The organism is Microbacterium sp. C-MGS6, assembly GCF_058140415.1.
The window spans coordinates 1,739,803-1,796,746 of sequence record NZ_CM176934.1; the positions used below are offsets into that span (position 1 = coordinate 1,739,803).

The 56,944-nt window shown below is 68.6% G+C and carries 54 protein-coding genes and 2 tRNA genes (2 of these 56 running past the window's edge); 28 read left to right on the forward strand and 28 right to left on the reverse strand.

Annotated features, from left to right (window positions below):
• Positions 1-318, forward strand: the end of a protein-coding gene (locus AC3B5L_RS08380; protein WP_363444026.1) for an HpcH/HpaI aldolase/citrate lyase family protein. It extends 489 nt beyond the left edge of the window; only the last 318 of its 807 coding nucleotides appear in the window; the start codon falls outside the window, past its left edge; its stop codon occupies positions 316-318.
• A gap of 8 nt (positions 319-326) precedes the next feature.
• On the opposite strand, the gene AC3B5L_RS08385 is transcribed toward AC3B5L_RS08380, so the two are convergent.
• Both AC3B5L_RS08385 and AC3B5L_RS08390 read right to left on the reverse strand, forming a co-directional pair.
• The gene (locus AC3B5L_RS08385) at positions 327-914 is read right to left on the reverse strand and encodes a histidine phosphatase family protein (protein WP_060922608.1); all 588 of its coding nucleotides are present in this window, start codon (positions 912-914) and stop codon (positions 327-329) included.
• Complete coding sequence (locus AC3B5L_RS08390; RefSeq protein WP_187664051.1) at positions 911-1,750, reverse strand: Sir2 family NAD-dependent protein deacetylase; 840 nt, start codon at positions 1,748-1,750, stop codon at positions 911-913. The genes AC3B5L_RS08385 and AC3B5L_RS08390 overlap by 4 nt, the downstream gene beginning before the upstream one ends.
• A 65-nt stretch (positions 1,751-1,815) precedes the next feature.
• On the opposite strand from AC3B5L_RS08390, the gene AC3B5L_RS08395 reads away from it, so the two are divergent.
• On the forward strand, positions 1,816-2,622 hold the full coding sequence (locus AC3B5L_RS08395; RefSeq protein WP_490095637.1) for a TrmH family RNA methyltransferase: 807 nt from the start codon (positions 1,816-1,818) through the stop codon (positions 2,620-2,622).
• A gap of 9 nt (positions 2,623-2,631) precedes the next feature.
• Here the strand turns inward: AC3B5L_RS08395 and AC3B5L_RS08400 are convergent, their stop codons facing one another.
• Positions 2,632-3,459 carry an SGNH/GDSL hydrolase family protein gene (locus tag AC3B5L_RS08400; protein ID WP_259951537.1) on the reverse strand — a complete coding sequence of 276 codons (828 nt, stop codon included), beginning with the start codon at positions 3,457-3,459 and terminating at the stop codon, positions 2,632-2,634.
• A gap of 146 nt (positions 3,460-3,605) precedes the next feature.
• On the opposite strand from AC3B5L_RS08400, the gene AC3B5L_RS08405 reads away from it, so the two are divergent.
• Both AC3B5L_RS08405 and AC3B5L_RS08410 read left to right on the forward strand, forming a co-directional pair.
• The gene (locus AC3B5L_RS08405) at positions 3,606-5,348 is read left to right on the forward strand and encodes a DEAD/DEAH box helicase (protein WP_490095638.1); all 1,743 of its coding nucleotides are present in this window, start codon (positions 3,606-3,608) and stop codon (positions 5,346-5,348) included.
• Positions 5,349-5,478: 130 nt separating this feature from the next.
• Positions 5,479-6,576 carry a VIT1/CCC1 transporter family protein gene (locus AC3B5L_RS08410; RefSeq protein ID WP_268776328.1) on the forward strand — a complete coding sequence of 366 codons (1,098 nt, stop codon included), beginning with the start codon at positions 5,479-5,481 and terminating at the stop codon, positions 6,574-6,576.
• Positions 6,577-6,678: 102 nt separating this feature from the next.
• On the opposite strand, the gene AC3B5L_RS08415 is transcribed toward AC3B5L_RS08410, so the two are convergent.
• Positions 6,679-6,761: transfer RNA gene (locus AC3B5L_RS08415), tRNA-Leu, on the reverse strand.
• A gap of 113 nt (positions 6,762-6,874) precedes the next feature.
• Here AC3B5L_RS08415 and AC3B5L_RS08420 point away from each other — a divergent pair.
• Complete coding sequence (locus AC3B5L_RS08420; protein ID WP_187664056.1) at positions 6,875-8,170, forward strand: M20/M25/M40 family metallo-hydrolase; 1,296 nt, start codon at positions 6,875-6,877, stop codon at positions 8,168-8,170.
• A 47-nt stretch (positions 8,171-8,217) separates the two neighbouring features.
• Positions 8,218-9,048, forward strand: coding sequence for an undecaprenyl-diphosphate phosphatase (locus tag AC3B5L_RS08425; protein ID WP_280565431.1), 831 nt, complete (start codon positions 8,218-8,220; stop codon positions 9,046-9,048).
• 12 nt (positions 9,049-9,060) lie between these two features.
• On the opposite strand, the gene AC3B5L_RS08430 is transcribed toward AC3B5L_RS08425, so the two are convergent.
• Positions 9,061-9,909, reverse strand: a complete 849-nt coding sequence (locus tag AC3B5L_RS08430) for a PAC2 family protein (RefSeq protein WP_060922601.1) — start codon at positions 9,907-9,909, stop codon at positions 9,061-9,063.
• Between the two features lie 88 nt (positions 9,910-9,997).
• On the opposite strand from AC3B5L_RS08430, the gene AC3B5L_RS08435 reads away from it, so the two are divergent.
• The 9 genes from AC3B5L_RS08435 to lnt are packed head-to-tail and all read left to right on the forward strand — an operon-like array spanning position 9,998 to position 19,715.
• Positions 9,998-10,681 carry an HAD family hydrolase gene (locus AC3B5L_RS08435; protein ID WP_259951533.1) on the forward strand — a complete coding sequence of 228 codons (684 nt, stop codon included), beginning with the start codon at positions 9,998-10,000 and terminating at the stop codon, positions 10,679-10,681.
• Positions 10,678-11,697, forward strand: a complete 1,020-nt coding sequence (locus tag AC3B5L_RS08440) for a tRNA (adenine-N1)-methyltransferase (RefSeq protein WP_259951532.1) — start codon at positions 10,678-10,680, stop codon at positions 11,695-11,697. The genes AC3B5L_RS08435 and AC3B5L_RS08440 overlap by 4 nt, the downstream gene beginning before the upstream one ends.
• 10 nt (positions 11,698-11,707) lie before the next feature.
• The gene (locus AC3B5L_RS08445; protein ID WP_259951531.1) at positions 11,708-12,640 is read left to right on the forward strand and encodes an FKBP-type peptidyl-prolyl cis-trans isomerase; all 933 of its coding nucleotides are present in this window, start codon (positions 11,708-11,710) and stop codon (positions 12,638-12,640) included.
• Positions 12,640-13,632: a helix-turn-helix transcriptional regulator gene (locus tag AC3B5L_RS08450; RefSeq protein WP_187661461.1), complete on the forward strand. Its 993-nt coding sequence runs from the start codon at positions 12,640-12,642 to the stop codon at positions 13,630-13,632. The genes AC3B5L_RS08445 and AC3B5L_RS08450 overlap by 1 nt, the downstream gene beginning before the upstream one ends.
• Positions 13,629-14,612 carry a helix-turn-helix transcriptional regulator gene (locus tag AC3B5L_RS08455; protein WP_259951530.1) on the forward strand — a complete coding sequence of 328 codons (984 nt, stop codon included), beginning with the start codon at positions 13,629-13,631 and terminating at the stop codon, positions 14,610-14,612. Before AC3B5L_RS08450 ends, AC3B5L_RS08455 begins: the two co-directional genes overlap by 4 nt.
• A 45-nt stretch (positions 14,613-14,657) precedes the next feature.
• Entirely contained in the window at positions 14,658-14,894 is a 237-nt protein-coding gene (gene tatA / locus AC3B5L_RS08460) for a Sec-independent protein translocase subunit TatA (RefSeq protein ID WP_101845779.1), read from the forward strand.
• A 56-nt stretch (positions 14,895-14,950) separates the two neighbouring features.
• The gene (gene tatC / locus AC3B5L_RS08465; protein WP_259951710.1) at positions 14,951-15,709 is read left to right on the forward strand and encodes a twin-arginine translocase subunit TatC; all 759 of its coding nucleotides are present in this window, start codon (positions 14,951-14,953) and stop codon (positions 15,707-15,709) included.
• Positions 15,706-18,180 carry a DEAD/DEAH box helicase gene (locus AC3B5L_RS08470; RefSeq protein ID WP_187661463.1) on the forward strand — a complete coding sequence of 825 codons (2,475 nt, stop codon included), beginning with the start codon at positions 15,706-15,708 and terminating at the stop codon, positions 18,178-18,180. The genes tatC and AC3B5L_RS08470 overlap by 4 nt, the downstream gene beginning before the upstream one ends.
• Before the next feature lie 11 nt (positions 18,181-18,191).
• Positions 18,192-19,715 (forward strand): apolipoprotein N-acyltransferase, encoded by a 1,524-nt coding sequence (gene lnt, locus AC3B5L_RS08475; RefSeq protein WP_490095639.1) that lies wholly within the window; start codon positions 18,192-18,194, stop codon positions 19,713-19,715.
• Here the strand turns inward: lnt and AC3B5L_RS08480 are convergent.
• From AC3B5L_RS08480 to AC3B5L_RS08495, 4 genes are all read right to left on the reverse strand, one after another.
• Positions 19,712-20,095: an RNA polymerase-binding protein RbpA gene (locus AC3B5L_RS08480; RefSeq protein WP_025103442.1), complete on the reverse strand. Its 384-nt coding sequence runs from the start codon at positions 20,093-20,095 to the stop codon at positions 19,712-19,714. The two genes, lnt and AC3B5L_RS08480, sit on opposite strands and share 4 nt — an antisense overlap.
• A gap of 116 nt (positions 20,096-20,211) precedes the next feature.
• Entirely contained in the window at positions 20,212-20,988 is a 777-nt protein-coding gene (locus AC3B5L_RS08485; RefSeq protein ID WP_259951527.1) for a glycerophosphodiester phosphodiesterase family protein, read from the reverse strand.
• Positions 20,985-21,914 (reverse strand): SPFH domain-containing protein, encoded by a 930-nt coding sequence (locus tag AC3B5L_RS08490; RefSeq protein ID WP_025103444.1) that lies wholly within the window; start codon positions 21,912-21,914, stop codon positions 20,985-20,987. The genes AC3B5L_RS08485 and AC3B5L_RS08490 overlap by 4 nt, the downstream gene beginning before the upstream one ends.
• Positions 21,915-21,922: 8 nt before the next feature.
• On the reverse strand, positions 21,923-22,396 hold the full coding sequence (locus AC3B5L_RS08495; RefSeq protein ID WP_025103445.1) for an NfeD family protein: 474 nt from the start codon (positions 22,394-22,396) through the stop codon (positions 21,923-21,925).
• A 122-nt stretch (positions 22,397-22,518) separates the two neighbouring features.
• Here AC3B5L_RS08495 and AC3B5L_RS08500 point away from each other — a divergent pair, with 122 nt between their 5' ends.
• Positions 22,519-23,283: an SDR family oxidoreductase gene (locus AC3B5L_RS08500; RefSeq protein WP_259951525.1), complete on the forward strand. Its 765-nt coding sequence runs from the start codon at positions 22,519-22,521 to the stop codon at positions 23,281-23,283.
• A gap of 63 nt (positions 23,284-23,346) precedes the next feature.
• On the opposite strand, the gene AC3B5L_RS08505 is transcribed toward AC3B5L_RS08500, so the two are convergent.
• Entirely contained in the window at positions 23,347-23,934 is a 588-nt protein-coding gene (locus tag AC3B5L_RS08505) for an HdeD family acid-resistance protein (RefSeq protein WP_101845765.1), read from the reverse strand.
• 179 nt (positions 23,935-24,113) lie between these two features.
• On the opposite strand from AC3B5L_RS08505, the gene AC3B5L_RS08510 reads away from it, so the two are divergent.
• From AC3B5L_RS08510 to AC3B5L_RS08545, 8 genes are all read left to right on the forward strand, one after another.
• Complete coding sequence (locus AC3B5L_RS08510; protein WP_259954888.1) at positions 24,114-24,512, forward strand: helix-turn-helix transcriptional regulator; 399 nt, start codon at positions 24,114-24,116, stop codon at positions 24,510-24,512.
• Positions 24,513-24,517: 5 nt separating this feature from the next.
• Positions 24,518-24,928, forward strand: a complete 411-nt coding sequence (locus tag AC3B5L_RS08515; RefSeq protein WP_259954886.1) for a VOC family protein — start codon at positions 24,518-24,520, stop codon at positions 24,926-24,928.
• Positions 24,929-24,955: 27 nt separating this feature from the next.
• On the forward strand, positions 24,956-27,313 hold the full coding sequence (locus AC3B5L_RS08520; RefSeq protein ID WP_268776318.1) for an excinuclease ABC subunit UvrA: 2,358 nt from the start codon (positions 24,956-24,958) through the stop codon (positions 27,311-27,313).
• Between the two features lie 77 nt (positions 27,314-27,390).
• Positions 27,391-27,942, forward strand: coding sequence for a hypothetical protein (locus tag AC3B5L_RS08525; RefSeq protein ID WP_363443981.1), 552 nt, complete (start codon positions 27,391-27,393; stop codon positions 27,940-27,942).
• Between the two features lie 595 nt (positions 27,943-28,537).
• Positions 28,538-29,638, forward strand: a complete 1,101-nt coding sequence (locus tag AC3B5L_RS08530) for a tyrosine-type recombinase/integrase (protein ID WP_259954881.1) — start codon at positions 28,538-28,540, stop codon at positions 29,636-29,638.
• Position 29,639: 1 nt separating this feature from the next.
• Positions 29,640-29,981 (forward strand): helix-turn-helix domain-containing protein, encoded by a 342-nt coding sequence (locus tag AC3B5L_RS08535; RefSeq protein ID WP_259954879.1) that lies wholly within the window; start codon positions 29,640-29,642, stop codon positions 29,979-29,981.
• A 454-nt stretch (positions 29,982-30,435) separates the two neighbouring features.
• Positions 30,436-31,467 carry a hypothetical protein gene (locus tag AC3B5L_RS08540; protein ID WP_259954877.1) on the forward strand — a complete coding sequence of 344 codons (1,032 nt, stop codon included), beginning with the start codon at positions 30,436-30,438 and terminating at the stop codon, positions 31,465-31,467.
• Positions 31,468-32,572: 1,105 nt separating this feature from the next.
• A complete protein-coding gene (locus AC3B5L_RS08545; RefSeq protein WP_259954875.1) occupies positions 32,573-33,040 on the forward strand; it encodes a hypothetical protein in 468 nt (155 codons plus the stop codon).
• A 15-nt stretch (positions 33,041-33,055) separates the two neighbouring features.
• Here the strand turns inward: AC3B5L_RS08545 and AC3B5L_RS08550 are convergent, their stop codons facing one another.
• Positions 33,056-33,844 (reverse strand): peptidoglycan recognition protein family protein, encoded by a 789-nt coding sequence (locus tag AC3B5L_RS08550; protein ID WP_259954874.1) that lies wholly within the window; start codon positions 33,842-33,844, stop codon positions 33,056-33,058.
• Positions 33,841-34,224: a hypothetical protein gene (locus AC3B5L_RS08555; protein ID WP_490095640.1), complete on the reverse strand. Its 384-nt coding sequence runs from the start codon at positions 34,222-34,224 to the stop codon at positions 33,841-33,843. The genes AC3B5L_RS08550 and AC3B5L_RS08555 overlap by 4 nt, the downstream gene beginning before the upstream one ends.
• Positions 34,225-34,430: 206 nt before the next feature.
• Here AC3B5L_RS08555 and AC3B5L_RS08560 point away from each other — a divergent pair, with 206 nt between their 5' ends.
• On the forward strand, positions 34,431-35,075 hold the full coding sequence (locus AC3B5L_RS08560) for a hypothetical protein (RefSeq protein ID WP_259954871.1): 645 nt from the start codon (positions 34,431-34,433) through the stop codon (positions 35,073-35,075).
• Between the two features lie 15 nt (positions 35,076-35,090).
• Here the strand turns inward: AC3B5L_RS08560 and AC3B5L_RS08565 are convergent, their stop codons facing one another.
• Positions 35,091-36,158, reverse strand: a complete 1,068-nt coding sequence (locus tag AC3B5L_RS08565) for a GNAT family N-acetyltransferase (protein WP_259954869.1) — start codon at positions 36,156-36,158, stop codon at positions 35,091-35,093.
• 319 nt (positions 36,159-36,477) lie between these two features.
• Here AC3B5L_RS08565 and AC3B5L_RS08570 point away from each other — a divergent pair, with 319 nt between their 5' ends.
• Entirely contained in the window at positions 36,478-37,803 is a 1,326-nt protein-coding gene (locus AC3B5L_RS08570) for an MFS transporter (RefSeq protein WP_259954868.1), read from the forward strand.
• A gap of 7 nt (positions 37,804-37,810) precedes the next feature.
• On the opposite strand, the gene AC3B5L_RS08575 is transcribed toward AC3B5L_RS08570, so the two are convergent.
• Genes AC3B5L_RS08575 through polA form a run of 7 tightly spaced genes read right to left on the reverse strand, consistent with a single transcriptional unit; the run spans position 37,811 to position 47,069 of the window.
• A complete protein-coding gene (locus AC3B5L_RS08575; protein ID WP_259954866.1) occupies positions 37,811-38,623 on the reverse strand; it encodes an arginase family protein in 813 nt (270 codons plus the stop codon).
• Positions 38,624-38,675: 52 nt separating this feature from the next.
• On the reverse strand, positions 38,676-39,422 hold the full coding sequence (locus AC3B5L_RS08580) for a formylglycine-generating enzyme family protein (RefSeq protein ID WP_490095641.1): 747 nt from the start codon (positions 39,420-39,422) through the stop codon (positions 38,676-38,678).
• Between the two features lie 19 nt (positions 39,423-39,441).
• Positions 39,442-40,197 (reverse strand): SGNH/GDSL hydrolase family protein, encoded by a 756-nt coding sequence (locus AC3B5L_RS08585; protein ID WP_101845740.1) that lies wholly within the window; start codon positions 40,195-40,197, stop codon positions 39,442-39,444.
• Between the two features lie 28 nt (positions 40,198-40,225).
• Positions 40,226-41,578, reverse strand: coding sequence for an MFS transporter (locus AC3B5L_RS08590; RefSeq protein WP_259954863.1), 1,353 nt, complete (start codon positions 41,576-41,578; stop codon positions 40,226-40,228).
• Positions 41,579-41,629: 51 nt separating this feature from the next.
• Entirely contained in the window at positions 41,630-42,664 is a 1,035-nt protein-coding gene (locus tag AC3B5L_RS08595) for an LLM class flavin-dependent oxidoreductase (RefSeq protein ID WP_259954861.1), read from the reverse strand.
• Positions 42,665-42,719: 55 nt separating this feature from the next.
• On the reverse strand, positions 42,720-44,396 hold the full coding sequence (locus AC3B5L_RS08600; RefSeq protein ID WP_366236672.1) for a DUF885 domain-containing protein: 1,677 nt from the start codon (positions 44,394-44,396) through the stop codon (positions 42,720-42,722).
• A 39-nt stretch (positions 44,397-44,435) separates the two neighbouring features.
• Positions 44,436-47,069 carry a DNA polymerase I gene (gene polA, locus AC3B5L_RS08605; RefSeq protein WP_259954858.1) on the reverse strand — a complete coding sequence of 878 codons (2,634 nt, stop codon included), beginning with the start codon at positions 47,067-47,069 and terminating at the stop codon, positions 44,436-44,438.
• Between the two features lie 45 nt (positions 47,070-47,114).
• Here polA and AC3B5L_RS08610 point away from each other — a divergent pair, with 45 nt between their 5' ends.
• Positions 47,115-47,543 (forward strand): hotdog fold thioesterase, encoded by a 429-nt coding sequence (locus tag AC3B5L_RS08610; RefSeq protein ID WP_259954856.1) that lies wholly within the window; start codon positions 47,115-47,117, stop codon positions 47,541-47,543.
• On the opposite strand, the gene AC3B5L_RS08615 is transcribed toward AC3B5L_RS08610, so the two are convergent.
• Positions 47,518-48,081, reverse strand: a complete 564-nt coding sequence (locus AC3B5L_RS08615) for a GNAT family N-acetyltransferase (RefSeq protein ID WP_259954854.1) — start codon at positions 48,079-48,081, stop codon at positions 47,518-47,520. The genes AC3B5L_RS08610 and AC3B5L_RS08615 overlap by 26 nt on opposite strands.
• Positions 48,082-48,090: 9 nt before the next feature.
• Positions 48,091-48,708, reverse strand: coding sequence for an ANTAR domain-containing response regulator (locus AC3B5L_RS08620; RefSeq protein ID WP_025103469.1), 618 nt, complete (start codon positions 48,706-48,708; stop codon positions 48,091-48,093).
• 100 nt (positions 48,709-48,808) lie between these two features.
• On the opposite strand from AC3B5L_RS08620, the gene AC3B5L_RS08625 reads away from it, so the two are divergent.
• Positions 48,809-48,894, forward strand: a tRNA-Leu gene (locus AC3B5L_RS08625).
• 44 nt (positions 48,895-48,938) lie between these two features.
• Here AC3B5L_RS08625 and AC3B5L_RS08630 read toward each other — a convergent pair.
• The 6 genes from AC3B5L_RS08630 to gltB all read right to left on the reverse strand — a co-directional run.
• Positions 48,939-50,495, reverse strand: a complete 1,557-nt coding sequence (locus AC3B5L_RS08630) for a KAP family P-loop NTPase fold protein (RefSeq protein WP_259954851.1) — start codon at positions 50,493-50,495, stop codon at positions 48,939-48,941.
• A gap of 167 nt (positions 50,496-50,662) precedes the next feature.
• A complete protein-coding gene (locus tag AC3B5L_RS08635; protein ID WP_232089021.1) occupies positions 50,663-51,373 on the reverse strand; it encodes an esterase/lipase family protein in 711 nt (236 codons plus the stop codon).
• Complete coding sequence (locus AC3B5L_RS08640; protein WP_363443939.1) at positions 51,313-52,119, reverse strand: alpha/beta fold hydrolase; 807 nt, start codon at positions 52,117-52,119, stop codon at positions 51,313-51,315. The genes AC3B5L_RS08635 and AC3B5L_RS08640 overlap by 61 nt, the downstream gene beginning before the upstream one ends.
• A 109-nt stretch (positions 52,120-52,228) precedes the next feature.
• Positions 52,229-53,677, reverse strand: a complete 1,449-nt coding sequence (gene pyk, locus AC3B5L_RS08645; protein WP_136052871.1) for a pyruvate kinase — start codon at positions 53,675-53,677, stop codon at positions 52,229-52,231.
• A 56-nt stretch (positions 53,678-53,733) separates the two neighbouring features.
• Positions 53,734-55,200, reverse strand: a complete 1,467-nt coding sequence (locus tag AC3B5L_RS08650) for a glutamate synthase subunit beta (RefSeq protein WP_259954848.1) — start codon at positions 55,198-55,200, stop codon at positions 53,734-53,736.
• A protein-coding gene (gene gltB / locus AC3B5L_RS08655; protein ID WP_490096400.1) for a glutamate synthase large subunit crosses the window boundary here: on the reverse strand, positions 55,193-56,944 show its 3' portion. The gene runs 2,772 nt beyond the window's last position; only the last 1,752 of its 4,524 coding nucleotides appear in the window; its start codon lies off the right edge, out of view; its stop codon occupies positions 55,193-55,195. The genes AC3B5L_RS08650 and gltB overlap by 8 nt, the downstream gene beginning before the upstream one ends.

Here is a 56,944-nt window from a genome sequence, read left to right on the forward strand (position 1 = left end):
TCCCGGGTGCTGCTGGAGGCCGGCGCGTACGGCAAGGCGGCGATCGACGCCGTGCATGTCGACATCGCGGACACGGCAGGGCTGGAGCAGGAGGCGAGGGACGCGGCGGCCTCGGGGTTCCGTGCGACGGCCTGCATCCATCCGAGTCAGGTCGAGGTGATCCGAGCCGCGTACGCACCGGACCCCGAGATCGTGGCCTGGGCACATGCGGTCCTCGCGGCAGCGGCGGAGGAACGGGGTGTGTTCCGCTTCCAGGGGCGCATGGTGGACGAGCCCGTCCTGCGCCACGCGCGCGCCGTGGTCTCCCGCGCCGGCTGACCGTCCCGTCAGAGGACGGGCGTCTCCTCCAGCAGGCGGAGGTAGCCGGGTGCGGCGACGAACCGGTGCGCGGAGCCGTTGCGCAGCACCTCACCGTCGCGGGGGAGCGTGCCGCCGGAGACGTGGTCGATGACGGCGCGGATCACGCCCCCGTGGGTCACGACCAGCACGGACTCGGCCTGCGGCGCCGACCTCCGTCGCGCGTCCCGTGCGATCCGGTGCAGCGCGGCGATGGCACGGACGCCGACCTCGTGCAGCGATTCCGCCCCGGGCACCTCCGCGTGCCAGTCGCCGTAGGTCGAGATGTAGTCGGGAACGAGCATGCCCTCGCCGTCGCCGAACTCCCGTTCCCGGATGTCGGGGACCACGCCCGCGATCTCCAGCCCCAGGCGCTCCGCGATGATGCCGGCGGTCTCGCTCGCTCGCACGAGCGGGCTCGTGTAGACGGCATGGTGCGTCGTGCCGGCGAGCTTCTCCGCCGCCCACCGTGCGTCCTCGCGCCCCGTCTCGTTCAGCGGGATGTCGGTCGACCCCTGGATGCGGCGGGCGAGGTTCCAGTCGGTCTGACCGTGGCGGATGAGAGTGAGATAGGTCACGAGAGCATCTCCTGGAGGGCGGGGAGCACGTCGCTGGTGCCGGCGGCGATGGTGACATCGGCCCAGGCGTCCGCGCGGGTCGGCTCGCGATTGACGATGATCAGGGGGATGCCACGCCGACGCGCACGGTTCACGAGGCGCACGCCGGAATTCACGACGAGCGAGGAGCCGGCGACGATGAGCGCATCGCTAGAGCGGAGCAGCGACTCCGCGGCGCGGAAGCGGTCCTGCGGCACGTACTCGCCGAAGAACACCACGTCGGGCTTGAGCATGCCGTCACAGACCGTGCAGGTCGGGACGAGGAAGCCCTCGGTGCTCTCCGGCAGCACGTCGCCGTCCGGGGCCAGGGCCACGTTCTCGGGGACGGTGATCCAGGGATTGCGCTCCTCGATCTGCACGGCGATGTCGCGACGATCGAACACCTGGCCGCAGTGCAGGCAGAGCACCCGGCGCATGGTGCCGTGCACTTCGATGACGTGTGAGCTTCCCGCGCGGAGGTGCAGGCCGTCGACGTTCTGCGTGATGACGCCCGAGACGACGCCTCTGGACTCCATCTCCGCGAGGGCGCGATGGCCGGGATTGGGCGCCGCCTGCGCGAACGCCCGCCAGCCGAGATGACCGCCGACCCAGTAGCGACGACGCGCGGCCTCGTCGCCGAGGTACGTCTGGATCGTCATGGGATTGCTGCGCGTGCGCGCGCCCTCGCCGCGGTAGGCGGGGATGCCCGAGTCGGTGGAGATGCCGGCTCCGGTGAGGAGGGCGATCCGCTTGCCGCGCAGCAGGTCGGCGGCGTGGGAGAGCTCTGCCGACGGCTCGGCGGTGTTCGTCACGCTCACAGGACCTCCTCGATCGAGTCTACGGGGCGTGGGGCGGACGAGAACGGGGATGGCAGAGTGGAGCGGTGGACCTCCAGCATGTGACCGACATCGACGACCCGCGGCTGGACGATTATCGCGGCCTCACCGATACCGCCCTCCGCGCCGTGCGAGAGCCCGCGGAGGGACTCTACATCGCCGAGACCGCCAAGGTGATCGAGCGCGCGCTGACCGCCGGACACGAAGCCCGATCGGTGCTCGTCTCGGCCCGGCGCGTCGACGAGGTCGGCCGGATCATCGGGAAGCGCGGCGTGCCGGTGCTCGTGGTGCCGGAGGAGGTCGCGGAACAGGTCACCGGCTATCAGGTGCACCGTGGGGCCCTCGCCGCGATGCACCGCCCGACTCTGGCGCCGGTCGCGGAGGTGGTACGCGACGCACGTCTGGTGCTGATGCTGGAGGACCTCGGCGATCACACCAACGTCGGTGCGGCCTTCCGTGCCGCCGCCGGGTTGGGGGCCGATGCGGTGCTGGTGTCGCCGCGCTGCGCCGACCCGCTGTACCGCCGGAGCGTGCGGGTGAGCATGGGCACGGTCTTCCAGGTGCCCTGGACCCGGATCGACGACTGGGATGCGGCCGTGGGCGCCCTCCGTGACGAGGGTTTCGACATCGCCGCCCTCGCTCTCAGCGACGCGGCGGTGGATCTCCGGGTCTACGCAGCGCAGCGGCCGGAGAAGGTGGCGCTGCTCCTCGGCGCCGAAGGAGACGGACTCACGCCGACTGCTCTCGACAGCGCGGACACCGTGGTCACGATCCCGATGGCCGGCGGCGTGGATTCGCTCAACGTGGCCTCGGCGGCCGCCGTGGCACTGTGGGCCCTCGCTCCCGCGGAGTGAGGGCGCGTGTCACTCCTTGCCGGGGAAGATGACCGGAGAGGGCTCTGGGCGCTTCGCCGCGATGTGATCCCCCGACGACTGGTGCCGCAGACGGCGGAGCACCCAGGGCACGAGGTGCTCCCGCGCCCAGCCGAGGTCTTCGCCGCGGGCGGCACGCCAGGTACGCAGCGGCAGCGGTTCCGGCTGCATGGCCTCGAGGTCGTTCGGCACGTTGAGGGCGCGGAGCACCATCCGCGCGACCTCGTGGTGGCCGAGGGCGTTGTAGTGCAGGCGGTCATCGTCGAAGAAGCGTGCGTCCTGCACGACCTTCAGCGCCCACTGGTCCGCGACGATGCAGTCGTGCCGCTCCGCGATCGCGCGGATGTTCTCGTTGTAGATCGCGACCTTGCCGCGGAACGGACGGAACACCGGCGTGAATCCGGTGTCGATGCCCGTGAAGAGGATCACGGCTGCACCGGTAGAGGACAGCCGTGCCACCGCGTCTTCGAGCTGCGCGGCGATGGCGTCCGGGTCGGTGCCGGGGCGGATGACGTCGTTGCCGCCGGCGCAGATCGAGATGAGGTCGGGGCGGAGCGCGACGGCGGGTTCGATCTGATCGGCGACGATCTGCGCGATGAGCTTCCCTCGGACGGCGAGGTTGGCGTAGGCGAAGTCGTCCACCTGCTGGGCGAGCACCTCCGCGACGCGGTCGGCCCAGCCGCGGTGTCCACCCGGGGCCGCCGGGTCCGGGTCGCCGATGCCCTCCGTGAACGAGTCGCCGATCGCGACGAACCGTCGCCACGGGTGCGGGGTCTCGTTCGCGACGTACGGGGTCCTGGTCGATTCCTGATCGCTCATCCGACTCTCCTTCGCCAACGCGTGCGCGCACGGTGGTGACCGCCGCGCAGTGATCGAGCCTACCCGTGCCGCCGCTCCCGAGGGAGGACGCGCGCGGCGCCCCGGCGGATGCCCCGGTGTCGGTGGGAGCGATTATCGTGGAGTCGATGCTCTCTCCGTCCTTCCCTCAGCGCGCCCCGTGGGGAACGGCGAACAAGCTGCGGGCATGGCAGCAGGAGGCTCTGGATGCGTACTTCCAGGCCGACCAGCGCGACTTCCTCGTGGCCGCCACACCGGGCGCCGGCAAGACCACCTTCGCGCTCACCCTCGCGGTCGAGCTGATGCGCATGGGGGAGGTGAACCGGGTCATCGTCGTGGCTCCGACGGAGCACCTCAAGACCCAGTGGGCCGACGCCGCCGCCCGCGTGCACATCCGGCTCGACCCGCGCTTCCGCAACAGCGACTGGGCACCGGCGCGGCACTATCACGGCGTCGTGGTCACGTACGCGCAGGTCGCGGCGAAGTCCTCGGTGCACCGCCACCTCACGGAGGACGCGAAGACCCTGGTCATCCTCGATGAGGTGCACCACGGCGGCGACGCGCTGAGCTGGGGTGACGCGATCCGCGACGCCTACGGGCCGGCGAAGCGTCGGCTGCTGCTGTCCGGGACCCCGTTCCGGAGCGACACGGCGCCGATCCCCTTCGTGGAGTACCTCCCTGATGAGTCCGGGGCACGGGTCTCCAGCACCGACTACGCCTATGGCTACGGGCGTGCCCTCGCGGACGGCGTCGTCCGCCCCGTGCTCTTCCACATGTACGCGGGGAAGATGCGGTGGCGGACGAGTGCCGGCGACGAGCTCGAGACCCATCTGGGACAGGACAACACGAAGGACGTCACGTCGCAAGCCTGGCGCACGGCGCTGGATCCCGAGGGCGACTGGATGCCGGCGGTGCTCTCGGCGGCCGACCGCCGTCTGACCGAGATCAGACACCACATCCCGGATGCCGGCGGACTCGTGCTGGCGACGGATCAGACCGTCGCCAGGGCCTACGCCAAGATCCTGCACAGCATCACGCGCGAGCAGCCGACGATCGTGCTGTCCGACGACGCCACCGCCTCCGAGCGGATCGAGAAGTTCTCCGAAGGCACCGCCCGGTGGATGGTCGCGGTGCGCATGGTGTCGGAGGGCGTCGACGTGCCGCGGCTCGCGGTGGGCGTCTACGCGACCTCCTCGTCCACTCCGCTGTTCTTCGCCCAGGCCATCGGTCGCTTCGTCCGCGCCCGTCGTCGAGGTGAGGCGGCGAGCGTCTTCCTCCCGCACGTCCCCGTGCTGATGAAGCTCGCGAACGAGATGGAGAAGCAGCGCGACCACGCGCTGGATCGGCAGTCCAAGGATGACGACGGCCTCGAGGATTCACTGCTGGAGAGCGCGAACCGTGAGGACGAGGCCTCCGACGCGCTGACCCAGGAGTTCAGCTACCAGGCGATCTCCTCCGTCGCCCACTTCGATCGCATGGTGTTCGACGGCAAGGAGTTCGGCCAGCTCGCGGAGCCGAACACGCCGGAGGAGGAGGAGTTCATCGGCTTCCCGGGTCTCCTCGAACCCGAGCACGTCCACGAGCTCCTCATGCAGCGGCAGGCGCGGCAGTCCCGGCACCGCGAGGTGCGGGAGGCCCAGGCAGAGGCGACGCAGACGACGACGCTCCCTGCGCCGCTGCATCGCACCCTGCGCGAACAGCGCCAGCTCCTGAACAGCCTGGTGGGCCTCTACGCGCGGCAGTCGGGCCAGCCGCACGGTGCTGTGCATGCCGAACTCCGTCGCATCTGCGGCGGACCGGCGGTGGCGCAGGCGACCGTGACGCAGCTGCAGTCCCGCATCGAGGTGCTGCGCAAACGCGTCCGCTCCTGAGCGAGGTCCGGTCGCTGCTTCGGATCCCCGAAATGCTGGCAATCCGTGCCAGGACGCGGCCTGCGCGACACCGCGCGGATAGCGTGGAACGGTTGCCCGGACGCCGGGCACGGTGACACCTGGAGGTTCCATGACAGCCCCTGCCGCAGCCGATTCCACGGCCGCCGATCGACGGCGCTGGGCTCGCTATCTCGTCGAGGAACGGGCGGAGGGCGCCGTGTACCAGCGCCTCGCGTCCCGCCGGTCCGGGGAGGAACGGGCGATCCTGCTCGGGCTCGCCGAGGCCGAGCGCCGGCATGAGAAGCACTGGCTCGATCTGCTGGGCGGAGAACCGGCCCGCCTGCCGCGGGCGGGGGTCCGCTCGCGCCTCCTGGGGTGGATGGCCGGACGCTTCGGCTCGATCTTCGTCCTCGCCCTCGCCCAGAGTGCCGAGGCCCGCTCTCCGTACGACGCCGAGCGCTGGGCCACCCCTGCCATGCGGGCAGACGAGAAGGTCCACCACGAGGTCGTCCGCGGTCTCGCCGCACGCGGGCGTCGGCGCCTCTCCGGTTCCTTCCGCGCTGCCGTCTTCGGCGCGAACGACGGCCTGGTCAGCAACCTCGCGCTCGTGCTCGGCATCGGCGCCACCGGCGTGAGCTCGGGCTTCGTCCTGTTCAGCGGCATCGCCGGGCTCCTCGCCGGTGCGCTGTCCATGGGTGCGGGGGAGTTCGTGTCGGTGCGGTCGCAGCGGGAACTCCTCACCGCGACCGAGGCGAACGAGGATGCGGCGGCGGCCGCCGCCGACCTCGACATCGACGAGAACGAGCTCGCGCTCGTGTACCGCGCCCGCGGCATGGACCAGGGCGAGTCGCTGGCCAGGGCCCGCCGCATCGTCCAGGCGGCGCAGGAGGGTGTCCGACGGGCGGCCACGGGGCCCGTGAGCGTCCAGGGTGCGGACGCCCACGAGGTCGTCGGCAGCGACTGGACGGCCGCGATCTCCAGCTTCCTCCTCTTCGCCTCCGGCGCGATCATCCCCGTCCTGCCGTGGATCTTCGGCATGGAGGGCACCGCGGCGATCGTCCTCGCGCTCGTGCTGGTCGGCATCGCTCTGCTCAGCACGGGAGCGATGGTCGGCGTGCTCTCCGGTGGCCCGCCCCTCCGTCGCGCCCTTCGGCAGCTCGCCATCGGGTTCGGCGCGGCGGCGGTGACCTACGCGCTGGGCCTGCTCTTCGGCGTCGGCGCGGTGTGACGGCGCTGTGGTCCCGCCGCGTGCGGGACCACAGCGCCCCACCGCGACGCACGGGAAACGACGAAGGCCCCGGATCCGTGGATCCGGGGCCTTCGCTCTCTGTGCGCGGAGGGGGACTTGAACCCCCACGCCCTATCGGGCACTAGCACCTCAAGCTAGCGCGTCTACCATTCCGCCACCCGCGCAGGTGTTGGATTTGATCGTTGCCGACCGAAGAATGAGATTAGCACGTTCTCGGAGGCGTCTCGAACCGAGCGTGACGCCCGGGCGTGGCACGCGGTTTCGATAGCCTGAGTCCATGACCGAATCCTCCCTGCCGGAGGTCGCCCGCGTCGCGAGCGACCTCATCCGCTTCGACACCTCCAACTACGGCGGCGGCAACGCGAAGGGGGAGCGGGAAGCCGCCGAGTACGTCGGCGCGTACCTGGAGGAGCTGGGACTCGAGGTCGAGTACTACGAGCCCATCCCGCGGCGCACGAACGTCATGGCACGTGTCCCGGGGCGCGATCGCACCAAGCCGGCTCTCGTCGTGCACGGCCACCTGGACGTCGTTCCCGCGGTCGCCGAGGACTGGACGGTGGATCCGTTCGCCGGCACGGTGCAGGACGGCATGCTGTGGGGCCGCGGCGCGGTCGACATGAAGAACATGGACGCGATGATCCTCACCGCCGTGGCGGACATCCTGCGCGCGGGGGAGCAGCCGGAGCGTGACCTCATCCTGGCCTTCTTCGCCGATGAGGAGAACGGCGGCGTGGAGGGCTCCGCGCTCGTCGTGAAGGATCGTCCGGAGTGGTTCGTCGGCGCGACGGCGGCCATCAGCGAGGTCGGCGGCTACTCGATCTCAGTGGACGACCGCCGGGCGTACCTGCTGCAGGTGGGGGAGAAGGCCCTGATCTGGATCCGCCTCGTCGCCACCGGCCGAGCGGGACACGGCAGTCGCCTGCACGACGACAACGCCGTCACGAAGCTCGCCGAGGCGGTGGCCGCCATCGGCCGCACGCGGTGGCCGGTCCGGCTCACGCCGACCACGGAGGCGTTGCTCGAGGGTCTGAGCGCGTTGAGCGGCCGGAGCGCCGACGACCCCGACGCCCTCGCCGCCGCGGCCGGTCCGGCAGAAGCCTTCCTGCGGTCGACGTTCCGCACGACGACCAACCCGACGGCCCTCACCGCCGGCTACAAGCACAACGTCATCCCGGAGCGCGCTGAGGCCCTGATCGACGTCCGGGTGATCCCCGGGACCGAGGACGACGTGCTCGCCGAGCTCCAGCGCATCGTCGGCGACGACATCCGGATCGAGACCGTGGTGCGCGACATCGGCATGGAGACGCCGTTCGCGGGGGAGCTCGTCGACGCGATGGTGGCAGCCCTGGGTCGGCACGACCCCGGCGTACCGGTCATCCCGTACCTCCTGGGAGCCGGGACCGACAACAAGGCGCTGGCCACTCTCGGCATCACCGGTTACGGCTTCGCCCCGCTGCGTCTGCCGGCCGATCTCGACTTCACCGGGATGTTCCACGGAGTCGACGAGCGGGTGCCCGTAGACTCACTTGTCTTCGGTCAGCGGGTGCTGGCCGATCTGCTGCGCACGTACTGAGCGGCGTCCACGCGCTCCGTGCCGTCCCGAAAGACGAAGGCCTCTCCATGCACCTGCTCGAAGCACTGATCCTGGGAATCGTCCAGGGTCTCACCGAGTTCCTGCCGATCTCCTCCAGCGCCCATCTGCGTGTCGTCGGGACGTTCCTGCCGTCCGGAGAAGATCCGGGCGCGGCGTTCACCGCCATCACGCAGATCGGCACCGAGGCCGCGGTCGTCGTATTCTTCTGGCGGGACATCGTCCGCATCATCTCCCAGTGGTTCCGATCCCTCGCCGGCAAGGTGCCGCGGAACGATCCGGACGCGCGCATGGGCTGGCTCATCATCATCGGCAGCATCCCGATCGTGCTGCTCGGGCTGCTCTTCCAGGATCAGATCGAGACCGTCTTCCGGTCACTCTGGATCGTGTCGATCATGCTCATCGTGTTCGGCATCCTCCTGGGCATCGCCGACCACGTCGGGGCCAAGCGCCGCAAGCTCGACGACCTGACCTACCCGCACGGCATCGCCTTCGGGCTCGCCCAGGCACTCGCCCTCATCCCCGGCGTCTCGCGGTCCGGCGGCACGATCACCATGGGTCTCTTCCTCGGCTACGAGCGCGCCGCCGCCGCCCGGTACGCCTTCCTGCTCGCCATCCCTGCCGTGTTCGGCAGCGGCTTCTACCAGCTGTTCAAGAGCTGGGGCGAGCCGTCCTTCTTCTCGCTCGGCGACACGGTGGCCGCCACGGGCGTCGCCTTCGTCGTCGCACTGGGTGTGATCGCGTTCTTCATGAACTGGATCTCGAAGCGCAGCTTCCTGCCGTTCGTGATGTACCGGATCCTGCTCGGCGGCGTGCTGCTCGTGCTGCTCGCGATGGGCGTCATCCCCGCCTCGGCCTGAGGCGCGCGCCGTTCAGCGCTTGCGGTCGCCGCGGCCGTCGTCGCGGCGCCGCAGATAGCGCTCGAAGGCCTGGGCGATCGCGTCTCCCGAGGCGTCGGGGGAGTCCCACGTGTCGCGCGTGCGCTCCAGCTGCCGGATGTACTCCGCCATGTCCTCGTCCTCGGACGCGGCGGCATCGATCGACGCCTCCCAGGCCGCGGCTTCCGTACGGAGGTGCCGGCGGTCCACGTCCACACCGGTCAGCTCCTCGAGCCGGTCGAGGAGCGCGAGGGTGACCTTCGGCGACGGGGCGGCCGAGGCGACGTAGTGCGGGACGCTCGCCCAGAGGCTCACGGAGGGGATCCCCGCGTTCTCGGCGAAGTGCTCGAGCACGGTGAGGATGCCGACGGGGCCCTCGTACACCGACCGCTCCAGGGCGTGTGCCTCGCGGACCTGCTCGTTCTGGCTCGACGCGAAGATCGAGATCGGGCGGGTGTGCGGGACGTCGGAGAGCATGGCGCCGAGGGTCACGAAGCCGGTGATGTCGTCGCGCAGGGCGACATCGATGAACTCGGACGCGAACGCCTGCCAGGTGCGCGCGGGCTCGGCACCGGTGAGCAGCCAGAACTCGGGGCCGGGGCCCGGATCACGCGGGCGCCACAGCCCGGCCTCGGGCCACGTCATCTGACGGCGTCCCTCGGCATCGAGTCGGGTCGCCGGCCGGGTGTACTGGTAGTCGAAGTAGAGTTCCGGATCGACCGAGTGCACGAGGTCGTAGCCGCCCGCCGCCTGTAGCGCGCCGACGGCTCCGGTCGCGGCCTCACCGGCGTCGTTCCAGCCGTCGAAGGCGGCGATGATGATGCGTGAACCGAGAACGTCCATGCCGTGCTCCCTTCGAGGTCGAGGATTCGATCCCCCCAGGCTAGCCCGCGTCGAGGGGATGTGGGCGGGCCCGGCTAGCATGGGTTCAGTGAGCAACAAGCCCCGCGCGGTCCTCTGGGACATGGATGGAACACTGGTCGACACCGAGCCGTATTGGATGGCGGCCGAGACCGCGCTGGTGGAGTCGTTCGGCGGCAGGTGGTCCCATGAGGACGCCCTGCAGCTCGTGGGCAGCGGCCTCATCGACAGCGCGATCATCCTCCAGGGCGCGGGGGTCGACATGGCCCCGGAGGCGATCGTCTCCCATCTGACGAGTGCCGTGCAGGAGTCGCTGCGGGCCCAGGGCGTGCCCTTCCGGCCCGGCGCCCAGGAGCTTCTCCGCGACCTCCGTGCCGCCGGCATCCCGACCGGGCTGGTGACGATGTCGCTGCGCCGGATGGCTCTCGACGTGGTCGGGCTGATCGAGTTCGAGGCCTTCGACATCGTCGTCGCCGGAGACGACGTCGACAACCCCAAGCCGCACCCGGAGCCGTACCTCCAGGCCGCCGCGCTCCTCGACGTCGACATCGCCGAGGTCGTGGTCATCGAGGATTCCCCGACCGGTCTCCGCGCGGGCCTCGCCTCCGGCGCTCTGACGCTCGGCGTGCCCCACATCGTCCCGCTCGACGGCCTCGGTGCCCATGAGCTGTGGCCGACCCTCGACGGCCGTGGTGCCGCCGACCTCGTGGAGCTCTTCGGCTCCCGCGCCGCGATCACGGAGGCCACCCGATGACGACCACATCCGCCCCGCGCCCCAGCGGCCCCTTCCGTGAGGGCGACCGCGTGCAGCTCACCGGCCCGAAGGGTCGCCTGCACACCGTGACGCTCCGCGAAGACGGCGAGCTGCACACGCACCACGGGGTCCTCCGGCACCGAGACCTCATCGGGCTCCCCGATGGCTCGGTCGTGGCGAACAGCTCCGGGCACGAGTACCTGGCGCTGCGGCCGCTGCTGCGGGACTTCGCGATGTCGATGCCCCGCGGTGCCGCGATCGTCTACCCGAAGGACGCGGCGCAGATCGTCATGCAGGCCGACATCTTCCCCGGCGCCACCGTGGTCGAGGCCGGAGTCGGTTCGGGCGCCCTGTCGCTGTCGCTGCTGCGAGCCGTCGGCTCTGCCGGACGCCTGCTCTCCTTCGAACGCCGCGAGGATTTCGCCGAGGTCGCCCAGGCGAACGTCGAGACCTTCTTCGGGGAGCGCCCCGACTCCTGGCGGGTCGTCGTCGGAGACCTCGTCGCCGCGCTGCCCGAGGAAGTCGAGCCCGGCACCGTCGACCGGGTCGTCCTCGACATGCTCGCGCCGTGGGAGTGCATCGAGGCGGTCGCGGACGCGCTGACCCCCGGCGGTGTCGTGCTCTGCTACATCGCCACTGCCACACAGCTCTCCCGCGTTGCCGAGTTCATCCGGGGCACCGGCCTCTTCACCGACCCGGAGGCATCCGAGACGATGGTGCGCGGCTGGCACGTGGAGGGGCTCGCCGTCCGGCCGGACCACCGCATGGTCGCGCACACCGGCTTCCTGCTCACGGCTCGCCGGCTCGCTCCCGGCGCCGTGGCTCCGTCGGTGAAGCGTCGCGCCTCGAAGAGCAGCTACGGCGACGAGGACGTCGAACTGTGGACGCCGGGCGCGGTGGGTGATCGCGAGATCACGGACAAGAACCTCCGCAAACGTGCCAGGGAGGCCGGGAAGGCGGCCGAAGGCGCGCGGTTGGCCGCGGCATCGCGCGAATCCGAGCACACGACGGAATAGACTGGAGCGCGTGCGTAAAACGTCCGCCGTTCTGGCCTCTCTCAGCCTCGCCGCCCTCGCCCTGACCGGGTGCAGCGTGACCGCATCGTCCGCTGACGCCTCGTGCGATCGCGACGGGCACGCCAACGGCATCGACAGTGCCGTCACCGTCACCGGCGACGTCGGGTCCGAGCCGGAGGTCGAGATCTTCGCGCCCGTCCGCCTGACGGAGACGTCCTACGCCGACGTCGTGACGGGGGACGGTCGTGCGCTCGTCGACGACGCCCAGCCGCTCATCGCCCAGATCTCCATCTACAACGGTGCGACCGGCGAGCAGATCTTCCAGACGACGTACGACGAGGAGAGCACCCGCGCGTCGACGATCGGCTCCTGGGCCACACAGTCTCCCGGGCTCGCCGACGCCATGGAGTGCGCGACCGGCGGCACCCGCATCGTGGCGGGTCTGACCCCGGAAGACTTCGGCGAGGCGAACCTCAGCGGCTTCGGCATGGGCCAGGACGACATCGCGGTGTTCGTCATCGACGTCGTCGACGCCTTCCTCCCGAAGGCAGAGGGCACCCTGCAGTTCAACGACGCGAAGGGGATGCCGACCGTCGTGCGCGCCGATGACGGCACCCCGGGCATCATCATCCCCGACAGCGCCGCCCCGGACGAGCAGGTCGTCCAGACGCTGATCCGTGGAGACGGCGAGAAGCTGACCGCGGACCAGACGCCGCTCGTCCACTTCACCGCGGTGAGCTGGGACGACAAGTCCGTCCTGCAGAGCACCTGGGGACAGTCCGCCACCGACGGCATCCGACAGATCGCGGCGCCGGTGGCTGACGCGCTCGTCGGGCAGCCCGTCGGCTCCCAGGTCCTCGTCGTGCTCCCCAAGACCGAGACCTCCTCCGCGATGGCCGTCGTGGTCGACATCCTCGGCGTGTCCCCGGTCTCCGCACCCTGATGGCTGCCCGGATCCCTGCCGAAGAGCGCCTGACGAACCTCGTCGTGGCGCTGATGGCGACGGAGATCGGGCTCACCAAGCAGCAGATCCTCGACAACGTCTCCGGCTATCGCCAGCGCGCGGATGCCGGGACACGCTCGGATGCCCTGGAGAAGATGTTCGAACGGGACAAGGACGAGCTCCGTGCGCTCGGCGTCCCGATCGAGACGATCGGCGACGCCGCGGACCCGAACGACCTCCGCGAGGCCAGGTACCGCATCCCGCAGGCGGAATACGACCTGCCAGGAGACATCGAGTTCTCCCCTGCGGAGCTGGCTGTCCTGCGCCTCGCGGGAAGTGTCTGGAGCGCGGAGTCCGTCTCGGGAGACGCGCAGTCCGGAGTGCGGAAGATCCGCGCCCTCGGCATCGACGGCGACGAGCCGATCATCGGCTTCGCGCCGCGCATCACCGCACGCGATGCCGCCTTCGGCCCGCTCCAGGACGCGATCGAACGCCGCAGAGTGGTCACCTTCGACTATCTGAAGCCGGGAGAGGACGCCCCTCGTCGGCGTCGTATCCGCCCGCTCGCACTGGTGGACTACGAGGCGCGCTGGCACGTGTACGGCGTCGACGTCGACATCGAAGAGGACCGGACGTTCCTGCTGAGCCGCATCGTCGGCGAGGTCGTGGTCAGTGCCACGACGTTCGACCCCGCGCTGCGCGAGGGCGCGGGGGAGCGGGCGCTGAGCGGTCTCGAGCGCGTCGCCGCGGAGAACTCGGCGTTGCTGGAGGTCACACCCGGAACCGAAGCCGCACTGCGCCTGGGCCGACGGGCGACCCCCGCCGCCCAGGGCATCCACGTGCCCTTCGTCGATCTGCACATCCTGGCCGATGAGCTCGCCTCTTATGGACCCGAGGTCCGAGTCGTGGAGCCGGCATCGCTCAGGGACGCGGTGATCAGCCGCCTGCGCGCCGTGGTCGAGGCCCACACGGATACGGAGGTGCCCGCATGAGCGCCGCACCCAAGCCCCTCCTCGCCGCAGAGCGCGTGCGTCTCTACCTCACGCTCGTCCCGTACCTGCTCGAGCACGGGCAGGTCTCCCTCGCCGAGGCCGCCGAGGAGTTCGGCGTGACCCCGCGGGAGATGCGGGCGATGGTCGAGAAGCTGACCGTCATCGGCCTTCCCGGCGAGGCGGGCTACTGGCAGCAGCCGCAGGAGATGTTCGACATCAACTGGGATCTCCTCGATCTCGAGGACGTCATCGAGATCACGAACGACGTGGCCCTGCGTCGCGTCCCGCGCTTCACGGCGCGTGAGGCCGCGGCCCTGCTCGCCGGCCTGCAGATGGTCGCCGCCGTGCCGGCCGTATCCGACTCCGGTCTCGTCGCCGGCCTCATCTCGAAGCTCTCGCGGGGAGCCGCCGATGCGCCGGCTGATGTCGTCGTCGCCCCGACCGCGGTGGACGAGGTGCGTGAGGTCGTCGCCCGCGGCCTGCAGAACGGGGTGGCCGTCTCGTTCACCTACCAGGCCCCTGACGCCGAGCCCACCACGCGCACCGTGGATCCGGTGCAGATCCTCATCACGAACGGACAGTGGTACCTGCAGGGCTGGTGCCATATGCGCGAGGCGATGCGCACGTTCCACCTCGACCGCGTCAGCGCACCCACCCTCACCGACATCCCCAGCACGCACGGCGGCGACCGGGTGCCGGAGGCGTTCGCCGGGCTGGAGGAGGAGCGCGAGGTCACCGTCCGCGTCCCGGAGCGCCTCGCGCCGCTGCTCAGCGGTTTCGTGCCCGCCGAGACGCTCCGCACGGGTGATGGGATGGTGACGACGCACCTCCACCTCGCGGACCCTCGCAGCATCAAGCGGCTCGCGGCCCGTTTCGGCGGCGCGATGGAGGTCACCGATCCGGGCATCGCACGGGCTGCCACACGGGAGTGGGCCGCCGCCGGACTCGCGCTCTACCACCGGCCTGATGCCGAGGATTGATCTGTAGACTGGGGCGGAAAGCCCCCCTACGACGGGATTGTCGATATGTTCGCTGGAATGCAAGGCTGGCACCTGCTCATCGTGCTGGCCGTTATCCTCCTTCTCTTCGGCGCTGCCAAGCTGCCGGCTCTCGCGAAGAGCATGGGCCAGTCGGCCCGCGTCTTCAAGGGTGAGATGAAGGCCATGAAGGAAGAGGACGCGAGTCGTGCCGAGTCGGCACCCGCGGAGCCCACGACGGTGAAGGACTCGGGCACCGACCCTGAGACCCCGCCTCGCGCCTGACGGCCGTGGCAGCCATCGAACCGGCCGTGACGCCGACGGCGGAGCGAGATCGGCGGATGTCGCTGGGAGCCCATCTCGTCGAACTGCGGAAGCGCCTCATGTACGCGGCGATCGCTCTCGTCGTCGGCATGGTGGTGGCGTTCCTCATCGCAGATCCGGTGATCCACTTCATCACCGGTCCGATCCGCATCATCTCGGAACAGCGCGGTGATGACTTCAGCGCCTTGAACTTCGGGACAGTGACGTCCGCGTTCGACATGCGCATGCGCATCGCCCTCACGATCGGCCTGTTCCTCTCCGCACCCGTCTGGCTGTGGCAGATCTGGGCTTTCATCATGCCCGGTCTCACCCGCAAGGAGATCCGCTACACGGTCGGCTTCGTCGTCGCCGCGGTGCCCCTGTTCTTCGCGGGGTGCTATCTCGGGGTGCAGATCATGCCGCATGTCATCGAGCTCATGTGGAGCTTCACCCCGGAGGGCGGCACCAACTTCTACTCCGCACAGGAGTACTACGACTTCGTGTTCAAGCTGATGATCGTCATCGGCATCTCGTTCGTCCTCCCCGTCTTCCTCGTCGCGCTCAACCTCGCAGGGGTGATGTCGGGCCGAGCGATCCTGAAGGGGTGGCGGGTGGCCATCCTCATCGCGACGATCTTCGCCGCACTGGCCACGCCCGCGGCGGACGTCGTGAGCATGCTGATGCTGGCCGGCATCCTCATCGTCCTCTTCTTCGCAGCGGCAGGGCTATCCCTCCTCTTCGACCGGCGCAAGCGCAAGCAGGACACCGCCGCCGGACTCATCCCGGACGCCCCATGAGTTCGCCGTCCGAGCGATACGCGCAGGCGCAGGAGAGCGCGGCGCACCCGGAGACCGCAGCATTCGCCTCGCGCCAGCGCTTCCAGCTCGACCCGTTCCAGCTCGCCGGATGCCACGCGCTGGAGAACGGACGCAGCGTTCTCGTGGCAGCCCCCACGGGTGCCGGGAAGACGATCGTGGGGGAGTTCGCCATCCACCTGGCGATGCAGACCGCGACGGACAAAGCCTTCTACACCACGCCGATGAAGGCGCTCTCGAATCAGAAGTTCCGTGAGCTCGTCGACGTCTACGGCGCGGACGACGTCGGTCTGCTGACGGGCGACACGAACATCAACGGCAACGCCCGCATCGTGGTCATGACGACCGAGGTGCTGCGGAACATGATCTATGCCGACTCCGCGGCGCTGCGCGACCTGCGCTACGTCGTGATGGACGAGGTCCACTATCTGGCCGACCGCTTCCGTGGTGCCGTGTGGGAAGAGGTCATCATCCACCTCCCGCCCCGCGTGCGGCTGGTCTCGCTGAGCGCGACCGTGTCGAACGCCGAGGAGTTCGGCGACTGGCTCGACACCGTGCGCGGAGACACCGAGGTCATCGTCTCCGAGATCCGTCCGGTGCCGCTGGAGCAGCACGTGCTCGTACGCGACGACCTGCTGCCGCTCTTCGACGACCGGGCGGGCATCGCCACGGCCCAGGTGAACCAGGAGCTCATGCGCATCCGTTCGTTCACGGGTTCCACCTACGAGAGCAACCGCCAGGCGCAGTCGTATCGCAGCAATCGCCACGCCGGGCGCCAGGCCGCCCGACCGCCCCGGGGTGGCCGCCGCCCCGTGCGCGCCGCGAACGCGCACCGGATCGAGCGCATGGACCGCCCTGACGTGGTCGAGCTGCTGGAACGGTCGAATCTCCTTCCCGCCATCTTCTTCATCTTCAGCCGCGTGGGCTGCGATGCTGCAGTGCAGCAGGTGCGGCGCTCCGGCCTGCGCCTGACCTCGTCGGAGGAACGCGCGGAGATCCGGGCCCTCGTCGAGGAACGCACCCGCACGCTGCAGGACGAGGATCTCGGGGTGCTCGGCTACTGGGAGTGGCTGGACAACCTCGAACGGGGCGTGGCCGCCCACCATGCCGGCCTCCTCCCGGCCTTCAAGGAGGTCGTCGAAGAGCTGTTCCGGCGCAAACTGCTCAAAGTCGTCTTCGCGACCGAGACGCTGGCCCTCGGCATCAACATGCCGGCGCGCACGGTCGTGCTGGAGAAGATGGAGAAGTTCAACGGAGAGGCGCGCGTCGCGATCACCTCCGGCGAATACACGCAGCTCACGGGCCGCGCCGGGCGCCGCGGCATCGATGTCGAGGGGCACGCGGTCGTGCAGTGGACCGAGGGCATGGACCCGCAGGCCGTCGCCGCCCTCGCGTCGCGGCGGACCTACCCGCTCAACTCCAGCTTCCGGCCGACGTACAACATGGCCGTCAACCTGATCGATCTGTTCGGGCAGGCCAGGGCGCGGCAGATCCTGGAGTCGTCGTTCGCCCAGTTCCAGGCCGACCGCGCGGTGGTCGGGCTGGCCCGACAGGTGCGGGAGGCCGAGGAGTCGCTGGCCGGCTACCAGTCGGCGATGGCGTGCGAGCACGGCGACTTCCCGGAGTACGCCGCCATCCGCCGCGAGCTGAGCGATCTCGAGAAGAAGAATCGACAGGACACCCAGGCTCCCCGTGCCGCCCGGGACAAGCGGATGAAGCGCATCCAGACGCTCCGCACGCGGATGCAGCGCCACCCGTGCCATCGGTGCCCCGACCGCGAGAAGCACGCTCGCTGGGCCGAGCGCTACTGGAAGCTCAAGCGGCAGACAGACCGTACGCGGCGTCAGATCGAGACCAGGACGGGAACGGTGGCTCGCGTCTTCGACCGTGTCGTCGAGGTGCTGGAGACGCTGGACTATGTCCGTCGCGATGAGGACGGGATGCACCTGACCGACGCCGGCCGCACGATGCGGCGGATCTACGGTGAGCGCGATCTACTCGTGGCCGAGTCGCTGCGTCAGGGGCTCTGGAAGGGACTGGACGCCCCGTCACTCGCGGCGATGGCGTGCTCCCTCGTGTACGAGCCGCGTCGGGACGAAGCCAACGCGGGGGAGCGGGGCCTCCCGCGGGGTGCCTTCCGAGCGGCATACGAGAAGACGACCGCGTTGTGGGCCGAGCTCGACGACCTGGAGCAGGACCACCAGCTGCCGGGAAGCGAGCCGCTGGCCGCGGGGCTCGCGGGTGCGATGCACGCGTGGGCGCGGGGCGGCATGCTCGATCGCGTGCTCATCGACGCGGACATGGCGGCCGGTGATTTCGTGCGGTGGGCGAAGCAGACCATCGATCTCCTCGATCAGCTGTCCATCGTCGCGGAGGACGCCGCACTCGCACGCACCGCCCGGGCAGCCCTCGACGGTGTGCGCCGTGGCATCGTCGCCTACTCCTCGATGTGAGATCCGCCCGCATGACCGAAGCTCCCGTTCGCCGACGCGCCCTCCTGCCCCTGTGGGCCGCCGTGCCCGTCGCCGCCCTGGCTGCGCTGCTCATGGACCTCGCGTTTCCCGAAGCCGCGATCTGGATCCTGGCTTTCCCCGCCACGGGGCTGCTGCTGCTCGCGCTGATCGGCCGACGGGCCGGTGGCGCACTGCTCGTGGGACTGGTCTACGGCATCGTGTTCTTCGCCCTGCTCGTGTCCTGGACGTCTCGATATCTGGGGCCGCTGCCCTGGGCTGCCCTGAGCGTGGTCGAGGGCACGCTCACGGCCGTGGCGCTGATCCCGCTGACCCTTGCCTACCGGTGGCTGCCCCGGGCCTGGCCGGGCACCGCGGGTCGCCTGCTGACCCTCCCGGCGGTCGTTGCGGCGCTGTGGGTAGGGAGGGAGCTGTTCCTCGGCTGGTGGCCATACGGCGGCTTCCCGTGGGCTCGTCTCGGGATGAGCCAGGCGGAGAGCCCCCTCGCCGCCATCTCGTCCTGGCTGGGTGTGAGCGGGCTGAGCTTCCTCATGGTCTTCCTCGTGGCCATGGTGATCGAGATCGTCCGCACGGGGCTGTGGCGGCGGCCGGTCACCCTCCTCGCGCCGGTCGCACTGGTCCTGATCCTCTTCTTCACCCCGCTCTTCCCGACCACGCCGTCCGGATCGATGCGCATCGCTGCGGTGCAGGGGAACGGGCCGACCGGCTACTTCGACCAGCGCGAACCCTTCGCCGTCGTCCAGGCGCAGACGGAGGCGACCGAGCCCCTCTACGGCGAGGACGTCGATCTTCTCGTATGGCCGGAGGGCGGGCTGGACACGGATCCGTTCGCGAACTCCGCGATCGCGCGGCGGATGACCCTCGTGGCGAACCGCATCGATGCGCCGCTGCTCGCCAATGCCGCCACCGGTCGGGGCAACCTCTTCTACAACACGTCGATGCTGTGGCTGCCGGACGGCACGGCGCCTCAGAAGCACGACAAGCGGCATCCCGTGCCCTTCGGCGAGTATGTGCCGGATCGTGCGTTCTTCAATGCCCTCGTCCCCGACCTCATCGGGCTGATCCAGCGCGAGTACACGCCGGGGACCAACCCGCCGATCGTCGAGGTCGACGACGTCCGGGTGGGGCTCGCGATCTGCTTCGACGTGATCTACGACGACGTGATCACGGAGGGGCTGTACGACGGCGCCGAGGTCCTGGTCTTCCAGACGAACAACGCCGACTTCCGCGGCACGGACGAGAACCTGCAGCAGCTCGCCTTCGCTCGGATGCGCGCCATCGAGACGGGCCGGAGCGTCGTCAACATCTCCACGGTCGGCACGAGTCAGGTCATCCTCCCGGACGGTCGCACGGTCACCAGCCTGGACGCGGATGAGGCCGGAGCGATGCTCGAAGATGTCGAACTCCGCTCCGGCCTCACGGCGGGAATCGTCCTGGGCCCCTGGCTGCAGCAGGTGCTGCTCTGGGGCGGTCTGGGTGCGCTCGGTCTCGGGTGGTGGCGCGCCCGTCGGCGCTAGGCGCCGATCTTCTCTCGGGTGGGGTCCTCGCCGGCACCGCGCCGGGCTCGGATGTAGGCGAGGCGCTCTTCGAGAAGCTCCTCCAGCTCCGCACGGGTACGACGCTCCATGAGCATGTCCCAGTGGGTGCGGGCGGCCTTCTCGTCGGTGACCTCGAGGGTGACGGCCTCGCCGTCGACCTTCAGGCGGGCTTCCGCTCCGCAGGAACGGCACTCCCAGGTCTGAGGCGGTTCGGCATCGGCTGCGAACATGAGCGTGGTGTCGTGTCCGCAGGTGTCACAGGTGTAGGTGGTCTCACGGCGCTCCATGAAAACGACGCCCTCTTCGCTCTGTAGGCTCTGGGCGCCGAGTCGGATGCCGCGCAGGCTGCGATCTGCCATTGTGTGGTCCTCTCGTCGCTGTCAGGTATAACGTTCGAGCCTGTGCGCTTCATCCACGTGGGGGCGTTCTGCCCGGTATTCACAGCGGAATCCCAGCGCCGGAGGATAAAGGGCGCTCAGACCGTCCGCAGCGTGGCGACGGCGAGGTCGGCGCGGTCGGTCACGACGCCGTCCACACCGGCGTCGACGAGGCGGCGCATGTCCTCCGCCTCGTTCACCGTCCACACGTGGACCTCGGTACCGAGGCGGTGGGCGGCGCGGAGGAGGGCCGGCGTCAGCACTGTGAGCGCCCCGTGGCGCTCCGGGATCTGCACGGCATCGATCTCCCGCAGCAGCCGGCCGGGGGAGAGGCGCATCGCGGACAGCGTCCGGAGCGCCGCGATCGTCCGGCTCCCGCCCGAGGTGGCGGGCCGGAGCCCGGTGCCGGTCTGTCGCACGGCCTCCACCGTCGCGCGCCGGTTGGCGTCCGAGAAGCTGGTGACCAGGACACGGTGCGTGTGCGCGGCCAGGACGGGCCCCAGGGGAGCCGCAGCGGTCGGCGTCTTCACGTCGATGTTGAAGCGCGTCTCCGGAAACGCGGAGAGCGCCTCGGCCACGGTGAGCAGACCGCCGTGCTCCGCGAAGAGCGCGCTCAGCTCCCTTGTCCGGACCTCGTGGACAGCGCGCGGATCGTCCACCAGACGCCGGAGGTCGTGATCGTGGAAGAGCACGACGTCGCCGTCTGCGGTGACCTGGCAGTCCGTCTCGATGTACTCGGCCCCGGCGGCATGAGCAGCGGCGAAGGCGGCCGCCGTGTTCTCCCAGACCCCGGACTCCCGCCCTTCGGCGGTCACGAGACCGCGATGGGCCAGGATCCGGGGCTGCTCGGCCTTGACGAAGTACGGGTGGGTCACGCGCCAGCGGGGGGAGTGGTCGAACCCGGCCCGGTCTTCGGGGTGAAGGCGGTGCCGATGCCCTTGAGCGCCTCGGTCAGCTCGCTCGGGATGATCCACAGCTTGCTGGACGGGCTCTCGCTGATCTTCGGGAGCATCTGCAGGTATTGGTAGGCGAGGAGCTTGTCGTCCGGAGCGCCCTGGTGGATCGCGGTGAAGACGCTCTGGATCGCCTCCGCCTCACCCTGGGCGCGAAGGACCGCTGCCTGCTTGTCGCCCTCGGCCCGGAGGATCTCCGCCTGACGAAGGCCCTCCGCCTCGAGGATCGCGGACTGCTTCGTCCCCTCGGCGGTCAGGATCGCCGCACGGCGGTCCCGCTCCGCGCGCATCTGCTTCTCCATCGAGTCCTGGATCGAGACGGGCGGGTCGATCGCCTTGAGCTCGACACGGCCCACGCGGATGCCCCACTTGCCGGTCGCCTCGTCGAGGACCACGCGGAGCTGGCCGTTGATGTTGTCGCGGCTCGTGAGCGCCTCTTCGAGGTTCAGACCGCCGACGACGTTGCGGAGCGTCGTGGTGGTGAGCTGCTCCACGGCGCCGAGGTAGTTCGCGATCTCGTAGGTGGCGGCACGGGCGTCGGTCACCTGGAAGTAGACGACCGTGTCGATGGAGACGACGAGGTTGTCCTCGGTGATCACGGGCTGCGGCGGGAAGGAGACCACCTGCTCGCGCATGTCGATCAGCGGCCGCAGACGGTCGATGAAGGGCACGAGGATGTTGAGGCCGGGGGAGAGGGTCTTGTGATACCGGCCGAGTCGTTCCACTACGCCGGCGGTCGCCTGCGGGATGATGCGGATCGCCCGCGCGATCGTGACGATCACGAAGATGATGACCGCGATCACCAGGATCCAGATGATCACGGTCGGGATGATCGATGCGTCGTCCACGCGTGCTCCTAGTCGTTGAGGGGTCGGACGATGGCGGTCGCGCCGTTGATCGCGCTGACGGCGACAGGCGCCCCCGCGGGGATCGCCATCGGGGTGGTGGTTCGGGCGGTCCAGGTGTCGCCGTTCGCGAGCTTCGCCTGGCCGGAGATCTGCGTGATCTCACTGAGCGCGATGCCGCGGAGGTCGACGAGGGCCTCGACGTTCGAGCGGGTGGGGTCGGCTCCGCGATGCAGTCGGCGTAGCAGCGGTGGCCGCAAGAAGAGGATGAAGAGGGCGGATGCCAAGGCGGCGATCAGGATCTGGATCCAGACCGGGAGCCCGACGAAGTCGGTGACGAGTCCGATCACGCTGCCGAAGCTCAGCATCAGGAAGGTGAAGTCGAGGGAGAGCATCTCGATGACGAGGAAGACGGCGATGAGGACGAGCCACCCGATCCATGCCCAGTGGTCGATGAACGTGACGAACGTCGAGAAGTTGTCCATGCGGCCTCCTTTGCCGTCAACGTACCACGCGCAGCGGCGCCGGCCCGGTCGGCACCGCGCCCCCTTGGTAATCTGTGAGTGCCGTGCGCTCACGGCGTTCCACGCACCATGAGGAGTCACCCGTGACCGACGTTCTTCCCGCAGGATCCCTCGACGGCAAGGTGGCCCTCGTCACCGGCTCATCGCGGGGGATCGGCGCCGACACCGTGCGGTACCTCGCCGAGGCCGGCGCCGACGTCGTCATCAACTACCGGAACAAGGCACCGCGCGCGGAGAAGCTCGCAGCGCAGCTGCGCGAGCTGGGCCGCCGGGCGCTCGTCGTCGGCGCGGACCTCACCGACCCGGCGTCGATCGCCGAGATGTTCGACGCCGTCCGCGCCGAGTACGGGCGTCTCGACGTCCTCGTCCTCAACGCCTCGGGCGGCATGGAGTCGGGGATGGCCGAGGACTACGCCCTGACGCTCAACCGGGACGCGCAGCTCAACGTCCTCAACGCCGCGACCCCGTTGCTGTCGGATGGCGCACGCGTCGTGTTCGTCACCAGCCACCAGGCGCACTTCATCCGCACGACGCCGACGATGCCGGAGTACGAGCCCGTCGCGCTGTCCAAGCGGGCCGGCGAGGACGCGCTGCGGGAACTGATCCCCGGCCTCGCAGAGAAGGGGATCGGCTTCACCGTCGTCTCCGGCGACATGATCGAGGGCACGATCACCGCGACGCTGCTCGAGCGCGCGAACCCCGGGGCGATCGCCGAGCGCCGCGAATCCGCCGGCCGTCTCTACAACGTGTCCGAGTTCGCCGCCGAGGTCGCCAAGGCGGTCATCGACCCCGTCCCCGCGGACAACACCCGCCTCGTCGGCGACGTGAGCGCCTTCGCCGCGGAATAGTCGTCCGACGCCACGACGCCCCGGACCTGCTCGGCAGGTCCGGGGCGTCGTGCGTATCCGAGATCAGACGGCGGCAGCGCCCGTGGTGAACGCCTTCTCATCCTTGCCCAGCGTGATCGCGCGGATGATCTGCACGATACCGAGCACGACGAGCGAGATGCCCAGGAGCAGCCACAGCGCGAATCCGGCGATGACCGGCGAGAAGAGGACGATGATTCCGGCGATGATGCTGAGGATGGCGTAGATCACGGTCCACACTCGCGACCCATCGCTGCCGAGCAGCGAGAGCGCCACGACGCCGTCGACGATCCAGCTCACGCCGATGAAGATCACGACGACCAGCGCGAGGGTGGCGGCGGCGACGTTCAGGTTGAAGAACGCGATGACGCCGGCGACGATGTAGAGCAGGCCGAGGACGATGTGGCCGACGCGAGACCAGCCGCCCTTGGCGCGGGAGAAGATGCCGAGGCCGATGTAGACGACTCCCGCGACGATCAGGTACGACGCGAAGATCGCCGTCACGATGACGGCGGACTTCACCGGCCAGACGAGCAACGCGATACCCGCGAGCAGCGCGAGCACGCCGGAGACCGCGAGAGCCACGCGGATGGACTTGAAGAAAGACTTCGTTTCTGCGACTGCTTCAGACATGACGGGGAACCCCTTCTGAGAGAATCCTGTGAGGATGCCCCCAGGGTAGCGCCGGAAGTCCGACAGCGGGGGAGGAGTGGTTCCGCGCGTCGCGGATGGTCATTCCCCGTCTTCCGGCGTCATGGCAGGATCATCACGTGATACCGGTGGATGACGCTCGACTGCGGGAGCTGGTCGTGATGCGGAAGGTACGCGACCGCATCGATCGGGAGTACGCGAAGCCCCTGGACGTCGAGGCCCTGGCGCGGGGCGTGCACATGTCCGCCGGCCACCTCAGTCGGCGGTTCCGCGAGACCTACGGCGAATCCCCGTACTCCTATCTCATGACCCGCCGCATCGAACGCGCCATGGCGCTGCTGCGTCGCGGCGACCTCAGCGTCACCGAGGTGTGCTTCGCCGTGGGCTGCTCCTCGCTGGGAACGTTCAGCACCCGGTTCTCGGAGCTGGTCGGTGTCCCACCCAGCGTGTACCGTGAACGCGCCGCGAACGTCGAGGGCATCCCCTCGTTCCAGGCGAAGCAGGTCACCCGACCGATCAGGAATCGAGAAGCGCCGCGCCCCGAGGCGCACCTAACGTGAGCATCATGAACATCAGCATCCACTACGCCTTCCTCCCGCACACCGACGCCGAAGCGGCGCTCGGCTTCTACCGCGACGCCCTCGGCTTCGAGGTGCGCAACGACGTCGGCTATGACGGCCTGCGCTGGCTCACGGTCGGCCCCGCAGGCCAGCCGGAGACCTCGATCGTGCTCCACCCGCCGGCCACCGACCCCGGCATCACCGACGCCGAACGGCAGACGATCCTGGAGCTCATCGCGAAGGGCAGCTATGGCGCTCTGACACTCGCGAGCGACGACCTGGACGCCCTGTTCGACCGTCTGGTCGCGGAGGGGGCGGACGTGGTCCAGGAACCCATGGATCAGCCCTACGGTGTGCGCGACTGCGCGTTCCGCGACCCCGCGGGCAACCTGCTCCGCATCAACCAGGCCGCCTGACGGCCCCACCACCACGAAGGACGCCGCATGACCGCTGCCGAGCACCCCGCGGACACCCACGATCTCATCCGTGTGCAGGGCGCGCGCGAGAACAATCTCAAGGACGTGAGCGTCGACATCCCGAAACGACGCCTCACGGTGTTCACCGGGGTCTCGGGTTCCGGGAAGAGCTCTCTCGTCTTCGACACGATCGCCGCCGAATCGCGCCGGATGATCGACGAGACGTACAGCGCCTTCGTGCAGGGCTTCATGCCGTCCGTCCCTCGACCCGACGTCGACGTGCTGGAAGGCCTCACCACGGCGATCATCGTGGACCAGGAGCGCCTCGGCGCGAATCCGCGGTCCACCGTCGGCACGGTTACGGATGCCAATGCGATGCTCCGCATCCTGTTCAGCAAGCTCGGACAGCCCTACATCGGCGGGCCGACGGCGTTCTCGTTCAACATCCCGACGCAGAAGGCCAGCGGAGTGATGACCGGGCCGGGCGGGGAGAAGAAGATCGTGAAGGACGCGATCTACCTCGGCGGCATGTGCCCGCGATGTGAGGGCAGGGGAGTGGTGTCCGATCTCGACCTCTCGCAGATCGTCGATGAGTCGAAGTCCCTCGACGAGGGCGCGATCATGGTGCCCGGATACACCGCCGACGGCTGGATGGTGAAGGGGTTCTCGCAGTCCGGGTTCTACCCGCCGGACAAGCCCATCGCCTCGTTCACCGACAAGCAGCGCCACCTGTTCCTCTACGGCGAGGTGACGAAGGTCAAGATCTCCGGTATCAACATGACCTACGAGGGCCTGATCCCGAAGATCACGAAGTCCATGCTCTCCAAAGACCTCGACGCGCTGCAGCCGCACATCCGCGCCTTCGTCGAGCGGGTGGCCACCTTCGCGGTGTGCCCGGAGTGCGACGGCACGCGCCTCACCGAAGGTGCACGATCGTCCAAGATCGACGGTGTGAGCATCGCCGATGCCTGCCGCATGCAGGTGACGGACCTCGCCGCGTGGGTCAGGGGTCTCGACCTCCCCGGTGCGGGGCCCCTGCTCCAGGCGCTGAGCGCCAACCTCGACGCCTTCGTGACCCTCGGCCTGGGGTACCTGAGCCTGGATCGGCCATCGGGGACGCTGTCCGGGGGAGAGGCGCAGCGGATCAAGATGCTGCGGCACCTCGGCTCCTCGCTGACCGACGTCACGTACGTGTTCGACGAGCCGACGATCGGGTTGCACCCGCACGACATCCAACGGATGAATGGCCTGCTGCTCCGACTCCGCGACAAGGGGAACACGGTGCTCGTCGTCGAGCACAAGCCGGAGACCATCGCGATCGGCGATCACGTCGTGGACCTGGGGCCGGGTGCCGGAAGCGCCGGGGGAGAGATCTGCTATCAGGGGAGCGTCGAAGGCCTCACGGCCAGCGGAACGCTGACGGGGCAGCACCTCGACGACCGCGCGCAGCTCAAGGGCGCCGTGCGCGATCGCACCGGCGCGATCGAAGTCCGTGGCGCCTCCACGAACAACCTCCAGAACGTGGACGTCGACATCCCGACCGGTGTCCTGACCGTGGTCACCGGCGTCGCGGGCTCCGGAAAGAGCTCGCTCATCCACGGTTCGGTGACCGGACGCGAGGGCGTGGTGGCGATCGACCAGTCCGCCATCAAGGGCTCGCGTCGCAGCAACCCCGCGACCTACACGGGGCTGCTCGAACCCATCCGCAAAGCCTTCGCGAAGGCGAACGGAGTGAAGCCCGCCCTGTTCAGCGCGAATTCCGAGGGCGCCTGTCCCACCTGCAAGGGTGCCGGTGTCATCATCACCGAGCTCGGGTTCATGGACACCATCGAAACTCCGTGCGAGGACTGCGGTGGTAAGCGCTTCCAGGCGGCGGTGCTGGAGTACAAGCTCGGCGGCAAGGACATCACCGAGGTGCTCGACCTTCCGGTCTCCGAGGCCCGTGTGTTCTTCAGCGAGGGCGAGACCAAACTCCCGGCCGCGGCTGCCATCCTCGGACGCCTGGAAGACGTGGGGCTCGGCTACCTGTCGCTCGGACAGCCGTTGTCGACCCTGTCGGGCGGTGAGCGCCAGCGCATCAAGCTCGCGATCCAGATGGGCGAGAAGGGCGACGTCTACGTGTTGGACGAGCCGACGACCGGCCTGCATCTCGCCGACGTCGACACGATCCTCGGTCTGCTGGATCGACTTGTCGATGCTGGCAAGACGGTGGTCGTGATCGAGCATCATCAGGCCGTCATGGCACACGCCGACTGGATCATCGACGTCGGACCGGGAGCCGGCCACGACGGCGGTCGCATCGTGTTCGAGGGAACGCCCGCCGAGCTCGTCGCAGACGGGTCGACGCTGACGGGTGAGCATCTCGCGGCGTACGTCAACGCATGATCGAGGGCCGCGGTGGCGGAATCTCCATCCTCTCTCGAAAGAACTCAGGCGCCGACCCAAGCACTGCTGGAGAACACATGACGACCTACGACCAGCTGCTGGAGTCAGCGCGCGAACACTACAACGTGGCCGCCATGCCTCTGGTGGACGACGTAGCCTCCTTCCTCGTCTCACTAGGCGCTACGCCACTAGATCTTGATCGGTACGGCGAGGATCTGATCGATGAGTTCGTGGATCCCGAACTCGCGATCGTCGCCTTCACGCTGCGCGCACCGCAGCTGCTGCGTCAGCGTGCGAGCCCCGAAGAACTCGAGAACTTCGCCTCGGACCCATCCTCAGAGTTCGACCCGCTCGAGTACGGAGAAGCCAACGAAGAGTGGACCGTGTACTCCCACGAGATCGAGGAGTTGTCACGCATCCACGTCGTACTGGAGCGCGCTGACCACACGGCTGAACGCGTCGGTAACTTTCGAGTCTATGGAGGCGCGCAGTGGCTGCGCGAAATGCTCTGGGCCGCTACAGGCGTGGTGCCCCGAGATCCCGGCTCTCCCACGAGTGGCTCCACGCTCTTCGGACGCGCGTTCCAGTTCGCGGATCGAGCGCCGTTCACTGCGGCGCCTCTCGTATGACATACGGTGGCGTCGGCCGCGCAGCCCGTGCTGCGTGGGTTATCGCTCGCGCGTTCCGAGAAGCGTCTGGTCGTGACCTCTCGACCACAGAAGCGGATTCGAGCTGAGCGGCTGAGCCCAAGCTCGGCGGCAAGGACATCACCGAGGTGCTCGACCTTCCGGTGTCCGAGGCCCGCGTGTCCTGGGAACGCCGTCCGAGCCCGTCGCTGACGGGTCGACGTTGACGGGTGAGCATCTCGCGGCGTACGTCAACGCATGATCGAGGGCCGCGGTGGCGGCTTTCCCACCCTGTCTCGTCCTGCCAGATCCCGGATATGGATTATCCGATAATGCACATTATGTCAGCTTAAGCAGTCATTATTGCAGTGGATGAAATTCCACTCCAGCCCCACCGGCGCCACGACTGAGGCTACCGCGAAACTTCGCTGAGGGGCCGTGCTCCCCTAGATTTCCGCCACTTCATGCAACTTTGACAGCGCAACGCCGACCTCCGCCCGCTGGATGCGTTGCGGTGCTCGAATGCCTCGACTCCCGTGTCGTTGCAACGATCTTTCGTTTGGCGAATGATAGTTGCATCTAATGAAAGGGAGTCTCCATGGTCATCGAGCTGACGAGCCACGCCAAATGGGGCGCAGGCGTTGCCGTGCTTCACCCCGAGGAGCAGACCTTCAACGAGATGCTGTCCGGCTTTCGTCGGCAGCAGCTCGCGCGTGGCCTCTCCATCGGAACGATTGAGGGCCGTGAAGCGCTCGTGCGCAGGTTCATGGAGACCACGAACCAGTACCCGTGGCTCTGGACCGTCGAGCACGTAGACGAGTTCTTCGGGGACCAGGTTGCGATCCACAGGAACAAGCGGCCAACGATCCGCAAGTACCAGGACGCGCTCAGCATGTTCACCGACTTCATTTGCTCCCCCGCGTATGACTGGGTCAACAGGTGCAACGACATGTTCGGCACCCACCCCGTCCCGGTGCTTCATCAGTGGAATATGGTGCGACACATCCAGGAGGCCGAGCATGGTGGCCGCCGACGTCCGTTCCGCCACAGAGAGCTGCAGGCATTCTTTGACCGCGCTGACGATGAAGCCGACAGCATCTCCCGTCTGAACAGGAAGGGGTGGGCCGCGGCGTTCCGCGATAGCACGCTGTTCAAACTCACCTACTGCTTTGGCCTTCGACGAAACGAGATTCGACACCTCGAGACCTTCGACCTCAGCCGAAACGCCCACGCACCTGAGTTCGGAAAGTACGGTCACCTCAACGTCCGGTTTGGTAAGGCGATGAAGGGATCCGACTACAAGCAGCGAAACGTCTTGGCGGTGTTCCCGTGGGGCTCGGAGATCCTCGAAGAGTGGCTCGAGCGCGGTCTCCCCCGCTTCGGCGGCGGCACATCACTGTTTCCCACGGAGCGAGGAACGCTCGTCTCCGAGTCAGCGCTGAACACTCGCTTCCGCCTTTATCGCGACGAGCTCGGCTTCGGCAAGGACCTCACCTTTCACTCGTTGCGTCACTCCTACATCACTCACCTGATCGAGGGCGGGTTCGATTCGCTCTTCGTCCAACAACAGGTTGGACACGAGTACGCCTCGACCACCGCGCTCTACACCGGGGTCTCCAGCGACTTTCGTGTCAAGACACTCAGACAAACGCTCGACAGTACGATGGCCGATGCGCTCAAGTACGGATTGAAGGACTGACATGCGACGCACCGCCGACTACGCCTGGAACCTCGCCGAACTCATGGCGCGCAACGGGATGCACAACTCGACCGACCTGGCTCCGCATCTCAACAACCACGGCCTCACAATGTCATCTGCGCAGATCTGGCGGTTGGTCACACAACGGCCAGAGCGCCTCTCGCTGCCCCTCCTCGCGGCGCTCTGCGACATCTTCCATTGCACGCCCGCGGATCTCATCACCGTGTCTGCGCAGGACGCCACCAGCACAAAGAAGGTCGTCAACCAGGTCGTGGACTTCAAGGGGCCCGCCAGCCAGGCGCGGCCCCGCCGAGCTCGAATTCTGCGCGATGAGTCCGAATAGCGAACGACCCCGCCCTAAGGGCCGGCCGCGAGGCGAAGGTGAGGTCCGATGCGCGCGCCGCGGAAACCTCGCTCCAGCATCTACAACTAAGTATCGGTTCCCTGAAGGCCTCATCTGCGGGCGATGCTACGACCGGGCCGTCCATACCCATGGAACCTGTGGCGGCTGCCATGTCGAACGGTTGCTGCCGGGAATCGACGCGAAGGATGAGCCGATCTGCGCAGATTGCGCCGGCATCAACCGCGACTTTCGCTGCAAACGATGCTCCCAGGAGCGGGCGATCTTTCGCGCCGGACTCTGCGAGCGTTGCGCTCTATCCGATGACCTCAACGAGGCGCTCGGGCACCCCACCGAGAGTCATCGCAGTGATCTCCTGCAGCTCAGGGACCACTTGCTCCGAGCGGACCGCCCCACTAGCGTCCTCACCTGGATTCGCTCCGCCAAGGTCAGGTCGGTGCTCGGGGCTCTCGCGGAAGCTCAGAGTCCGCCGGACCACGCCATTCTTGACGCCCTCCCGCAAGGTGGCGCCGTCGCCCACATCAGAGCGTTGCTCGTTGAGGTGGGCGTCCTTGCCCCTCGCGACGAGGCGTTCACACGTTTCGAAGCATGGATCCGCAATAAAGTTGAGTCGTTCGAAGGCGAGCACAAGCGCGCGCTCGAACGATACGCGGTCTGGTATCACCTACACCGCATCAGACGGATTCAGAGCAACGACGGCGACGTTCATTCCGCTGCACACAACGCGAAGCAACAAATCACGGCAGCAGCGAACTTCCTGAACTGGCTCCAGGAGCAGGAGATCTCACTCGAGGCCTGCACCCAATCCCTCGTCGACATCTGGCTCACGACGGGAAACTCGAGTCGATACACAGTCCGTGGGTTCTTGCAGTTCGCGAAGGAAAGCAAACTCGCTCCCCCACTCCACGCCCCCACGCGCCACGCTCGTGCGCAGACTAGGCGCATTACCGACGGCGAGCGACTCGAGTGGATTCGCTACTACCTGACGGAGGAGTCGCTCTCACCCGCGGCGCGTTCTGCCGCCATGCTATTGCTGGTCTTCGGCCAACCGCTGACGCGCATCGCCACGATGCGGCTGGACGCGGTCGACGATGACGCCGTCGAGGGCATGAGGATCAGGTTCGCGGAAGACCCGGTCCACGTCCCAGAGCCGTTTGACGGCATCCTCCGCCAGCATCTGGCCTCCAGAGCTCGAACACGGACTGGCTCGGTCGACACCAACCCCTACCTCTTTCCAGGAGCGCGCGCAGGGCGGCACATCACGCGCGAGCGGCTCAAGGCGGCGCTCAACTCACTAGGCGTTGACGTCCTCGCGACGAAGAACACCACGCTCGACGAGCTAGTAGCCGCGATGCCAGCGCCCATGGTGGCGGACGCCCTCGGATACAGCTACACGGCTCTCGGGCAACACGAGCAGCACCGGGGAGTCCGGTACCGGAGCTACGTGAGCGGCCGCTACGACGGCTAGGGCAAGCCGGACCTGCGAAGCTAAAGGGACCAGCCACAACCAGGCAGTCCCGCAAGCACTTTCTCAGCGCATCGGTGGATCAAGGCTTATGGTCAAGAGCTCCATCTGCTCGGGCTATCGTGAGGCGGCCATTCCGACGGAAGTGCGTCATCGGCTGGAACGGAGATGGTCCCCTGGAATGGGCTCAACACGACCCATCCGTCGTCGCTCTTGCTCAGGAAGACTGCGACTCTGCCTTCGTCTCCTGCCTGGAGAAGTGGATCACTCGATGAGTAGGGTGTCGGCAATGGACCACACGTGTCTGGAGGCGACGCCACTTCTATTTGCGTCGGACCAGACCCCTTGATCCAACTTTCGATGTCCATCTGCCAAACGTTGATCTCTACGCCGTTCCAATCCTCCGTTCCAGACTGGTTCACTAAAGTTCCAATGACCACCGCGTCCGCGTCCTTTGCTGCTTCCTGTGGCGTGTCGTAGATTTTCCATGTTTTGCATAGGGGATTAGCTGGAACAGAGCAGCCTGCAAGGCTCATACACGCTGCGACGAGGCCCGCGACAAGCGCGCTGAATGCCCGTGGGCGAGTGTCCGATTGAGATGCGCGTGGTTCCATGGTGTCGGTTTCTTCCGCTTCGTCGTTGTCGCAGCACATTCGCCAACGCTGATTTGTTCAGGCTATCTGACTCGCCCCGGTGTGTCCGGAGACTCAGCGCGTCGAACGATCAGCCGTTCAGTGACGGCAGCCCTGGCGTTGCGCACGACACCGACGAGGAGATCGCGCAGTCCGGCATGCACCAGGCCGTCGCCGACATTCTGTTCAGCCCATCTTGGTGTCACTGCCTCAGCCCGCCGCGCCCTGCCACGGCTGAAGCCACGCCCCTCACCATGGCGGGGTGGCTATCTCCGACTGGCTTCCACTATCGAAAGCTCGAGCACGACGCTATGGACGAGGAATACTACTCATCCGGGTAATGCTCATCCCCAGTAGAGGAAAGTGACACTCTCCTGGGTCGCCGGCCGCGGTGACACGGGTGGATGCTGCATGATGGGCCTGTGCCCACCCGTCCATCCCCTCGGAATCGCGGCCGCGTCGGTGCGCTCGCGTTCTTGACCGCATTCATGCTCTCGTTGGCGGCGTGCGGGACGTCGGACTACAGCCTGACGGAGGCCGATGCGTACGGGACATGGCGGGCGGGAAGCGACCTGCCGACGACGCTCGAGCTCGCTGAGGACGGTACCTTCCAGGCGACTGCGTGGCCACGGGATGTGGGGTGCGGTGGGAATCCGCCGCGCACCGCGGTGGAGCTGCGCGGGGCAGATGCCGTTGACTTCTCCGGCACCTGGGAAGAGGGTTCAGGCGGCGCTCTGAATGAGATCACGCTGGCCACGGATCCGGATTCACCGTGCGGGACGACCTGGATCTACGCCGGTTTCCGAAGCGATGACAGCGTCCTCTATACCTGCATGCTCCTGGATGTGCACGTCGACGAGGCGACGGCGGCAAACTGGTTCATCCTCTACAAGGGTGAACCGGAGTCGACGCCGGACTCGAGTCGGTGCTTCAACTACAACTAGCCCGCTCCCGTGCCGTCACCGTGACTCCCTCCGGATCTCCTCCGCCCGCGCCACGATGTCATCCACTCGCGATTGGAGGAACGGACCGGGACACTCCGTTCCCGACCATGTCTCCTGGTGGGTGATGACGTGCTCTCGGTCGATCGGGAAGCGCACCGGAACGCCGTCCAGGGTCCGGCCGTCGAAGCCTGCGAGCCACGCGATCATCTGCGCGATCTCCTCCACCTGCGCGGTGGTCACCGTGTACTCCGGGGCTCCGGTGAAATCCAGCGTCTCCACCGCCACGGACCGCCAGTTCCAGTCCGCGCCGGTGGACGACGGCTTCGCTCCCGGGCGGATGGTCTCGATGACCGATCCGTCGTGTCGCAGATAGAAGGTGGGAGCCGATGATCTCCGGTTGCAGCGGGAGAAGAACTCCAACTGGTCGGAAGTCGTGCCGGTGTGGTGGATGATGAAGCGGTCGATGACAGGGCTCACGGTTCGGCGATCACTCCCCGCGATGCTGCGGTCGGCGCGGACCGTGGGATCGGCACAGTCCTCGAAACCGAGCGGTACCTCGAGACCCGTGACCGCGCGGTCGTAGACCGGCTCATACTCGGGCAACCCTCGGGGATTGTCCGGGCGGCGTCCGGTGTCGTCTGCCTCTCCCCCGGAGTTCGCGGAGAGCCAGATGCCGACGCCGGTCACCGCGACGCCGGTTCCGGCAGCGATGAGGAATCCCCGCCGCGTGTGCGTCGGGACGTGCTCATCGGTGTCCCGTGCTCCCGGGTCCTCCGGATGCTGACCCTCCCCGCGTGTGCTCACGCGGCCTGGTCGTCGTCTCGGGGTGCTCGGGACTCTCGCGGCCGGCGTCGCCCTGGCCAGACGAAATGCGCGACCGAGAAGGCGAGGACCGCCCACGAGATGACGAACGCCCACCATGGGGACGCCGCTCCCCCGCTTCCGCCCGCCAGCACGACCGACACGATGCAGGCGCCGAGTCCGACGACGACCCCGAGGACGGTGATCTCGCCATGGGCGAGCCACCGCGCGCGCAGCGCCGAGACGAGGCGAAGGGGCAGGCCGACCACCAGGGCGGTGATCATCGACACGACGGACAGCACGACGGCCATGATGCTCGCCCCGATGAAGGACGTCACCCCGTCGTACTCATCCGCAGCACCGAGTGCGAGGAAGAAAGCCACGATGAACAGGAAAAAGCCACCGACGAAGAACTGGCCGAGGATGAGCGAGGCGGTCGATTCATCCGCTCCTCGAAAGCCCCCGCGTTTCCGCAGGTCTGCAGGGACACGGCGAGGGGAGGTCATATCGCGATCCTACGAGGTGCGGCTTCCCGACGGGGTGCTCACTGCGGGCTGCTCGAAGATCCAACGACGACTAGGGTGATTGCGTGAGCGATGGGGCCGTGAACGCAACTGCTGATAGTCGAGCGCGTCGGCTCACATGGGTCACCGGCGGAATCCTGCTCCTCCTCTCGGTCGTCATCTGGTTCACAGCCCGCGGGGAGCTCGCCGGCTTTGCGATCGCGAAGGATGCCGTGTTCGCATCGGCGGCCGTTCTGTTCGTGATCGGTGTCGGTCGTGCGGGTAGCGTCACTGCTCGGCGGCCCGTGAGCACCGTCGCGACCCTCGCGCTGGCTGTCACGCCGTTCGCCCAGTCCCTCTGGTTCGGCCTCGTCCCGGAGTCGCCCGGCGACCCCAACGCGCGCGAAGACGCCTGGGTGCTTGCTGCCGCGCTGTACTACGGGAGTTTGGCCGCGTTGGCGATCATCGCCGCTGTCGGAATCGGACGCGCGGGGGTCCTCCCCTCGCCCTGGCGCTGGGCCCCGCTGTGGGTCGTCTTCTGGACGCCCCTCGCGTTCGTCGTCGGGATCACCGTTTCCTCGTCGGCGCCCTTCGGCACAGCGATATCGAGGATCGCCGGTCATCTCGTCCTGGACGGGCCCGCAATCGGCACCGTCTTCCTCGGCATCGTCGCCCTCGTCCTGGGCATCCGCGAGCAACGTCTGCGCGTCGCGCCGGCCACCATCACCTGAATGACGGCATCCGCGTCATACGGAAAGGGTGCCCGGAGCGTCCGGCCGGACCAGAGCATAGACGAACATGTCGCGACGGCTTCCGGCGATGGTCTGCCAGGAGCGGAGCAGCCCTTCGCGGACGAAGCCCGCGTGCTCGATAGTCCGACACGACGCTTCGTTCCCCGGCTCGACGTGAGCCTGCAGCCTCTGTATATCCTCGATCGTCCACGCCCACTCCGACAGGACGCGAAGAGCCATGGATGCAGTTCCGCGCCCCCGACGACCTGGCCGTATCCAGTACCCGACCGTTCCCCGCCCCTGCTCGATGTCACGGAGCCACAGACCGATCTGGCCCACGCACTCCCCCTGGCGCTCGATCGCGTAGGAATACCCCTCGGCCGACAGCAGACGCTGGTGCTGACGTGTGACCCATGCGGCGGCCTCCGCCCTACCCGGGGCGACGGGCACGCTCGTGACCGACGTGATCGAAGGGTCCGTGGAGGCCTCGATCACCGCATCGAGATCGTCTGGTTCGAACGGGCGCAGGGTGATCTCGCCGCTGACGATGCGGGGAACGGCAGTTCGCGTCCTGACGGTCAGGATGTTTCGACCGTGGGCGGAGGACGGGCGTTCCCGTCCGGACTCGACGAAGCCGAGCTTCTCGAGCACCCGCCGGGACGGGAGGTTCCATTCCCAGACGCCGGCCCAGACGCGGTCGAAGCCCGCCCCGTCTGCCCATGTCAGGACGGCTTGAGCAGCTTCGGTGGCATGCCCCCGGTTGTGCTCGGCGCGCAGCAGCTCGAACGCGAGCTCTGGTTCGGTGCCCACCCCCTCGCCGCCGTAGACGAGACCGCAGTACCCGATCGGATCCCCGGTGTCGATGCGTTCCACGGTGAGCAGCGACGACTCCTCGGCATCGCGGATATGCGCTCGGATGTCGTCCACGTCGGGGCGACCGTCCGGGTCGAGCCGCCGGTGCGGGGGGACTCGTTCGTCGCGTTCGGTCCACAGGTGGCGGAACACGGGCGCGTCCTCGATCGCCTGCCTGCGCAGGCGGAGGCGCGAGGTGTCCATCTCCGGGATGCGGGGCACGTGACTCATCCTCGCAGTCTGGCACTCCTCCGCCCCCGCGCTATGATCTGCAGCGCCTAGTGGGAGGACCAGACGCCGAGCTCGTTGCCGCGCGGGTCGGCGAAGTGGAGGCGCCGGCCACCGGGGAACGCATACGGCTCCTGTAGGATCGGGCCGCCAGCGACTCGCGCACACTGTCGGCGAGCCACTCACCGTACATCTCCATGCCACAGGCCGTGGCCGAGGAGATCGTCCGGTTTGCCGCACCCGCGTGAGGGCGACGATTCCGCGAAAAGTTCGCTCCAACCGCTGTGCGTGCCCGCGCTCCACGCAGGAGTAGCGTGGAAGGGTGCCTCAGATCTCCCACTCCCCCGTCTCCACGCCGGGGTGGCGGGCCTGGGCGATCTGGTCCGTCGGCGTCGCGGCCTACGTGCTCGCCATCACGAACCGCACATCTCTGGGTGCCGTCGGTGTCGAGGCCGCCGACCGCTTCCAGGCGGACGCCTCGACGCTCGCACTGTTCGCCGTCGTGCAGCTCGCGGTGTACGGCGGGATGCAGATCCCGGTCGGCGTCCTCCTCGATCGCTACGGATCCCGTCCGATCATCACGGCGGGGATGCTGCTCATGGCGGCCGGACAGCTCACCATGGCCCTCTCCCCCAGCATCGGCATCGCGATCGTCGCGCGTGTCCTCCTCGGAGCCGGCGACGCCGCCGTGTTCCCCGCCGTGCTGCGACTGGTGGCCACATGGTTCCCCGCGCAGCGCGGCCCCGTCATGGTCCAGTTCACCGGGATCATCGGGCAGGCGGGGCAGCTGATCGCGCTGGTGCCGGTCGCCGCCCTGCTGCACGCCACCACCTGGTCGATCACGTTCGGCAGCATCGCCGGTCTCGGCCTGCTCTTCACGATCCTCGTGTGGCTCATCGTGCGCAACAACCCCGCCGAGAGCGGTCCGGACGTGTCGGTGAACACGGACACCGGAGTCGTGCGTGTCGTGACGTCGGCGATCGACACGGGCGTCGGCATCCGGGCGGCCTGGGCACATCCCGGCACACGGCTCGCGTTCTGGTCGCACTTCACCACACCGTTCGCCGGCACGGTGTTCGTGCTGCTGTGGGGCATGCCGTTCCTCACGGCCGGCGAGGGCCTGACCACCGCCCACGCGGCGGGGATCATCTCGATCTACGTGGTCGCGGGCATGATCCTCGGCCCGATCATCGGCGATCTCTCCCGCCGCCTGCCGAACCACCGCTCGCTCGCCCTCGTCCTCCCCGCGGTCGGCGTGCAGATGGCGGCCTGGATCGCGGTCATCGCCCTCCCCGGCCCCGCCCCGGACTGGCTGCTCTGGGTCCTGGCGGTCGCTCTGGCGACCGGCGGCCCCGCGTCGATGATCGCCTTCGACCACGCCCGCACGCACAACCCCGTGCATCGCCTCAGCACGGCGACCGGCGTGACGAACGCGGGCGGCTTCATCGCTGCCCTGATCGCCGTGTTCGTGATCGGTCTCCTCCTCGACGCCCAGGGCGCCGGCACCCCGGACACCTACACGCTCGACGCGTTCCGTGTCGCGTTCCTCACCCTGATCCCGCTCTGGGTCCTCGGAGTCGTGTTCATCCTCATCGAACGCAAGCGGACGCGGATCCGCATGGGGCTGGATCCCGACCGGCGTCGCTGAGCGCCCGTCAGCGCAGGAGGTGCTGGACGGTCTCCACGATCAACTCGACGCTGACGCGCTCGGGCACCTCCGCGTCGCCCGCCTCGAACTCGGCGAGTTCCACGCCGCGGACGTCCGCCGACGGGATCGCGGCGAACAGCGCGGCCACCTGGTGCGGCAGCAGACCGTCGCCGACGCGATAGGCCGCAGGGATGTAACCGGGCTCCAAGACGTCCCAGTCGACATGGATCCACACCGGTCGCCCGGCGATGAGCGCGCTGAGCCGCTCCGGGGTGCTCTCCGCGGGGCTGAGGACGGTCACTCCTGCACCGGCGAGCAGCTCCCCCTCGGCGGGATCGATGTCGCGACCGCCCACGACGATGACCTGCTTGGGGTCGATGCCCGCCCCGTGGCCGCTGTCCCACAGCCCGCAGGCGGCGGCGAGGACCATGCCGCCGAGGTAGCCGGAGTCGGTGGTGTCTGGCGTGTTGAAGTCGCCGTGCGCGTCGATCCACAGCACCACTGCGTCGGGGTGGTGCTCGGCGACACTCGGCAGCGTTCCGAGGCTCGCCGCACAGGTGTTCGTCACGAGGAGCGGCGTCGCATCCGCGGCGATCGCCTCCTGCACCGCGTCACGCAGACCCGTGAGCGTCTCCGCAGCTTCGGGCAGCGCGACCGACCAGTCGTCCATCCGGCCCGGCTCCGGGGTACCGACCACGACGGGCTCCCGCTGCAGGAGCGCGGACAGCGCGTCGGCGACGCGGCGTGCCCCGACGAGGGCTCCGTCCGTGCGGTCGGCGACGCGACCCTGGTTGAGGATGAGCGCGAACGGCGTGGTCATCCCTTCAGTCTCCCACCGCGCAGAGTGGGCGACCAAAACCGCCCGGCGCGGGCTACCGTCGGCGCGGGGTCCAGCCCGAGGGCAGACCGCCGTCGACGAAGGCCCGCTCCCGGTCCGCGGCCGCCGACCAGCCCTGCGCCTCCTCCTCGGTGTCGAAGGCGCCCCGAGCAACGCGGAAACCGACGTCCTCATGGTGCATGCGCGGCGCTCCCCCGCGGCGAACGGACGCGCGCACGCTCCAGGCATCGTCGGCGAATCCTCCGCCGCGAAAGACCCGATAGTCGTCGTACCGCGCGGGGTCGAGGAGATCCCAGCACCACTCCCACACGTTGCCGAGCGTGTCGAAGAGCCCGTGCAGGTTCGGGAGCTTCCCGCCCACGTCCTGCGGCGTGCCCACTCCGTCGACCGCGGTCCAGGCGGCCTCGGCCAGCGGCGCATAGTGCGGCCCGGTGGAGCCTGCTCGGCAGGCGTACTCCCACTCGGCCTCGGTCGGAAGGCGGTAGCCGTCCGCTGTGGTGTCCCAGGCCACGTCCTCACCCTCGAAGTGGTACACGGGATCGAGTCCCTCCCACTCCGAGGCGGCGTTGCAGAAGTGGATCGCGCGCAGCCAGCTCACGTCGGCGACCGGGCGACGAGGGTGCCGGGTCGGTGTGCCCAGGACTTCGGTGACCTGTTCCTCCGTCACCGAGAAGGCGGCGAGGGAGAACGGCTCGAGTTCGACGGTCCGGCGCGTGCGGCGTCGGGCGTCGTGCAGCGTGACCGTCCCGGCGGGGAGACGGACCAGTTCGATGTCGCTCATCCGCGGGGCGTGACGTCGCTCATGCCGGGGTCCGCTCGACCCAGGTCGGATACTTCGCTGCGCGGCCGTCCCCGGATGAGGTCCTCGTCACGCGCCGTCGCACCCACGGGCCGACGAACTCCCGGTAGTACGCCAGGCCCCCGGGCCCTGCGGTCCAGCGGTCGAGCGGCGCCCACCAGGCTGCCGGCGGCTCGAAGCCGAGCCCGTGCAGCACGCGGGCCGCGACGCGGTGGTGGCCCGCCGCGTTCATGTGCAGCCGGTCCTCCGACCAGTACGCGGGTTTCGACAGCTCCGTGTCCGGCCAGTTGAGGGCACGGATGACGTCGGGCCGGTCCTCGATGCGCCGCAGGACCGCCTCGGAGAGCAGATCGCCGCGGCGTTGCACGAGCGATCCCATCGGAAGCTGCCCGCTGGGGTTGGCACCGGAGAGCAGGATCATCGTCACACCCTCCTCGTCGCACCGCCGCAGCACCCGGCTGAACGCGTCGGCGATGTGCTCGACGTCCGTCCGCGGCCGCAGCATGTCGTTGCCCCCGCCGTTGAACGACAGGTGCGTGGGGCGCAGGGCCAACGCCGGCTCGAGCTGCTCCTCGACGATCGGCCACGCCAGCTTCCCCCGGATCGCGAGGTTCGCGTACTGGATGGGGTGCCCCGCGGCATCCGCCCATCCCTGCGCGGCGATGTCGGCCCAGCCGCGCTCGCGCCCATCGGGGAGCACATCGCCCACGCCTTCGGTGAAGGAGTCGCCTATCGCGACGAAACGTACATCAGCCACGCGCCCAGCCTATTCCCGGTCCCGGACGTCACCGGTCGTCCAGCGCCGCTCCGCTCCGATCGACGAGACCCCAGGCCGCCGCGGCGGCGACGAGGAAGCAGGCCGCGAACACGACGAACAGCAGGGGCGCGCCGCCGGCCCCGAGGAGGACGGGAACGGCGAGGGGAGCCACGATGGAGGCGATGCGGCCCACCCCGGCGGCCCAGCCGGCCCCCGTGCCGCGCAGCGAGGTCGGGTAGATCTCCGGCGTCACCGCGTACAGCGCACCCCACGCACCGAGGGTGAAGAACGACAGGGCCATGCCTGCGCCGATGATCATCGGCACCGTCGTGGCGGTGCCGAAGACGACGGCCGAGGCGGTCGCCCCCAGCAGGAAGACCGAGAGCGTGACCCGGCGGCCCCACACTTCGATGAGCCAGGCGGCCACGGCATAGCCCGGGAGTTGCGCGAGCGTGATGATGAGGGTGAAGCCGAACGAGCGGACGAGGTCGAATCCCGCGTCGACGAGGATGCTCGGGATCCAGATGAACGCCCCGTAGTAGGCGAAGTTGACGGCAAGCCACACCAGCCAGAGGCAGGCGGTCCGCATCCGGAACTCGACGCTCCAGAGCGCAGCGAGCCGGGCACGCGCCGTCATCGCGATCGCCCGCGACGCCGGCTCCTTCCGGATCTGCGGGGTGTGCTCGACACCGGCATCGGCCTCGAACGCGGCGACGATGCGGTCGGCTTCCGCGATTCGTCCGCGGGACGCCAGCCAGCGCGGCGACTCGGGCAGACCCCACCGCACGACGAGGGCGTAGACCGCGGGGATCGCGCCGAGCGCGAAGGCCCACCGCCAGCCTGCCTCAGAGGCGGGGATGACGAAGAACCCGATGACGGCAGACGCCGTCCAGCCCACAGCCCAGAAGGCTTCGAGGATGACGATCAGCCGTCCCCGGATGCGCGCGGGCGCGAACTCGCTCACGTAGGTCGAGGCGACCGGCAGCTCCGCTCCCAGGCCGAGGCCGACGAAGAACCGCAGCACGAGCAGCGCCGCCACTGATCCGACCAGCGCACTCGCTCCGGTGGCCACGCCATAGATGAGCAGCGTGAGGGCGAACACCTGCCGGCGGCCGAAGCGGTCAGCGAGAAGACCGCCGAGGGTCGCGCCGACCGCCATGCCGACGAAGCCGAGCGAGGCGATCCAGCCGGCCTCCCCCTTCGTGAGATCCCACTGCTGTGAGAGCGCCGCGATGATGAAGGAGATGAGTCCGACGTCCATCGCGTCGAGCGCCCAGCCGACGCCGGAGCCCGTGAGCAGGCGCAGGTGCCGGCGGGTGAACGGGAGGACGTCGAGGCGCTCGGCGAGCGAGGTGCGGCTCGGCAGGGCGGTATCGGCCATGATTCTCATCGTAGGGCCGCCCGTCCCGCCGAGCCGCGAGATGACGCCAGCTCAGTCGCGGTCGGCGAGGAGCTTCCGCACCCGAGGGATCACCTCGGTGCCGTACAGCTCGATGCTGCGCATCATCGACTCGTGCGACAGGGTGCCGGTCGCGTACTTGAGGTCGAAGCGGCCGAGCCCGAGGGTCTTGATCGTGTCGGCGATCTTCGCCGCGACGCGCTCCGGCGAACCGGCATAGAGCGAGCCCTCCGGACCGATGTCGTTCTGAAAGCGCGCGCGGCTGTAAGGCGGCCAGCCGCGCTCGCGACCGATGGTGTTGTTCATCGCCTCGAAGCCCGGGTAGGCCTCGTCCCACGCCTCCGCGTCGGTGGGCGCGATGTGACCGGGTGAGTGCACGGCCACCGGGTGGGCGGTCGTCCCGAAGGAGGCGACCGAGCGGTGGTAGAGGTCGACGAACGGCTTGAACCGCCCGGCCGGGCCGCCGATGATCGCCAGCATCAGGGCGAGACCGTGACGCGCGACACGCACGACGGACTCCGGGCTGCCCCCCACGCCGACCCACGTGCGCAGGCCCTTCTCGGTCTTCGGGAAGACGTCCGCGTTGTCGAGAGACGGCCGCAGCGAGCCGGACCACGTGACGGGCTCTTCCTTGAGGAGCTCGACGAGCAGCTCGAGCTTCTCCTCGAAGAGCCGGTCGTAGTCGCGCAGGTCGTAGCCGAACAGCGGGAAGGACTCGATGAACGAACCGCGCCCGAGGACGACCTCCGCCCGGCCGCCGGACAGGGCGTCGAGGGTGGAGAAGCGTTCGAACACACGCACCGGGTCGTCCGAGGACAGCACGGTCACGGCGGTGCCCAGCCGGATGCGCTCGGTGCGCGCCGCGATCGCCGCGAGCACCATCTCCGGGGACGAGACCGCGAACTCGCGCCGGTGGTGCTCCCCCACCCCGAAGAAGTCGACGCCGACGGTGTCGGCCAGCTCCGCCTGCGCGACGACGTTCCGGATGGTCTGCGCGCCGCTGAGCAGCTCGCCGTCCTGATCCCGGGTGATGTCGCCGAACGTGTCCAGCCCGAATTCGATGTCCATGTCACACCTTCCTATTCAGGTGAATGGAACACGCGGACTCGGGCCGGCATTCCCGTCACCGAGGGAGCAGCGCGCTGCGCAGCGTGTCGAGTCCGACGCCGCCGAGATCGAGGGCGCGCTTGTGGAAGCCCTTGAAGCTGAACGCGTCGCCCTCCGCCTGCTGCACGGCGTCGCGGACCTGCTCCCAGATGCGCTGACCGACCTTGTACGACGGCGCCTGACCCGGCCAGCCGAGGTACCGGTTGACCTCGAACTGCACGAACTGGTCCGACATGTTCACGTTGCGGCGGAGGAAGTCGAGCGCGTACTCGGCATCCCAGACGCCCTCGCCCTCGAGTCGGGGCTTGCCGAGGTGCACGCCGATGTCGAGGACCACGCGCGCCGCCCGCATCCGCTGCCCATCCAGCATGCCGAGGCGATCCGCCGGGTCATCGAGGTAACCGAGCTGCTCCATCAGCCGCTCCGCGTACAGCGCCCAGCCCTCCGCGTGCCCCGACGTGCCGGCGAGCAGCCGCCGCCAGGAGTTGAGCTCGGCGCGGTTGTAGACGGCCTGGGCGATCTGCAGGTGATGCCCCGGCACACCCTCGTGGTACACGGTGGTGAGCTCGCGCCACGTGTCGAACTCGGTGACGCCCTCGGGGACCGACCACCACATGCGACCGGGGCGCGAGAAGTCGTCGGTGGGACCGGTGTAGTAGATCCCGCCCTCCTGCGTCGGCGCGATCATGCACTCCAGCGTGCGGATCGCCTCCGGGATGTCGAAGTGCGAGGCACCCAGCTCGGCGACCGCGCGATCGCTGGTCTCCTGCATCCACCGCTGGAGCGCCTCGGTGCCGACGAGCTTGCGGGCGGGGTCCGACTCCAGATGCGCGACGGCCTCCTCGACGGAGGCTCCGGGAAGGATCTCGTTCGCGATCGCCGTCTGCTCGGCCACCATGCGGGCGAGCTCTTCCCGGCCCCACTCGTAGGTCTCGTCGAGGTCGATGGTCGCGCCGAGGAAACGCCGGGAGTTGAGGGCGTAGAGCTCGCGCCCCACGGCGTCCGTCTCACCGGCTTCGGGGGCCAGCTCCTCGGCCAGGAAGCGCCGCAGCTCGCCGTAGGCGACCCGGGCAGCCGCGGAGTTGTCCGCCAGCGTGCGGGCGAGCGAGGCGGGAAGCTGACCCTCCTCGGGATCGGCGTGCGCGACGAACGCCGCGAAGAATCCGTCGTCGGCGATGTAGCGGTCGATCTGCGTCGCGACCTCCGCGACCTGGCGACGGGCGGGAGTGACGCCCTCGGCGATGCCCAGACGGAGCGTCTCGATGTACCCGCGCAGCGCCCCCGGCACGGCAGAGAGTCGGGTGGAGACGACCTCCCAGTCCTCGACCGTCGCGGTGGGCATCAGGTCGAAGGCGGAGCGGACGTCCTGCGCGGCGGATGCGATGACGTTCAGATCACGCAGGTGCCACTTCGCGTCGTGCAACTCGAGGTCGAGGCGCAGCTCGGCGCTGAGATCGGTCTTGGTGACCTCGTCGATCGCGTCGACCGGCTCCAGCGCGGCCAGCTTGTCCAGTGTGGCCCGCGTCGCCGCGGCGATCTCCTCGTGACCTTCCGGACTCAGGTCACCGAATCGGTCGTTGACCTCGGAGCGGCCGATGTACGTGCCGAGAGTCGGCGCCAGCACGGCGATCGTGTCGACCCATTCATCGGCGACCCTGTCGATGGCGGAGGGGGTGCGGGGTGCGGAAGTCATGCCTTCCAGCCTAATCCCCGCCCCCTCCGGCCACCGGGATCAGTGCGCGGCTTCGTTCCAGTCCCGACCGCGGCCGACCTGCACGTCGAGCGGCACGGAGAGCTGCGCGGCGTCACCCATCCGCGTGCGGACGATCTGCTCCACCGCGTCCCACTCCCCCGCAGCGACCTCGACGACGAGTTCGTCGTGGATCTGCAGCAGCACCCGCGACTCCAGCTTCGCGGCGTGGAGGTCGTCGTGGATGTGGAACAGCGCGATCTTCATGATGTCGGCCGCGCTGCCCTGGATCGGGGCGTTGAGCGCGGCCCGCTCGGCGTTCTCGCGCAGCACGCGGTTGGGGCTCGCGAGATCGGGGAACGGCCGCCGACGTCCGAAGATCGTCTCGGTGTAGCCGACCTCCTTGGCCTTCATCACCGAGGCCCGCAGGTAGTCGCGGACCGCACCGAACCGTGCGAAGTACTCCACCATGAGCTGCTTGGCCTCCGACTGCTCGATGCGCAGCTGCTTGGACAGCCCGAACGCGGAGAGCCCGTAGACGAGGCCGTACGACATCGCCTTCACCTTGGTGCGCATCGCCGGCGTGACCTCGGACGGATCGACGCCGAACACGCGGGCGCCGACGAAACGGTGCAGGTCTTCACCGCTGTTGAAGGCCTCGATCAACCCCTCATCACCCGAGAGGTGCGCCATGATCCGCATCTCGATCTGCGAGTAGTCGGCGGTGAGCAGGGTCTCGTACCCCTCGCCGACCTCGAAGGCGCTGCGGATGCGCCGTGACTCCTCGGTGCGGACCGGGATGTTCTGGAGGTTCGGGTCGGTGCTGGACAGGCGCCCGGTCTGACTGCCGGTCTGCACATAGGTCGTGTGCACCCGATTGTCCTCGCGGATCGCGGTGTCGAGGGACTCGATGATCTGCCGCAGCTTCGTCGCCTCTCGGTGCTGCAGCAGCAGGCTCAGGAAGGGGTGCGGGTGCGACTCCTGGAGGTCGGCGAGCACGGCCGCATCGGTCGAGTACCCGGTCTTCGTCTTGCGCGTCTTCGGAAGCTGCAGGTCTTCGAACAGCACCTCCTGGAGCTGCTTCGGCGACCCGAGGTTGAACTCGCGGCCGACGACCGAGAACGCCTCCTGGGCCAGCGCATCCGCGCGTGTCGCGAGCTCGGCCGAGAACGTCGACAGAACCTCGTGCGAGACGGCGACGCCGGCGAGCTCCATGTCGGCGAGCGTGCGGAGCGTCGGCAGCTCGATGTCGCGGAGCACGGCGTCGACCGGCTCGGGCAGATCGTTTCGCAGGGCCTCGGCCACGCGGAGGATGAACCACGCCTCCTGCGACGGGGTGGCACCCTCGGTCTCCGGCACGAGCTGCGACGGATCGGCCTCGGGGAGCTTCTCCCCCAGGTAGCGCTGGACGAGGTCGGACAGCGTCTTGTCCGGGAAGCTCGGACGCAGCAGCCAGCCGGCGAGGCTCGTGTCGTAGGCGAGCCCGCCGAGACGGATCCCGTGACGGAGCAGCGCCTTCACCTGCGGCTTGGCGTCGTGCAGCACCTTCGGCGCGTCGGACTCCAGCCACGTGCGCAGCGCCGCGGCCGCCTCCTCCGACCAGTCGAGCTCGCGCAGCTCGCTCCCGGTGGCGACGCCGACGCGCACAGGTGCGCCCGACTGCACCACGACCCGGAGAGCGATGTCTCCGTCCTGCGCCGCGGCCCAGGTGGCCAGATCGGGGGCGGACACCTGTGCCGGCGCCGGCATCTCGACGACGGAGGCCGGGTCGTCGGCCACCTCGCCCGCACCGACGGCCTCGAAGACCCGCGGCAGCAGCGTGCGGAACTCGAGTCGGGCGAAGATGTCGCGGACGGCCTCGGCATCGATCGGGGCGACCGCGAGATCGGCCGGTGCCACCGGCAGCTCCACGTCGGTCAGCAGGCGGTTGAGCTTGCGGTTGCGGCGGACGTCTTCGATGTGATCGCGGAGGTTGCCGCCGACCACGCCCTTGATCTCGCCGGCACGCTTGAGCAGCTCGTCGAGGGAGCCGAACTGCGTGAGCCACTTGACGGCCGTCTTCTCCCCCACCTTCGGCACACCGGGGAGGTTGTCGCTGGTCTCACCGACGAGGGCGGCGATGTCGGGGTACTGCTCGGGACGGACGCCGTAGCGCTCCTGCACCGTGGTCGGGTCGTAGCGCTTGAGCTGCGAGACACCCTGCACGGACGGATACAGCAGCGTGACGTCGTCGGTGACGAGCTGGATGGTGTCGCGGTCTCCGGAGACCACGAGCACGTCGTAGCCCTGGGCGGCGCCCTGGGTGGAGAGGGTGGCGAGGATGTCGTCGGCCTCGATGCCCTCCTGCGTCAGCACCGGGATAGACATCGCGGCGAGGCAGTCCTGCAGCAGCGGGATCTGGCCCTTGAACTCCTGCGGCGTCTCGGATCGGGTGGCCTTGTACTCCGGGTACTCGTCGGTGCGGAACGAGTGGCGGGAGGTGTCGAACGCGATCGCGAGGTGGGTGGGCTGCTCGGCCTTGATGAGGTTGACCAGCATGGACAGGAACCCGTAGATGGCGTTCGTGTGCTGGTTGTCCTTGGTGGTGAAGTTGTCCACCGGGAGGGCGAAGAAGGCCCGGTAGGCGAGCGAGTGGCCGTCGACGACCATGAGGGTAGGCTTTGCGGAGTCCGTCACCCTGTCAGCCTAACGAGGAGCACGGACACCCGCAGAGGAGGATGCATGAGCGAGGTCGCCACCAGCGAAGGACTCGAGTGGGCGGCCGCCCGCGGCATGGGAGCCCTGGCCGAGAAGATGGGCATGGAGTTCGTCGAGTTCGGCGTCGATCGGTGCGTGGCGACGATGCCGGTGGAGGGCAACACCCAGCCGGTCGGTCTCATGCACGGCGGCGCCTATGTCGTGCTGGGCGAATCGCTCGGCTCGATGGCGGCCAATCTGCATGCGGGAGCGGGCCGCCTGGCGGTCGGGGTCGACATCAACGCCACGCACACCCGGTCGGCCACCTCGGGGGTGGTCACCGGGGTCTGCACGCCCGTACACCTGGGCCGGAGCGTCACGGTGCACGAGATCGTCGTGACCGACGATCAGGGCCGGCGCTGCTCCACGATCCGCATCACCAACATGATCAAGGACGCTCCCGCCGGGCGCTGACCGGCTCCTCCAGCAGCAGCTGGAAGAGGATGTGGTCCTGCCACTCCCCCGCGATCCGCAGGTACTTCGGGGCGATGCCGATGCGCTCGAAGCCGTTGCCGGTGAGGACGCGCTGGGAGGCCACGTTGTGCAGCAGCGTCGAGGCCTGGAGCCGGTGCAGCCGCAGCTCGTCCCGCGCGTGCTCCGAGATGAGGGCCACCGCGCGACCTGCGAGGCCGCGGCGGAGCCGGGTGGAATCGATCCAGTAGCCGAGATCGGCGCTCCAGAACGCGCCGCGAACGATGGTGTTCAGGTTCATCCGGCCGCGGATCTCCCCGTCGTCCGAGAGGATCACGAAGCGGGAACTGCGGCCGAGAGCAGCCTCGGCGACGCACTGCTGGGCGTTCTGCTCCTGCCACTCCTCGGTGAAGAACGCCTCGGAGCGCACCGGCTCCCAGGGGGCGAGATGCTCCCTGTTCGCCCGGTACGCACGCGCGAGTGCGGCTCCGTCCCCGGCACGGACCGGCCGCAGAACGTGCTCTGCGTCCAGCCGGAGCACCGGAGTGCCCTACTTCTTGGGAGCGAGCTGCTCGATGATCGCCTTGGCGACGTCCTGCATCGTCAGCCGGCGATCCATCGACGCCTTCTGGATCCAGCGGAACGCCTCGGGCTCGCTCAGGCCCATCTTCTCGTTGAGGAGTCCCTTGGCCCGGTCGACGAGCTTGCGGGTCTCGAAGCGCTCGACCATGTCGGCGACCTCGGCCTCGAGGGTGATGATCTGCTCGTGGCGGGCCAGAGCGATCTCGATCGCGGGAAGGAGGTCGTTCGGCGTGAAGGGCTTCACGACGTAGGCCAGGGCTCCGGCCTCGCTCGCCCGCTCCACGAGCTCCTTCTGGCTGAACGCGGTCAGCAGCACGACGGGGGCGATGTTGCCCTTGTGCAGCTTCTCGGCGGCGCTGATGCCGTCGAGCTGGGGCATCTTCACGTCCATGATGACGAGGTCGGGACGCAGCTCGGTGGCGAGGGCCACCGCCGTCTCGCCGTCGCCGGCCTCGCCGACGACATCGAAGCCGTTGTCGCGGAGGATCTCGACGATGTCGAGACGGATCAGCGATTCGTCTTCGGCGACGACGACGCGTCGGGGTGCGGATGCCGTGGGCTGCTCAGCCTGTTCTTGCTCGGTCACCCGTCCATCCTAACGGAGAGGTCCACACCACCGGCTGAAGACAGCGGGCACGCGAGGAAGCGTCCGTCGTCTGCGCTACAGTCGAAGTCGCGAGACACGGGCCGGCGTGGCGGAATGGCAGACGCGGAGCACTCAAAATGCTTTGTCCGAGAGGGCGTGTGGGTTCGAGTCCCACCGCCGGCACCAGCATCGCGGACCGCTCGTGGCCCCCAGCATGCGATCGAGGTCGGCTAGTGTTTCGACCTAGGTCGGGAGACGTCGGTTAAGCGCGACTGGCGTGCTTCCATCTTCTCTTTTCGCCAGGCACCTAGTCCTGCTGATGAGGAGAGACGCTCGATCGTAGGCTCCAAAGTCCGGAAATCCGCCAGCGTCACGTGGGTCACTGTGTGGAAAACATGCTTGACATCCCGCTTCGTCCCTCTCGCGTGTGTCTTATTCGTCTGCGCGTACTCACGCATCTCGATTGCGAGACGCCTCCCATGAAGAGCCAAGCGGACTGTGTGACCCTGCTCGACTTCGGCGGCGGGGCGCCACACATCGGCATCGACCTCCTGCCATCCGTACGCAGACACCATCCCTCTCACGGCCTCAACGAGAACTTCCCGTTCGTCCGCCGCTGAAGTCGGAGCGGTGGTTGCGGCCATGTGAATCAGCTCGGGAAGCGAGGCGCTTGCAAGGTCGCGCGACAAGACGGCTGTCAGGAATGCAGCGGGACCATGCTCATCCTCGGAGTCGTCGAAGTAGCGCTCAAGCTCCCCTGCGGTATCCAACGCGCCCATGCTCACAGCGCGTTGCACACGGCGATAATCATCGGGCCACCCGAACTGGAGGCCGAGGATTATTAGGAGCAACGCGCGACTTGCAGCTGACTTCTGTCTGCTAAGGATCCGATCGAGAACCAGATACGAGTTGACCAGGCGCTTGGCCTGACGGGGATTGCCTCGTAGTGCACGACGGACTACCTCCAACAACACTGACTGAAACCGCTCGTCTTGAAGGCTTACCAGTGTCTGGAAGTTGGGAAGAAGGTCGCGGAGAACATGCGCCGAACTGGTGTTGAGGGGCGGGACGCGAAACGGGATCTGCACCATCTTTTCGATGAACTCGTGCCCGGAAACGTGGGGGTACTCGGCAGTGATCGCTTGCACGAGCACGTCGTAGTCGAGGGCAACTACGAAAACAAAACCGCTGAGATCCATGACGTTGTTGATCGTCTCAAGCACGGCGACGAGATTCGTCGGAGAGCAACGATCAAGATCGTCGATAAGGATCACTAGTCGTTCGCCAGAGATGTCGTCGGCGGCGCGGCGCATTTCGCGGATTGCATCGACGAAGTTTGGCGGCGCCTTCTCGGCGTCCAGCGCGCGCATCGCCTTCTCACCGTCGATCTCCAATGTGGCTCCGGTAGGGCCACCGAAAGTCAGCGAGCTGGCGGACACCATGGCCTGGGCCACATCCAACAACTTGCTCCCGAAATGCCGTAGCTTCGCGTTCTGCTCGATCGCCCTCGCAATCAAGGTCAACAACGAGGCAACGAGCTCTCCCCCTGGTTGATACCTCCACGCGTCAAACTCGATCACGACGCTCTTGCCGTTCGCCCGCAGCCCCGAGGCAAGTGCACCTAAAAGTGAAGACTTGCCCGATCCCCAGGGGCCATACAAACCGAGGGTGTACTGCGCGGGCTTTCCACCCTCGACAGCATCGACAAGCGCCGCCGCATAAGACTCGAACCCGAGCTTTGGTTGCGTAGTCGGTAAGTCACCCACCACAGCCAGACGATCGCCCATCGCCACCTCGCTTCCCTTCGTCGCAGGACGGCAAGCGCGGCCCTGTTCTGAATGTACCAAGCGGGCAGCCGTGCGGAAGCAGGGCTGCCCACTTAATCACGGAGAGACTGTGGAACCCGGCTGGGCAGCCGAACGCTCGGCACCAGCATCGCGGACCGCTCGCCCCGTCACTCGGCGAGGGCGGCGAGTTCGGCCATCACGCGGGGGTGGGCGAGGATCCGGAAGTGCCCTCCCGTCTCCAGCACCACGTTCTTGGCCCCGGCGAGCTCGCTCCCCTCGGGGATATGCGGATCGAACGCGGCGTAGATCGAGACGATGCGGGCGTTGACGTCGAGCTCCCGCCCCAGGGCGACGATAGAGGGGTCGTCCGGCGAGAACGCGCGCAGCACCCGACCGGGCAGCAACCGCGCATATCGTGAGCCCCCGAAGGGCGTCGCGATGGCGAGCATCCCGCGGATCCGTCCGCCCTCGGGGCCGGTCATCACCAGCTTCCCGGCGAGACCGCCCTTGCTGTGGGCGACGAGGAAGACGCCGGAGAGGTCGTGCGCTCGCAGGTAGTCGGCCACCTGGTCGGCCTCATCCTGCACCGGGAACTGGTTGCGGCGCAGCGCGTCCACGACGTGCACCGGATGGCCCCGCTCGTGCAGCGCGACGATGAGCGGCTCCAGGAAGCGCCAGGTCTCGTAGACGCCGGCGAGGACGACGATCGGGGCGCGGTCTCCGGTGGCGAAGTCGTCCGCCTGGTCGCGGCCGAAGAACGAGCGAACCTGCCAGAACCCGGCGTACGCGTAGTCCGCAGCCCACCAGCCCAGCATCCTCAGGACGTCGATGGGGCCCTCCCCCGCCGGCTGGCTGCGGCCGGCACCGCCGTCGGCCATGCTCCCGTCGTGTGGGCCAGGATCGCGGAAGCCACCGCCCGGGGCGCGGACTGCTGCGCGACATGGTGGTGACCGGGGATCTCCACCAGTCGCGAGACGGCCGCCGCGTCGCGCAGGCGCCGGCACCACGCGCGTCCTGCGATGGGGTCCTCACTCCCCCGCACGACAAGCACCGGCATGGAGAGCGCGGCGATCTTCTCCTCCAGGGGATACGCGAGCATGTGCCGGACCTGACGGAGATACCACCGCACGCCGCAGCGCAGGTAGTCGGTGAAGACGACGGTATTGATCGCGGGGGTCTCGCCGAACGTGTCGATGGCCAGCGCGCGCGCCTGTGCACCGAGCGTCCGGTGGGCGTCGTCCGCGACGGGGCCGATCGTGACGACCGTGCGGACGTACTCGGGATGCCGGAGCGCCGTCTCCACGGCCCACTGCACGCCCATCGAGTGTCCGACGAGCACGACGCGGTCGTCGTCGAGGCTCGCCACCACCTGGGCGAGACCCGCGGCCATCTGCGGGATGGAGACGTCGAACCGCGGTTTGGGCAGGCCGCCGAAGCCCGGAAGGTCGACGGAGACCACCCGGGTCGTGTCGGCGAGCACGGCGTGCAGCCGCGACAGATACCGGTGCGACATCCCGATCCCGTGCACGAGGACCACGGTCGGGGCCGTGCTGCCGGCCGGCCGCGGACTCTCCAGGATGCGGAACGTCAGCCCGGAGGTGACGAGGAGGCGACGGAGGACCATGGCAGCACGCTAGCCGAGGCGGCGGTCACGGCCGAGAGGCTTGACGCCCCGGCCCGGAGATGACAGAGAGGGGCGAGGCCGAAGCCCCGCCCCTCTCGGAACGTCTGCGTCAGACGCCTGCCTTGTAGATCGGTGCCGCGCCACGGAGCGCGTCGCCGACCTTGTGCACGCGCAGGTCGTTCGTGGAACCGATGATCCCGGGAGGGGAACCGGAGATGACGACGACCTTGTCCCCCTCGACGGCGAGGCCGTTCTCGAGGAGGTACTCGTCCACCTGGTGGTACATGAGGTCGGTGTGCTGCACCATGTCGACGAGCGTGGAGCGCAGGCCCCAGGTCAGCGCCATACGACGACGGATGCCGGGCTCCGGCGTGAAGGCCAGCATGGGGATGCGGGAGCGCAGGCGGGACAGGCGGCGCGCCGAGTCGCCCGACTGCGTGAAGACGCAGAGGAACTTGGCGTCCACGAACTCCGCGACCTCGAGGGCGGCGAGGGTGATGGCACCGCCCTGCGTGCGGGGCTTCGTGGTGAGCGGCAGGATGCGCTCCAGACCGTGCTCCTCCGTCGACTCGATGATCCGGGCCATCGTCTCGACGACGACGACCGGGTAGTCGCCCACGCTGGTCTCGCCGGAGAGCATGACCGCGTCGGCACCGTCGAGGACGGCGTTGGCGACATCGGAGGTCTCGGCACGGGTCGGCACCGGGCTGTTGATCATCGACTCGAGCATCTGCGTCGCCACGATCACGGGCTTCGCGTTGCGACGGGCCAGCTCGACGGCGCGCTTCTGCACGATCGGGACGGCCTCGAGGGGCAGCTCCACGCCGAGGTCGCCGCGGGCGACCATGATGCCGTCGAACGCGTCGACGATCTCCTCGAGCGCATCCACGGCCTGCGGCTTCTCGATTTTGGCGATCACGGGGACGCGGACGCCCTCCTCGGCCATGATCTCGTGCACGCGGGTCACGTCGGAGGCGTTGCGGACGAACGAGAGCGCGATGAGGTCGGCACCCGTCCGGAGGCCCCAGCGGAGGTCGTCCTCGTCCTTCTCGCTCAGCGCGGGGACGTTCACGGCGACACCGGGCAGGTTGATGCCCTTGTTGTTCGAGACGGCGCCCGCGACGACGACGCGCGTGGTGACGGTGACGCCGTCGGTCTCGACGACCTCGACCCGGACCTTGCCGTCGTCGATCAACAGGAAGTCGCCGGGCTTGACGTCCTGGGGAAGGCCCTTGAACGTCGTGCCGCAGATCTCCTTGTTGCCGATGATGTCCTCGGTGGTGATCTTGAAGATGTCGCCCTTGGCGAGCTCGTACGGTCCGTCCTCGAAGCGGCCCAGACGGATCTTCGGGCCCTGGAGGTCGACGAGGATTGCGACGGCGCGACCGGAGTCCTCCGCCGCGCGACGCACGTTCGCGTAGTTGTTCTCGTGCACGGAGTAGTCACCGTGGCTGAGGTTCAGTCGGGCGACGTCCACACCCGCATCGATCAGTGCGCGCACCGTCTCATACGTGGAAGTGGCGGGGCCCAGGGTGGCGACGATTTTCGCGCGTCTCAACATGTCTCCAGGGTAGAAGTGTGGGATTACGTACAGGCGACACTGCCGGCCTCAGCCTACGCGGGCTGGAGGCCGATCGCGACATCGCTGGGGCGCACCGGCTCCGGCAGCACGGTGGTGCCCATGAGGAAGCGGTCGACGTTCGCCGCCGCCGCTCGGCCCTCCGCGATCGCCCAGACGATGAGCGACTGACCGCGACCCGCGTCACCCGCCACGAACACACCGGGGATCGACGACTCGTAGCTCGCGGCACGACGGAAGGCGCCGCGCTCGGTGACCTCCGGCCGGGTGTCCTCGGTGTAGCCGTCCTGCTCCGGCCCGGTGAAGCCCATCGCGATGAGCACCAGGTCCGCGGGGATCTCGCGCTCCGTGCCGCTCTTGGGCACGCGGCGGCCGTCGATGTACTCGGTCTCGGCCACGCGCAGCGCGCGGACCTCGCCGACGTCGTTCGACAGGAACTCCACGGTCGACGCGAGGAACATCCGCTCCCCACCCTCCTCGTGAGCCGAGGCCACCTCGAAGATCGTCGGCATCATCGGCCAGGGCTGGTGATCCGGCCGCGTCTCGCTCGGCTGCTTGCCGATGGCGAGGTTGGTCACGCTCAGGGCGCCCTGGCGGTGCGCGGTGCCGATGCAGTCGGCCCCGGTGTCGCCGCCGCCGATGACGATGACGTGCTTGCCCTCGGCGGTGATCTGGCCGGGGACGGAGTCGCCGGCCACCGCGTGGTTCGACTCGACGAGGTACTCCATCGCGAAGTGCACACCGTCGAGGTCGCGACCGGGGATCGGCAGGTCGCGCGGGACGGTGGCGCCGGTGGCGATCACGACCGCGTCGTACCGGGCGCGCAGGTCGGCCCACGAGATGTCCTTGCCGATCTCGACGCCGGCGCGGAAGCGCGTGCCCTCCTCCTGCATCTGGCGGAGGCGGGCCTCGAGCTGGCTCTTCTCCATCTTGAAGTCCGGGATGCCGTACCGCAGCAGGCCGCCGATGCGGTCGTCGCGCTCGAAGACGGCGACGGTGTGACCCGCCCGGGTCAGCTGCTGGGCGGCCGCGAGACCGGCGGGACCCGAGCCCACGACGGCCACGGTCTTGCCCGTCAGGCGCTCCGGCGGCTCCGGCTCGACCCAGCCCTTGGCGAAGGCCTCGTCGATGATGGAGACCTCGATCTGCTTGATCGTCACGGCCGGCTGGTTGATGCCGAGGACGCACGAGCTCTCGCACGGGGCCGGGCACAGGCGTCCGGTGAACTCCGGGAAGTTGTTCGTCGCGTGCAGACGCTCGATCGCCGCACGCCCCTCCCCGCGCCAGGTGAGGTCGTTCCATTCCGGGATGAGGTTGCCCAGCGGGCAGCCGGAGTGGCAGAACGGCACGCCGCAGTCCATGCACCGGCCGGCCTGGCGACGGAGCACGGCTTTGTCGCCGGGCTCGTACACCTCTTTCCAGTCCATGATGCGCACGGGCACCGGACGGCGAGCGGGAAGTTCCCGCTCGGTCACCTTCAGAAAGCCTTTGGGGTCAGCCACCGGTCACCTCCAGGATGCGGTTCCAGACGATGTCGCCGTCGGGGTCGATCCCCTCGGCCAGTGCCTCCTCGCGCATGCTGCGCACGGCGGCGTAGTCCCGCGGGAGCACCTTCACGAACTCCGCCGCGCTCGCGTCGAAGTCCTCCAGCAGAGCGGCGGCACGCGGAGACGCCGTGCGCTCCACGTGCTCCACGAGCAGGCCGCGAAGCACTTCGAGGTCGGCGCGGTCCAGCGGCTCGAGCCGGAGCTCGCCGCTGCCGAGCGACTGCGCGTTGACCTTGCCGGTGTCCAGGGCGTGCACGTAGGCCACTCCCCCGGACATGCCGGCGCCGAAGTTCCGGCCGGTCGACCCGAGGATGACCGCGAGGCCACCGGTCATGTACTCGAGAGCATGGTCGCCGACGCCCTCGACCACAGCGGTCGCGCCGGAGTTGCGGACGAGGAAGCGCTCGCCCACCACGCCCGAGATGAACATGGTCCCCGATGTGGCGCCGTAGCCGATCACGTTGCCCGCGATGACGTTCTCGTGCGGGGCGATCGCGGAGCCGCGCGGCGGCCGGATCGTGATGTCCCCACCGGAGAGGCCCTTGCCCACGTAATCGTTGGCGTCGCCCTCCAGCCGGAGGATGATCCCCGGCGGCAGGAACGCGCCGAGCGACTGCCCCGCGGTGCCGGTGAGGGTGACGTCGATCGTCTCCTTCGGCAGGCCGGTGGCGCCGTGACGCGAGGTCACCTGATGCCCGAGCATCGTGCCGACCGCGCGCTCTGTGTTGGCGATCGGAAGCTCCACCACGACGGGGTCGCCGTTCAGCAGCGCCGCCTTCGCGATGTCGATGAGCTGCACGTCGAAGTGCTTGTCGAGCTCGTGGTCCTGGGCGCGCCCGCTGCGACGCGGTTCGCCGGCCGGGAACGCCGGGCCCTCCAGCACGGGGCTGAGGTCGAGCCCTTCGGCCTTCCAGTGCGCGATCGCCGCGTTGGTCTCCAGCAGCTCGGTGCGGCCCACGATCTCGTCGATCGAGCGGTAGCCGAGCTCCGCGAGCAGCTCGCGCACCTCCTCCGCGATGAACTCCATGAAGTTGACGACGAACTCGGGCTTGCCCGTGAAACGGTCGCGCAGGACGGGGTTCTGCGTCGCGACGCCCACCGGGCAGGTGTCGAGGTGGCAGACGCGCATCATGATGCAGCCGCTGACGACGAGGGGCGCAGTGGCGAAGCCGAACTCCTCGGCACCGAGCAGGGCGCCGATGATGACGTCGCGACCGGTCTTGAGCTGACCGTCGACCTGCACGACCACGCGGTCGCGCATGCCGTTGAGCATGAGCGTCTGCTGCGTCTCGGCGAGGCCGAGCTCCCACGGTGTTCCGGCGTGCTTCAGCGAGTTCAGCGGGCTCGCGCCCGTGCCGCCGTCGTGACCGGACACGAGGATGACGTCGCTGAGCGCCTTGGCGACACCGGCCGAGACCGCGCCGATGCCGGACTGGCTGACGAGCTTCGTGTGGATGCGCGCCTCGGGGTTCGCCCGCTTCAGGTCGAAGATGAGCTGCTTGAGGTCTTCGATCGAGTAGATGTCGTGATGCGGAGGCGGCGAGATGAGCCCGACGCCCGCCGTGGCGTGTCGGGTGCGCGCGACCCACGGGTACACCTTGGTCGGCGGGAGCTGACCGCCCTCACCGGGCTTGGCGCCCTGGGCGAGCTTGATCTGGATGTCGTCGGCCTCGGTGAGGTAGAGGCTCGTGACACCGAA

Excerpts from the sequence above, each read along its gene's own strand:
- AC3B5L_RS08455 (WP_259951530.1), top strand. The coding sequence starts at position 13,629 with ATGAGCGCCGCACCCAAGCCCCTCCTCGCCGCAGAGCGCGTGCGTCTC.
- AC3B5L_RS08600 (WP_366236672.1), bottom strand. The coding sequence starts at position 44,396 with ATGACTTCCGCACCCCGCACCCCCTCCGCCATCGACAGGGTCGCCGAT.
- AC3B5L_RS08635 (WP_232089021.1), bottom strand. The coding sequence starts at position 51,373 with ATGGCCGACGGCGGTGCCGGCCGCAGCCAGCCGGCGGGGGAGGGCCCC.
- AC3B5L_RS08410 (WP_268776328.1), top strand. The coding sequence starts at position 5,479 with ATGACAGCCCCTGCCGCAGCCGATTCCACGGCCGCCGATCGACGGCGC.
- tatA (WP_101845779.1), top strand. The coding sequence starts at position 14,658 with ATGTTCGCTGGAATGCAAGGCTGGCACCTGCTCATCGTGCTGGCCGTT.
- AC3B5L_RS08470 (WP_187661463.1), top strand. The coding sequence starts at position 15,706 with ATGAGTTCGCCGTCCGAGCGATACGCGCAGGCGCAGGAGAGCGCGGCG.
- AC3B5L_RS08535 (WP_259954879.1), top strand. The coding sequence starts at position 29,640 with ATGCGACGCACCGCCGACTACGCCTGGAACCTCGCCGAACTCATGGCG.
- AC3B5L_RS08515 (WP_259954886.1), top strand. The coding sequence starts at position 24,518 with ATGAACATCAGCATCCACTACGCCTTCCTCCCGCACACCGACGCCGAA.
- AC3B5L_RS08400 (WP_259951537.1), bottom strand. The coding sequence starts at position 3,459 with ATGAGCGATCAGGAATCGACCAGGACCCCGTACGTCGCGAACGAGACC.
- AC3B5L_RS08480 (WP_025103442.1), bottom strand. The coding sequence starts at position 20,095 with ATGGCAGATCGCAGCCTGCGCGGCATCCGACTCGGCGCCCAGAGCCTA.
- AC3B5L_RS08590 (WP_259954863.1), bottom strand. The coding sequence starts at position 41,578 with ATGGCCGATACCGCCCTGCCGAGCCGCACCTCGCTCGCCGAGCGCCTC.
- AC3B5L_RS08630 (WP_259954851.1), bottom strand. The coding sequence starts at position 50,495 with ATGGGCGATCGTCTGGCTGTGGTGGGTGACTTACCGACTACGCAACCA.
- AC3B5L_RS08425 (WP_280565431.1), top strand. The coding sequence starts at position 8,218 with ATGCACCTGCTCGAAGCACTGATCCTGGGAATCGTCCAGGGTCTCACC.
- AC3B5L_RS08640 (WP_363443939.1), bottom strand. The coding sequence starts at position 52,119 with ATGGTCCTCCGTCGCCTCCTCGTCACCTCCGGGCTGACGTTCCGCATC.
- AC3B5L_RS08530 (WP_259954881.1), top strand. The coding sequence starts at position 28,538 with ATGGTCATCGAGCTGACGAGCCACGCCAAATGGGGCGCAGGCGTTGCC.
- AC3B5L_RS08525 (WP_363443981.1), top strand. The coding sequence starts at position 27,391 with ATGACGACCTACGACCAGCTGCTGGAGTCAGCGCGCGAACACTACAAC.
- lnt (WP_490095639.1), top strand. The coding sequence starts at position 18,192 with ATGACCGAAGCTCCCGTTCGCCGACGCGCCCTCCTGCCCCTGTGGGCC.
- AC3B5L_RS08595 (WP_259954861.1), bottom strand. The coding sequence starts at position 42,664 with ATGGACATCGAATTCGGGCTGGACACGTTCGGCGACATCACCCGGGAT.
- AC3B5L_RS08430 (WP_060922601.1), bottom strand. The coding sequence starts at position 9,909 with ATGGACGTTCTCGGTTCACGCATCATCATCGCCGCCTTCGACGGCTGG.
- AC3B5L_RS08405 (WP_490095638.1), top strand. The coding sequence starts at position 3,606 with ATGCTCTCTCCGTCCTTCCCTCAGCGCGCCCCGTGGGGAACGGCGAAC.
- AC3B5L_RS08580 (WP_490095641.1), bottom strand. The coding sequence starts at position 39,422 with ATGAGCGACATCGAACTGGTCCGTCTCCCCGCCGGGACGGTCACGCTG.
- AC3B5L_RS08440 (WP_259951532.1), top strand. The coding sequence starts at position 10,678 with ATGACGACCACATCCGCCCCGCGCCCCAGCGGCCCCTTCCGTGAGGGC.
- AC3B5L_RS08520 (WP_268776318.1), top strand. The coding sequence starts at position 24,956 with ATGACCGCTGCCGAGCACCCCGCGGACACCCACGATCTCATCCGTGTG.
- AC3B5L_RS08505 (WP_101845765.1), bottom strand. The coding sequence starts at position 23,934 with ATGTCTGAAGCAGTCGCAGAAACGAAGTCTTTCTTCAAGTCCATCCGC.
- AC3B5L_RS08610 (WP_259954856.1), top strand. The coding sequence starts at position 47,115 with ATGAGCGAGGTCGCCACCAGCGAAGGACTCGAGTGGGCGGCCGCCCGC.
- AC3B5L_RS08450 (WP_187661461.1), top strand. The coding sequence starts at position 12,640 with ATGGCTGCCCGGATCCCTGCCGAAGAGCGCCTGACGAACCTCGTCGTG.
- tatC (WP_259951710.1), top strand. The coding sequence starts at position 14,951 with ATGTCGCTGGGAGCCCATCTCGTCGAACTGCGGAAGCGCCTCATGTAC.
- AC3B5L_RS08420 (WP_187664056.1), top strand. The coding sequence starts at position 6,875 with ATGACCGAATCCTCCCTGCCGGAGGTCGCCCGCGTCGCGAGCGACCTC.
- AC3B5L_RS08565 (WP_259954869.1), bottom strand. The coding sequence starts at position 36,158 with ATGAGTCACGTGCCCCGCATCCCGGAGATGGACACCTCGCGCCTCCGC.
- AC3B5L_RS08495 (WP_025103445.1), bottom strand. The coding sequence starts at position 22,396 with ATGGACAACTTCTCGACGTTCGTCACGTTCATCGACCACTGGGCATGG.
- AC3B5L_RS08510 (WP_259954888.1), top strand. The coding sequence starts at position 24,114 with ATGCGGAAGGTACGCGACCGCATCGATCGGGAGTACGCGAAGCCCCTG.
- AC3B5L_RS08575 (WP_259954866.1), bottom strand. The coding sequence starts at position 38,623 with ATGACCACGCCGTTCGCGCTCATCCTCAACCAGGGTCGCGTCGCCGAC.